This is a genomic window from Allobosea sp. 05L423 (assembly GCF_056397745.1).
In genome coordinates this window covers 55,728-112,044 of the sequence record NZ_JBFTOA010000009.1, presented here as the reverse complement: position 1 = coordinate 112,044, position 56,317 = coordinate 55,728, and the positions used below count along the sequence as shown (strand labels likewise).

Sequence of the window (56,317 nt, the reverse complement as noted above, 5' to 3'; positions counted from 1 at the left end):
CCGGGGATCACTCGGGATCGGTCACACATCGGGCGGGTTGACCCATGGAATCCGATAACGCCCGGCAGGCGATGGGCGTCTGCTTCAAACCCGCTGCCTCTGGTCTTTCTCGATCTGTCGATCGAGGAGATCGTATTCACCGCCGCATTGAGCGGTCTCGCGAACCACTCGCGCCGCCACGGAGCGGCAACTGGCTCGAAAGCCTTCTGGCATCTCTGACGAGCCAGGCGGCGAAGGGTTCGCGATGGCCGTTTTGGGAGGCTCCTGCTGGACGCCCATCGCTCAGCTACTGCCCCCGATCTATATGACCGCCTCCGGTGGTTTCTCCTCGGGGCGGGTCGAGGGGCGCAGGCGCTCGCGCAAGGATTGGAAGACCACATAGAGCGCCGGGATCACGAAGATGCCGATGCAGGCGGCCGCCAGCATGCCGCCGAAGACGGGCGTGCTGACATTGCGCCTGGCAAGCATCGCCGGCCCTTCGGCGATGACGAGGGGCAGCAAGCCGAGGATGAAGGCGAAGGAGGTCATCATCACCGGGCGGAAGCGCAGGCGCGCGCCTTCCGTGGCCGCATGCAGCAACGGATGCCCCTTCTCGCGCATCTCCTTGGAGAACTCGACGATCAGGATGCCGTTCTTCGCCGCAAGGCCGATCAGCACGACGATGCCGATCTGGGCATAGAGATCGAGCGTCAAACCGGCGACCACGATCGCGACGAAGGCGCCGAGCAGGCCGACCGCGACCGAGAGCAGGACCGGGATCGGGATCGTCCAGCTCTCGTAGAGCGCGACGAGGAAGAGATAGGCGAACAGCAGGGCGAAGGCGAGGATGATCCCGGTCTGTCCCTCCGCCCGCTTCTCCTGGAACGATACGTCCGTCCAGGCGCCGCGATAGTTCGCCGGCAAGGTCTTGGCCGAAACGGCCTCCATGGCGGCAAGGGCTGCGCCGGACGAGACGCCGGGCGCGGGCGAGCCCTGCAGGGTCACGGCGAGGCGGTTGTTGTAGCGGATCAGCGCCTGCGGGCCGACCACGACTTTGGCTTCGACGAAGCTGCGTAGCGGGATCATGTTGCCGCTGCGGCTGCGGACATTGATGCGGTAGATGTCGTCGACCGAGGCGCGGTCGCTCCCTTCCGCCTGGACCTGCACCTGCCAGGTTCGGCCGAACAGGTTCATGTCGTTGACGTAGTAGCCGCCGAGCGAGGCCTGCAGGGCCTGGAAGACGTTGTTCAGCTCGACGCCGAGGATCTGGACCTTGTCACGGTCGATGTCGAGATAGATCGACGGGGCGGAATCCGAGAAGGTCGAGAAGACCCGTCGCAGCTGCGGATCCTGGTTGGCCGCGATCGTGAGGCCCCGCAGCGCCCGGGCGAGGGCCTTCGGATCGGACGTGCCCATGTCCATCACGACGTAGCTGAAGCCGCCGCCGCTGCCGAGGCCGATGATCGGCGGCGGGGCGAGCGCCACCACGTTGCCTTCGCGCACCGCCCGCAGCTTCTGCGACAGCCGGGCGATGATCGCCTCTGCGGAATCCTCGCGGCTCGGACGCTGATCGAAAGGCTTCAGCGAGATCATGACGAAGGCGGCATTGGGCTGAGAATAATTGTCGAGGAAGTTGAGGCCGATGACTGTGGAGTAATCCGCGATCGCGCTTTCGGTCTTCAGGATGCTCTCGACCTGGGCCATGGCCGTGGAGGTGCGGCCGATCGAGGCGCCGTCGGGCAGCTGGGCGACGATGAAGAAGGCGCCCTGGTCGTCGTCCGGCAGGAAGCCGGTCGGCGTTATGCGGCTCATCGCATAGATGCCGGCGCCGAAGGCCGCCGTCAGCACGAGGCTGATGGCGGAGACCCGCACGAGCCGCGCGACGGCGGAGCCGTAGCGGTCGCGTACCCAGTCGATCCCGCGCATGAGGCGGGCGATCGGCCCGTGCCGCGGCCCTTCGTGGCGCTTGAGCAGCACGGCGCAGAGCGCCGGCGACAGCGTCAGCGCATTGATGGCCGAGAGCACCATCGCCACCGCCACCGTGACCGCGAACTGGCGGAACAGCTCGCCGGAGATGCCGGGGATGAAGGCGACCGGCACGAAGACCGAGAGTAGCACCAGCGTGATCGCGATGATCGGGGCTACGATCTCGCTCATCGCCTTCTTGGTCGCCTGCGCCGGGGTCAGATCCGGATGCTCCTCCATCACGCGCTCGACGTTCTCGATCACCACGATCGCGTCGTCGACGACGATGCCGATCGCGAGAACCACGGCCAGCAGCGACACCGTATTGGCGGAGTAGCCGATGGCGTTGAGGACGACGAACGCGCCGATGAGGCTGACCGGAACGGCGACCGTCGGGATCAGCGTTGCCCGGAAGTTCCCGAGGAACAGGAAGACGACGAGGACGACGAGGACGAAGGCCTCGAGCAGCGTTTTCTGCACCTCGTGGATCGTCGCGGTGACGAAGGCCGTCGGGTCGTAGGTAACCTTCCAGTCGAGCCCTTCCGGGAAGGATTTCGACAGGTCGCCTACCGTCTTCTTGACGGCGTCGAGCGCGGCGATCGCATTGGCGCCGGGTGACTGGTAGACGCCGATCAGGACCGCGGGGCCGCCGTTCAGCCGCGTGTCGCGGTCGAGATTGGCGGCGCCGAGCTCGAGCCGCGCGACATCGGAGAGCCGCAGGATCGAGCCGTCCGGATTGGTGCGCAGCACGATCTTGCCGAACTCCTCCGGCGAGGTCAGCCGGCCCTTGGTCTGGATATTCAGCTGCAGCTGCTGATCGTCCGCGATCGGGCGGGCGCCGATGCGCCCGACGGCGGCCTGGGTGTTCTGGGACTGGATCGCGCTGATGATATCGCCGGTCGTCAGATTGAGGCCGGTCAGGTTGTCGGTGCGGATCCAGGCCCGCATCGAATAATCCTGCGCGCCGAACAGTGCGGCGTCGCCGACGCCGGGCGTGGAGCGGATCGAGTCGAGCAGGTTGATCGTGACATAGTTCGAGACGAACAGCGTGTCGTAGGTGTTCTTCGGCGCATAGACCGCGATCACGCCGAGCAGGGCCGAGGACTTCTTCTTCACCGTCACGCCGTTGCGCTGCACGTCCTGGGGCAGCTTCGACAGCGCGACCTGCACGCGGTTGTTGACGTTGACGCTGTTGATGTCCGGGTTGGTTCCCAGTTCGAAGGAGACGAGCAGCGAATAGCTGCCGTCATTGCCGCTGACGCTCTTCATGTAGAGCATCTTGTCGGTGCCGACGATCTGGGCTTCGAGCGGCTGGGCCACGGTCTGCTCGATCACCGCCGCCGAGGCGCCGGGATAGGAGGCGGTCACCGAGACCTGCGGCGGCACGATGTCGGGATACTGGGCCACCGGGATGGCGAAGAGCGACAAGAGGCCGGCGATCGTGGTGACGAGCGCGATGACGATGGCCAGGCGCGGCCGGTCGACGAAGACGGAGGTGAACATGGCTCAGCTCCGGCCGACCGGCGGAGGCACGGGCGAAGCCAGGACCGGCGTCCCCGGCCGCAGGTTCTGCAGCCCTTCGACGACGATCTGCTCGTTGCCGACGAGGCCCTGCTCGACGACGACATCGGCGCCGACCTCGGCGCCGATCTTGATGCGCTTGACCACGGCCTTGCCGTCCTCGACCGCGAAGACATAGGGGCCCTGCTGATCGGCGATCAGCGCCGATTGCGGGATCAGAACCTTCTCTTCGGGCTTGTCGGCCTGGACGGTGACGCGCACGAGCGTGCCGTCGATGAGCTTTCCGTCCGGGTTCGGAACCTCCGCGCGCACCAGGACCGTGTCGGTGGAGCGATCGACCGAGACGTCGACGAAGTCGACGCGGCCCTTGTAGTTATAGGTGCTGCCGTCCGCAAATCTGAGACTGACGGAGGGAGGGTTCTTCAGTTCCGCGACCGAGTTCGTCTTCAGCCCCAGAAACTCGCGCTGGCTGACCGGGAAGTTGACGTACATCGGGTCGCTGCTGACGATCTGCGCCAGCACGCCGCTGTCGGGGCCGACGACATTGCCCTTGGTGAACTTGGTCCGGCCTATCCGGCCCGAGATCGGCGCCGTGATCTCGGTGTAGCCGAGATTGATCTGCGCAGTCTTGAGGTTGGCCTCGGCCGTCGTCTGATCGCCCAGCGCTCCCTTCTCATCGGCGACACGCTGGTCGCGGACGGCGACGGAGCCTGCGCTGGTGCGCAGGAGGTCTTCGGCGCGTTGCCGCTGCACTGTCGCGTTCTGCAAAGCGCCTTGCGCGCGTTCCAGAGCGCCCTGGGCCTGCTCGACGGCTGCTTCGAATGGGGGGCGCTCGATGCGGAAGAGGGGTGTGCCTTCCTTGACGTTTGCACCGTCCTTGAAGAGCACTTCTTCGAGGTATCCGGTGACGCGTGCGCGGATGTCGACGCGATTGACGGCTTCGATGCGGCCGACGAAATCGGCGGTTTTCTCGATCGGCCGCTTTTCAGCGGAGACGGTGCCCACCGGAATCTTCGCCGGGGCGGCCTGTTGGGCGAGGGCGGTGGTCGCGGGACTCAAGACGAGGCTGCCGGCCAGGGCCATCGCCGCAAGGCAGAGAATTCCAGGGCGCAGTCTTCCATCCGCGCGCTGCGAAAATCCAGGCATCCGCTTTCCCCTGCCATCTTGACCGCCGTATCGGCCCCATCACGGGGATGGGCCGGGTCGTGGCAATACTGGGCGTTTTTTTCGAAGGGCGCTACAGCCTTGTTCGGGCTGTCGCAAACGGTGCTTGTTGATGTCGGCCATTGTTCATGCCGAAGAACGGTCTTGGTTGGAGCTGGCCGAAGCTTTGGCGGCATTGATCCCGGTGACGGTGGAGCTCGCTCAGAACCTCGGAATATAGCTGCCATGGCACAGCTTTGATCGGGGGTGGAAATTGGCGCGAGACATCGCCCTTTTATAAAATTGTCGTCAAAGTGACAGTTTTGAATTCTGCCAGGTTGAATATTGTTTCTGGCATCGATCTTATGTCTGTGCGTGCCTACAGAGGCAGTGCTGCGAATATCGGTCCTTGAGTCATACGTGAATTCGCGTCTAGAGTTCCGTCTGCTGTTATCGCTTGTTTGATTTCAATCAGTTCAGTTTCCAGAATTTGGGAGGCGATCTGTGGCGGCGCTATCGTCGATTTTTCATCAATCTCCGGAAATAGCTCTCTTCCTGTCATTGGCGGTGGGGTACTGGGTCGGCAAATTCCAGTTCGGGAAGTTCCAGCTCGGGGGCGTCGCGGGCTCCCTGCTTGCGGCGGTTGTGATCAGCCAGGTCGGCGTCACGATCGACAACGGCATCAAATCGGTCCTGTTCGCACTGTTCATCTATGCAGTCGGCTTCGAGAGCGGGCCGCAGTTCTTCCGCTCGTTGGGGCGGCAATCGATCCGCGAGATCGTCATGGCCGCGGTGCTGGCTCTCAGCGGCCTCGCCACCGTCGTCATCCTCGCCAGGATGTTCGGGCTCGACAAAGGTCTCGCGGCGGGCATCGCAGCGGGCGGGTTGACGCAATCGGCGATCATCGGCACCGCGAGCGCAGCCATCGGCAAGCTCGGGCTGGCGGCGGATGAAGTCCAGCGCCTGCAGGGCAATGTCGCCATCGGCTATGCCGTCACCTACATCTTCGGCTCCTTCGGCGCGATCATCGTCTGCGTCAACATCCTGCCCTGGCTCATGGGCCGCAGCATCCGGGACGATGCCATCAAGGCCGAGGCCGAGATGCTCGCGGGCATCCGGGTCTATGGCGCCGGCGAGCACCCGGCGGCCCCTGATCTGGTCGGTCGCTTGTTCAAGGTGGAGGGTGTCGCGGGGCGCTCGATCGCGGAAGTCGAGGCGCTGGCCGGTCCTGCCGCCTTCGCCATCGAGCGGCTCAAGCGCGACGGCTCCGTGATCGGCGTCGAACCGGACCTCAAGCTCAAGGCCGGGGACACCATCCTCGTCGTCGGCAGGCGTGCGGGCGTCGTTGGCGCAGCAGACAAGATCGGCCCCGAGCTGCAGTCCTCCGAGGGTATGGATCTGGTCGTGCTCAGCCGCGACGTCGCCGTCGCCAACCGGGACTTCATCGGCAAGACCGTGAAGCAGATCAGAGATGCGACGGCGGGCAATCTCCGCCACGGCATCTACGTCACCGGCCTGCAGCGCGCCGGCAAGCCGCTTCCGTTGGCTGAAGATACCGTCGTCGAAGCCGGCGACGTCGCGACGCTCTACGGCACGGCGGAAGATGTCCAGCGCGTGGCGAAGGTCGTCGGCACCCTGCTGGTCTCCAGCGACAAGACCGATTTCGTCTTCCACGGCGCCGGTCTGGTCCTGGGTCTGTTGATCGGCCTGCTGGTGGTTCGTATCGGCGATGTCCCGCTGACGCTCGGCAGCGGCGGCGGTGCGCTGCTGTCCGGCCTGCTCTTCGGCTGGTATCGGAGCCGCAATCTCGCCATCGGCAACATGCCGACGGCGGCCTCGACACTGCTGCGCGATCTTGGCCTTGCCGGCTTCGTCGCGGTGGTCGGGCTCCAGTCGGGGCACCAGGCCGTCACCACCATCGCCCAGAGTGGCCTGTCGATCTTCCTGATCGGCGTGGTCGTCACGCTCCTGCCGTTGATCATCACCATGCTCGTCGGGCGCTACATCCTGCGCTACGACAATACGGCCGTTTTTGCTGGCGCATTGTCCGGCTCGCGCAGCGCCAACCCCGCCTTCGGCGAGGTTCTGGACAAGGCCGGGAACTCCATCCCGACCACCCCTTTCGCCATCACCTACGCGCTGGCGAACGTTTTCCTGACATTGCTCGGCCCGCTCGTCGTGGCCTTCACCTGATTTGATCGAGGAGACGTATTATGGCGACTGATTACAGCAAATACGCCAAGCTCAGCCCCTTCGAACTCAAAGACGAACTGATCAAGCTGGCTTCAAGCCGCGAAAACCGCCTGATGCTCAATGCCGGGCGCGGCAATCCGAACTTCCTGGCGACGCTGCCGCGCCGGGCCTTCTTCCGGCTCGGCCTCTTCGCCACGGCGGAGGCGGAGCTCTCCTACTCCTATATGCCCAACGGCATCGGCGGCCTGCCGCAGATCGAGGGCATCGAGGGCCGGTTCGAGCGCTTCATCGCCGAAAACCGGGAGATGCCGGGCGTGGTCTTTCTCGGCCGCGCGCTGAGCTATGTCCGGGACCAGCTCGGCCTCTCGGCTTCCGAGTTCCTGCACGAGATGGTCGAGGGCATCCTCGGCTGCAACTATCCGGTTCCGCCGCGCATGCTCAAGGTGAGCGAGGAGATCGTTCGCCACTACATCGTCAAGGAGATGATCGGCGGCTTCATCCCGCCGGGCAGCATCGATCTCTTCGCGGTCGAGGGCGGCACCGCCGCGATGACGTACATCTTCAACACGCTGAAGCAGAACGGCCTGGTCAAGCGCGGCGACAAGGTCGCGATCGGCATGCCGGTCTTCACGCCCTATATCGAAATCCCCGAGCTCGACGAATACGGGCTGGTCGAGGTCGCGATCGATGCCGATCCCGAGAAGGGCTGGCAGTACCCGGATTCCGAGCTGGAGAAGCTCAAGGACCCAGCGATCAAGATCTTCTTCTGCATCAACCCGAGCAATCCGCCCTCGGTGAAGATGGACGATCGCAGCCTCGAGAAGGTCGCCGCGATCGTGCGCGAGCACCGGCCGGACCTGTTCATCCTGACGGACGACGTCTACGGCACCTTTGCGGATGATTTCCGGTCGCTCTTCGCGACCTGCCCGCACAACACGATGCTGGTCTACTCCTTTTCGAAGTATTTCGGCGCCACCGGCTGGCGCCTCGGCGTCGTCGCGACGCACAAGGATTCCATCTTCGACAAGGCGCTGGCCGATCTTCCGAAGAGCGCCAAGCAGGCGCTGGACCGGCGCTACGGCTCGCTTCTGCCGGATGTCAGCCAGCTGCGCTTCATCGACCGCCTCGTCGCCGACAGCCGCACCGTGGCGCTCAATCACACGGCCGGTCTCTCGACGCCGCAGCAGGTCCAGATGGTGCTGTTCTCGCTCTTCGCGCTCATGGACGAGGCCGACGGCTACAAGGCCGAGCTGAAGAAGCTGGTCCGCCGGCGCGAGGCGGCTCTCTATCGTGAGCTCGGTGTACCGCAGGGCAACGATGCGAATTCGGTCGACTATTACACGCTGCTCGACCTCTCGGCGGTGGCCAGAGACCTGTATGGGCCGGAATTCGAGGCCTGGGTGAAGAAGAACGTCAACCCGGACGAACTGCTGTTCAGGATCGCCGACGAGACCGGCATCGTGCTCCTCCCCGGCCGCGGCTTCGGCACGCGCCAGCCGGCGGGGCGCGCCTCGCTCGCCAATCTGAACGAGTACCAATACGCCAACATCGGCCGCTCCCTGCGCGGCATGGCCGAAGAGTTCCACGTGGTCTTCGAGAAGGGCGGCGGCTCCTCCGGCAAGAAGGGCGGCGGCAAGGCTGGAAAGAAGTCCAAGGGCTGAGTCGACCCGGTGCCGGGGCTCGTGGCTTTAGTCCCGGGCTCCGATCGATAATGAGCCGGCCGCTCAGCCCGGGCGGCCGGCTCGCTTCGCTTTCGGCGCATTCAGTGCGACGGCGGCGCGGATCAGCTCGGCCAGGGCCTTTTCGTCGATCGCATCGCCCTCGTGGAAATCGATGGCCCGGCGGACATTGCCCTCCAGGCTGGAATTGAACAGGCCGGCCGGGTCCCCGAGCGTGGCGCCCTTGGCGAAGGTCAACTTGACCACGCTCTTGTAGGTCTCGCCGGTGCAGATCATGCCGTCGCGATACCAGACCGGCACGCCGCGCCATTTCCATTCCTCGACGACGTCGGGAACGGTCTGCCGGATCAGGGCGCGAAGTCGGGCAAGCATCTCGCCGCGCCAGTCGCCGAGCTCCCTGATCCGCCCGTCGATCAGTTCGGATGGTGATTGCTCGCTCTGGGTGGCGGTGCTTGTCATGATCGCTCTCCGTTGCCGCGTGCTCCTGGGCCGCGGCGGTTCCTGCGAAACCAGATGATCCAGCCGGGCAGCTTCGCGGCCTGCTCGACCCAGCGCGCCATCGAGGCCGCGTCGGTCAGGCCGTTCTGGTCGATATGGACGTAGCGGGTGTTCTTGTCCTTCGACGCGACGGGCGGCAGCGGGTCGAGCGCCGCGCCGTTGAAGAAGGCGATCTTGATGTAGCGTGCGAAGCAATGGACGCCGAGGAACCAGCCGTGCTCGCTGGTGCCGTAGACGGGCGAGTTCCATTTGACCGCCTTGCGCAGGTCGGGGACGGTCCGTTCGATCAGCGCGTCGAGCTGCTTTCCCACTGCGCTCTTCCATTCCGGCATCGCGGCGATATAGGCCTGCACGGCCGCATCGCCCTCGGCCTTCGCGATCTGCGGGTTGCCGCCCGAAAGCAGGACAGGCTTGGCGGGGCCGCCCGCATCGACCTCGATCGATGGTCTCGCCTTCCTCGCCAAATCGCTCTCCTCCGGCAAACCGATCTCCAAACGACGTGGCTGAACGGCGGGCGTTTCTCAGCCCATCCGCGCGAGCACGTCTTCCAGCGCTGCGAAGAAACGCGGCCATCCGCCCTGGGCGCCCTGGAAGTAGCGCGGCTGGTCCGCCCGGAAGCCTGCCTGTTCCATGCGCAGCGACGTGCCGGAGCCGGCCGGCGTCAGCGTCCAGGTCACCACCGTCTTCAGTCTGTGGTCGCCCCATGTGTAGGACAGCGTCCGGGCCGGCTCGACCTCCAGCACCTCGCACTGGACGGCGCCCCATTCGGCGCTGAAATCGAAGCGGTGTCCCACGATCGGCTGGAAATCGTTCTTCATCAGCCACTCTGCGATCAGATGCGGCTGCGTCAGGGCGCGCCAGAGCTTCTCCGGCGGATGCGGGAACTCCCGCTCGACGACGACGGAACGGATCTCGTCCGATGTTTCGTTCATTGATCCATTCTCCTCAGCAGATCCTCGAGATCGTCGAAGCGGTTTTCCCAGAAGCCGCCCATCTGGCCGGTCCAGTCGATCAGCGGCGCCAGAGCCCGGGGCTGCGCGCTGTAATGCGTCTGGCGGCCTGCCTGCCGGTCTCGCACCAGCCCGGCCTGCTTCAGCACGGCGAGGTGTTTCGACACGGCCGGCTGCGAGACGCCGGCGCGGACCGTTAGCGCGCCCACAGTCTGCTCGCCGTCCCGGCATAGCCATTCGAACAGAGCCCGCCGCGTCGGGTCGGCGAGGGTCCTGAAGAGCTGGTCGTGATCGGTCGCTATCAAAATGCATAACCCGTCAGTTATCGGTTAGCCAATAACTGACGGGTTATGTAAGAGTCAACCTGAGGGGAACTGCATTGCCCGGACGCGCGTCGCCGTCAGGAAACGAAGTTCTGCCGCATCGGCGTGAAGACGTCGACGAGCGTTCCCGCTTCGATGGCGGTCGCGCCGTGCACGGCATCCGGCGGCACGGTGAAGCTGTCGCCGGCCCGGAGCCGTTCGGTGCGCCCGGAGATGGTGATGTCGAACACGCCGCTCTCGACCAGCGAGCACTGGATATGAGGATGGCTGTGCGCCGGACCGACGGCGCCAGCCTGGAAGCGCACCCGCACCATCATGACTTCGTCGCGGTAGGTCAGGACCTTGCGCGTCACGCCTTCGCCGGCCGGCTCCCAGCCGAGATCGGCGTCGCGGGCGAAGGGCTCGTTCTTGCGATCCATGTCGGTTCTCCCTCAGCGCGCGAGCCAGCCGCCATCGACGGGCAGGACGACGCCATGGACATAGGCCGCGGCGTCGGAGGCGAGAAACACGGCGGCCCCGCCCAGTTCCCCGGGATTGCCCCAGTGTCCGGCCGGGATGCGGGCCAGGATTGCGGCATTGCGCTCGGGATCGGCGCGTAGGGCCTCGGTGTTGTTGGTGACGAAATAGCCGGGCGCGATGGCGTTGACGTTGATGCCCTTGGCTGCCCATTCGCAGGCGAGCAGCCGCGTCAGCCCGGCAAGCCCGCTCTTCGACGCCGTATAGGAGGGGATGCGGATGCCGCCCTGGAACGAGAGCAGCGAGGCGATGTTGATCACCTTGCCGCCCTTGCCGTCGGCGAGCATGCGCTTCGCCACCCCTTGCGTCAGGAAGAAGGTCGACTTCAGGTTGACGTCCATCACCGCGTCCCAGTCGGCCTCGGTGAAGTCGATCGCGTCGGCGCGGCGGATGATGCCGGCATTGTTGACGAGGATGTCGAGCCGCGAGCCGTCGGCCTTCGCCGCCGCGTCGGCTTCCTCGACGATCCCGGCGATCGGCTCCAGCGTGGCGAGGTCGGCCGTGATCTCATGGAAGGGGCGCCCCGTCCCGGCGACCAGCGCCTTCGTCTCGGCCATGCTGGAACGGCCGACCGCGACGATGCCGGCGCCCGCCTGCGCGAGCGCGACCGCGATCGCCTGGCCGAGACCCGTATTGGCCCCGGTGACGATCGCGGTCCGGCCGCCCAAATCGAAGGGTGAGCGCATCAGCGCAGGTCCCCGGTCGCGACCATGTCCATGTCGGTGTAGTCGACATTGTCGCCGCCCATGCCCCAGATGAAGGAATAGGCCTTCGTCCCGACGCCGGAATGGATCGACCAGCCGGGCGAGAGGATCGCCTGCTCGTTGGCGACGACGAGATGGCGGGTCTCCTGCGGCTCGCCCATCAGGTGGAAGACGCGGGCGTCGGCGGGGACGTCGAAATAGAGATAGATCTCGCAGCGCCGGTCATGGACATGCGAGGGCATGGTGTTCCAGATGCTGCCCTCTTCGAGCGTCGTCACACCCATCACGAGCTGGCAGGTCTCGCAGATTCCGGGGATGATGTACTGGCGGATGACGCGCTTGTTGGCGGTTGCCTGCTCGCCGAGCGCGATCGTCTTGGCGTCGGCCTCCCGGATGACCTTGGTCGGGTGCACGGCATGGGCCGGCGTCGAGAGCAGGTAAAACTTGGCGGGATTGCCGGCATCGTCGCTGACGAAGGAGACTTCGCCCGCTTCCTTGCCGACATAGAGCGCATCGCGTTTGGCGAGTGCGTAGCCCTTGCCGCCGACCGAGACCTTGCCGGGACCGCCGACATTGACAATGCCGAGCTCGCGCCGCCTGAGGAAGGCGTCGGTGCCGACCGCCTTCGGCGTCGGTAGCACGACGGCTTTGCTGGTCGGCATGGCGCCGCCGACGATGACGCGGTCGAGATGGCTATAGGTCAGCTTGATCTCGCCCGCGGCGAACAGCGTCTCGATCAGGAAGTGGCGCCGCAGCTCCGCCGTGTCGAAGCCCTTGACGGCCTCGGGGTGCGAAACCTGGCGAATTTCGATGGTCATGATCAGTCCTTCAGTGGAACAGGCGCGGCAGCCAGAGCGACAGGCCGGGCACATAGGTGACGAGCAGGAGCACGGCGATGCTGGCGCCGTAGAAGGGCCAGATCGTCCGCATGGACTCGCCGATGGAAATGCGGCCGATGGCGCAGGCGACGAACTGCACCGACCCGACCGGCGGCGTGTTGAGGCCGATGCCGGCGTTGAGGATCAGGATCACGCCGAAATGCACGGGATCGACGCCGAAGGCCTTCACCACCGGCAGGAAGATCGGCGTGCAGATGATGATCATCGGCGCCATGTCCATGAAGGTGCCGAGCACCAGCAGGATCAGGTTGATCATCAGCAAGATGGTGATCGGGTTGTCCGATACCGCCTTCATCGCGGCGATGGTCGCCTGCGGCACCTCCAGGAAAGCCATCAGCCAGCCGAAGGCGCCGGCCGTGCCGATCACCAGCAGCACCATCGCCGTCGTGCGCACCGCGCCCAGCGTCGCCTCGACGAAAGCGGTCCAGGTGAGCTGGCGATAGACGAAGATGGTGATGAGGATGGCGTAGACGACGGCGACGCAAGAGGATTCCGTCGCGGTGAAGATCCCGGAACGGACGCCGCCGAAGATGATGCCGATCAAGAGGATGCCGGGCAGCGCCAGCACGACATAGCGGCCGACGGTCGCGAAGCCCGGGAAGGGCTCGCGCGGATAGCCGCGCTTCACCGCGACCGCCCAGGCTGCCACCATCAGCGCGGCGCAAAGCAGCAGGCCCGGCACGACGCCGGCCGTGAACAGGTCCGCGATCGAGAGATTGCCGCCCGCCGAGAGCGAATAGATGATCATGTTGTGCGATGGCGGGATCAGCAGTGCGATGATCGCCGCATTCGCGGTGACGTTGACGGCGTAGTCGGCATCGTAGCCGCGCTTCTTCATCTGGGGGATCATCAGCCCGCCGACAGCCGAGGCGTCGGCCACGGCCGAGCCGGAGATGCCGCCGAAGAGCGTGCAGGTGACGACGTTGACCTGGCCGAGGCCGCCGCGCAGATGGCCGACGAGGCTCGCCGCCATCTGGATCAGCCGCTCGGCGATGCCGCCGCGGATCATCAGGTCGCCAGCATAGATGAAGAACGGGATCGCCATCATGGCGAAGGCGTTCATGCCGGAATTCATCTGCTGGAAGACGACCACCGGCGGCAGGCCCATATAGGCGACGGTCGCGACCGAGGCGATGCCCAGGCAGAAGGCGACGGGGATGCCGACCAGCAGCAAGAGCGAGAAGACGCCGAAGAGAATCCAGAGTTCCATGGCTCAGGCCTCCTGGCTTTCGCCGAAATGGACGAAGCCCAGCGGAGCCTGCTGCTCGCCGGTGACGAAGAGGAGGAGCTTTTCCAGCGCGAACAGGGCGATCAGCGCGCCGCCCGCCGCGATCGGCACATAGTCCCAGCCGCGCGAGATGCCGATGATCGGCATCCGGTCGCTCCAGGTGCCGGCCGCGAGCTGCCAGCCATAGCCGAGCATGGCGATGCCGAAGGCGCAGACAAGGCCTTCACCCAGCACGATCAGCACGGCGCGCAGCGGCGGCGGCGACATCACCAGCCCGACCTCGAAGCCGAGATGGTCGCTTTCCCGCACGCCGACGGCGGCGCCGAGCAGGATGAACCAGGACATCAGGAACAGCGATCCGGCCTCGACCCAGATCGGCGTATCGTTGAGGACGTAGCGGCCGAACACCCCCCAGGCGACCATCACGGTCATCAGGACGAGGCCTGCCCCGGCGGCGATCAGCGCGAAGAGGCTGAGCTTGGCGTCGAGGCGTGTCAAAAACGCAGTGAAAGCGCGCATGGAATCTGCCCGGGCTGGCAAGGGGCCAAAGCGGGGCGGCCATTTTGGCCCGCCCCGCCTGATTGAGGCTCAGTTCACCGCCTGAATGGCGGCAACCATGTCCTTGAGCTTCGGATCGGTGACGAACTTGTCGTAGACCGGCTTCATCGCGTCGATGAAGGGCTGCTTGTTGACGGTGTTGATCTGGGCGCCGCCGGCCTTGACCTTCGCCTCGGACGCCTTCTCGCGGGCGTCCCAGAGCTCGCGCATCTTGAGGACCGATTCCTTGGCCGCAGCCTTGATGATCGCCTGGTCCGCCGCGTTGAACTTGTCGAAGCTCTTCTTCGACATCACCAGCGCCTCCGGCGACAGCGAGTGCTCGGTCACCGAATAGAACTTCGAGACCTCGAAGTGGCGGGTCGATTCATAGGACGGCCAATTGTTCTCGGCGCCGTCGATGACGCCGGTCTGCAGCGCGGAATAAACCTCGCCGAAGGGCATCGGCGTGGCGTTGGCGCCGAGCGCCGAGACCAGCGCGACGAACATGTCGGACTGCTGGACGCGGATCTTCATGCCCTTCATGTCGGCAGGGCTGTTGATGGGGCGCTTCGAATTATAGAACGAGCGCGAACCGGAATCGTAGAGCGCGAGGCCGATCAGGTCGTGCTTGTCGAACTCCTTCAGCAAATTGTCGCCGATCGGCCCGTCCATGGCCTTCCGCATGTGGTCGACCGAACGGAAGATGAAGGGCAGGGACGGAATGTTGGTCGCCGGGATCAGGTTGTTGAACGGCGCCATGTTGATGCGGTTGATGTCGATGACGCCGAAGCGGGTCTGGTCGATCGTATCCTTCTCCTGGCCGAGCTGGGCGGAGTGGAAGACGTTGATCTTGATGCGGCCCTGGCTGCGCTCCTCGAGGAGCTTGCCCATGAAGCGGACAGCCTCGACGGTCGGGTAATCGGTCGGATGGATGTCGGCCGAGCGCAGCGTTACGCTCTGGGCGAGGGCGGAGGTCGCCGCGGCGGCCGAGAAGGCCAGTGCGGCGGTATAGGCAAGGAAACTGCGGCGTGCGGTCATGGTGCGTTCTCCCGTGGTTTCGAAGGCCTCGCCGTTTCCCGGCTTGTTCGCTGGCCCGCCGAACGTAAGCTTGCTGCCCGCGCCCCGTGCTCGGTTGCGGCAGTGATTGTATGGTAGTATGTTGTTGTATGGTACGCAACAGGCCCTGGAGGTTTTGACTTGAGCCTTTCGTTGGCGTCTCCCGCCTCTTTCCCGGGCGCTTCGGCGGCCGCGCGTGTCGAGGCCGAGCTGCGCCGCGCGATCATCGCGCTCGAATTGCCGCCCGGCACGCGCCTGTCGGAGCAGGAGATTGCGCTGAAATACGGCGTATCGCGTCAGCCGGTGCGCGAGGCGCTGATCGCGCTCGCCAAGACCCGGCTCGTCGACATCCAGCCGCAGCGCGGCACGGTCGTGGTCAAGTTCTCGGTCCGCAAGATGATGGAGGCGCGCTTCGTGCGCGAGGCGGTCGAGGTCGCGATCGTGCGCGAGGCCTGCGTGGCCTTTTCGGCCCAGAGCCGGCAAAGGATTTCCGATCTCCTCGACGTCCAGGAGAAGGCGGCTCAGCGTGACGACCACAGCTCCTTCCAGCGTTATGACGAGCTCTTCCATGTCGAGTTGACGGAAGGCGTCGGCATGCCGCTGGCCTGGGAGGCGATCCGGGACATCAAGGCGCATATGGACCGGGTCTGCCAGCTGACCTTGCCGGGGCCCGACGCGATGCTGCCGCTGGTCGAGCAGCATCGGAGGATCATGGCGGCGATCGATGCCGGCGACGCTGCGGCGGCCGAAGCGGCCATGCGCCACCATCTGACCGAAATCCTCCGCGCCTTGCCGAAGACCGAGGTTGCGCACCCCGACCTCTTCGAATAGCGCGCAGCGCGTCCGATCACGGGGCGGCTCAGCGGCATCGTGCCGCGTTTTCGCGCACGGCTGAAAGCTGCGTCATGCGCATGGCTCTCGCGGGCGGCTTCTTGCATGCTATGAAAGCCGCTGAGCTCAATGTTCCATGCTTGTTCCGTTGGAGACGCTCCATGCGCTTCTGTCGCGTAGCCTTCGCCGCTGCCCTCGCTGCATCCCTGCTATCCCCGCCTCAGGCGCAGGCGCAGGCGCGGTTGAAGGCGCTGATCGAAAGACTGCGCGGCGACACGATGCCGGAGGGGATCGTCAAGACCAACGGGCGCATCGAGGCGACGCAGGTCGACGTATCTTCGAAATATGCCGGCCGCCTGGCGGAGGTCACGGTCAAGGAAGGCGATGAGGTCACCGCCGGCCAGGTGGTCGCCCGCATCTCGTCGCCGGAATACGAGGCCCAGCTGCGGTCCGCGCAGGCGCAGGTGCTGCGGGCCCGCCAGGCCCTTGCCGAGGCAGAGGCGCTCATCGCCCAGCGCAAGAGCGACCAGATCCTCGCCAGGACCGATGCCGAGCGTGGCAAGGAACTGGTTGCGAAGGGCTATCTCAGCAAGCAGGTCGACGACCAGCGTTCTGCCAAGGCCGATGCCGCCGATGCCGCGCTGCGGGCTGCCCAGGCGCAGCGCGACCAGGCCCAGTTCGCGATCCATGCCTCCGAAGCGGATGCCGAGCAGATCAAGGCGATCCTCGTCGATCTCGTGCTCGTCGCGCCGCGCAGCGGGCGCGTCCAATACCAGCTCGCCCGAACCGGCGAAGTGGTCTCGGCCGGCACGCGCGTCATCACCATCCTCGACCTGTCGGACGTCTACATGACGATCTACCTGCCGGCGGCGCAGGCCGGGCAGCTCGCGCTGGGGGATGAGGCGCGCATTATTCTCGATCCCGTGCCGCAATATGTGATTCCGGCGACGGTCAGCTTCGTCGCGGCCGACGCGCAGTTCACGCCGAAGGCCGTCGAGACAGCCGAGGAGCGCGAGAAGCTGGTCTTCCGCGCCAAGCTCCAGGTCGATCGGGATCTGCTCGCCAAATACCACCGGCAGGTGAAGACCGGCGTGCGCGGCCTCGGCTTCGTTCGCACCTCTCCCACCGCGAAATGGCCTGACTCGCTGGTCGTGAAGCTGCCATGACGGAGGCCGGGCCTGCCGCCAGCCTCGTGGGCGTCACGCACCGCTACGGCAAGGTGACCGCCCTCGATGCGCTGACGCTCGAAATCCCGTCCGGCCGCATGATCGGCGTGATCGGGCCGGACGGTGTCGGCAAGTCGACGCTGCTCGCGCTCATCGCCGGCGTGCGGGCGATCCAGCAGGGCAGCGTGCACGCGCTCGGCGGCGATCTCGGCGTCAAGGCGGAGCGCGAGGCCCGGCGCGGGCGCATCGCCTATATGCCGCAGGGGCTGGGCCGCAATCTCTATCCGACACTCTCGGTCTTCGAGAACATCGACTTCCATGCGAGGCTTTTTGGACAGGACGCTGCCGAGCGCCGCCAGCGCATCGACGAATTGCTCACTGCCACAGGGCTCGACCCCTTCGAGAGCCGCCCTGCCGCCAAGCTCTCCGGCGGCATGAAGCAGAAGCTCAGTCTCTGCTGCGCGCTGATCCACGATCCCGACCTGCTCGTCCTCGACGAGCCGACGACGGGCGTCGATCCGCTCTCGCGCGGCCAGTTCTGGGATCTGATCGACACGATCCGCGCCCGCCGGCCGGGCATGAGCGTGATCGTCGCCACCGCCTATATGGAGGAGGCGGAGCGCTTCGACTGGCTGGTGGCGATGGATGACGGCAAGGCGATCGCGACGGGCACGCCCACGGAGCTACGCCAGAAGGCCGGGCAGTCCACCCTGGAAGCCGCCTTCGTCGCCCTGCTGCCTGAAGCCAAGCGCGCGCAGCACCGCGAAGTCGTGCTCAGGCCGCGGGTCGTGAGCGACGACGCGACGCCGGCGATCGAGGCAGAGGGGCTGACGCGCCGTTTCGGCGATTTCGTCGCGGTCGATCATGTCAGTTTCCGGATCGGCCGCGGCGAGATCTTCGGCTTTCTCGGCTCCAACGGCTGCGGCAAGTCGACGACGATGAAGATGCTGACCGGCCTGCTGCCGGCGACCGAGGGCACCGCGAAGCTGTTCGGCCAGCCGCTGGCGGCCGACGACATGGAGACGCGGCGCCATGTCGGCTACATGTCCCAGGCTTTCTCGCTCTACAGCGAGCTCACGGTGCGGCAGAACCTCGTGCTGCACGCCGAGCTCTATCATCTGCCACCGGCAGAGATCCCGGTCCGGATCGCCGAGCTTCTGACCCGCTTCGACCTTGAGAACGTCGCCGACGAGCGGCCCGACAGCCTGCCGCTCGGCATCCGCCAGCGTCTGCAGCTTGCCGTCGCCGTCCTGCATCGACCGGCCATGCTGATCCTCGACGAGCCGACCTCGGGCGTCGATCCGATCGCGCGCGACGCGTTCTGGCGCACGCTGATCGATCTCTCGCGCGACGACGGCGTCACCATCTTCCTCTCCACGCATTTCATGAACGAAGCGGAGCGCTGCGATCGCATCTCCTTCATGCATGCCGGCAAGGTGCTCGCTGTCGGCACGCCGCAGGAGCTGGTGCAGAAGCGCGGTGCCGACACGCTGGAAGAGGCCTTCATCGCCTACCTCAAGGAAGCTGCCGGCATCGAGGAGGCGCCAGCGGAGGCCGCGGTCATCCCGGCGGCCGCGGCCCTGCCGGCGCCACCGGCCCGCCGCTTCGATCCGCGCCGGCTCTGGGCCTGCACCCGTCGCGAGACGATGGAGTTGTTGCGGGACCCGATCCGGTTGAGCTTCGCCTTCCTCGGGCCGTTGCTCCTGATGCTGGCCTTCGGCTTCGGCATCTCCTTCGACGTCGAGAACCTGAAGTTCGCGGCTTTCGACCAGGACGGCTCGATGGAAAGCCGGCAACTGGTCGAGGCTTTCTCCAGCTCGCGCTATTTCGACGAGCAGCCGCCGATCCGTTCCGAGGCGGAGCTGGACCGGCGCCTGAAAAGCGGCGAGCTTCAACTCGCGATCGAGATCCCCCCCTCCTTCGGTCGCGATCTGATGGCCGGGCGGACGCCTGAACTCTCGGTCTGGCTCGACGGCGCCATGCCCTTCCGGGCCGAGACTACCCGCGGCTATGTGACGGGCTTGGCGGCGCAATATGCGCAGGGGTTTGCGGCTGCCCAGTCGGCGTCGAGCCATGCGCCGTCGCCCGTCACGATCGAGACCCGCTTCCGCTACAACCAGGACTTCAAGAGCGCCAATGCGATGGTGCCGAGCGTTATCATGCTGATGCTGATCCTCATTCCGGCGATCATGTCGGCGATCGGCGTCGTCCGCGAAAAGGAAACCGGCTCGATCGCCAATTTCCGCTCGACCCCGATCAGCCGCTTCGAGTTCCTGTTCGGCAAGCAGCTGCCCTATATCGCCGTCGCAATGGCCAGCTTCGTCATGCTGGTCGTGATCGCGTTGACCGTCTTCGAGGTGCCGATCAAGGGCTCCGTCTGGGTGCTGGTGCTGGCAACCCTGCTCTATGTTTCCGCCACGACGGGCTTCGGCCAGCTCATCTCCAGCTTCACACGCACGCAGGTATCGGCCGTGTTCGCCACGGCGATCCTGTCGATCATCCCTGCGGTCAATTTTTCCGGCCTGATGGTGCCGGTCGCCTCGCTCTCGGGCGGCGGCCGTCTCATCGGCATGACCCTTCCGCCGGCCTGGTACCAGCCGGTCAGCGTCGGCGTGTTCACCAAAGGGTTGGGAGCCGCAGAGCTCTGGCCCAACCTCGTGATGCTGGCCTTCTTCTTCCTGCTGTTCCTCGTCGTTGCGCAGCTGGCGCTACGCAAGCAGGAAGCCTGAGATGTCCGCGCTCGTCATCCATCTCCAGAACATCCTGCGCCTCATCGTGAAGGAGCTGCGTAGCCTCCGGGCCGACCCGATCATGCTGGTGCTGGTGGTCTACACCTTCAGCATCGCGGTCTACACGGTCGCCACCGGCGTGAAGCTCGAGGCGCGCGACCTGACCATCGGCATCGTCGACGAGGACCAGTCCGAGTTCTCGCGCACGCTGCTGGGGGCCTTCGGCCCGCCACTGTTCAAGGTCTCCAAGCGCATCGCGGCCAACGAGATCGACGCCGAGATGAATTCCGGCCGCCTGGTCTTCGTGCTGGAGATCCCGCCCAAGTTCCAGGCGGACCTGCAGGCGGGGCGGCAGGCGACGCTGCAGCTCAATATCGACGCCACCGCGATGACCCAGGCGGGCAACGGCGCGGTCTATATCCAGCAGATCATCGCCCAGGAGATCGCGAACCGGCAGGCCGGGCGCGAGACCACCACATCGATGCCGATCAATCTGGTGGTGCGGGCGCGCTTCAATCCCAACCTGGATTCCGGCTGGTTCAGCTCGGTCATGCAGATCCTCAACAATGTCACGCTGCTGACGATCGTGCTGACCGGCGCGGCGCTGATCCGCGAGCGCGAGCAGGGCACGGTCGAGCATCTTCTGGTGATGCCGGTCACGCCGGTCGAGATCATGCTCGCCAAGATGGTGGCGAATGCCCTCGTCATCCTGGTCGCGGCGGTCGCATCGCTCGTCTTCATCGTCGAATGGGCGCTCGGCGTCCCGATCGCCGGCTCGCTTCTGCTCTTCGTGATGGGGACGGCGGTCTACGCCTTTTCCGTCGCGGCGCTCGGCATCCTGCTCGGCACGCTGGCGACGACGATGGGGCAGTTCGGCCTGCTGGCCATCCCGGTCTTCGTGGTCACGCAGTTGCTCTCGGGTGCGACTACGCCGATGGAGAGCATGCCGGTCTGGCTGCAATGGATCATGCAGACCTTCAGCCCGACGCCGCATTTCGTTTCCTTCTCCCAGGGCGTGCTCTATCGCGGAGCGGGGTTCGACGTCGTCTGGCCGGAGATTGCCAAGATCATCGCGATCGGCGCGGCCTATTTCGCCTTCGCGCTCGCCCGGTTCCGCAAGGTGATCTTCGCTTGAGACATACCGGGCAGAGGCGGAACGGGAGCGGCGCCGATGCGTGAGATGGTCGTCCATCTGAGCCTGTTCGCCATAGCATTGGCAGGGGCCGTCGCTGGATTGATCGCTGGCCGCGTCGGCGGCGCATGGTCGCCGGACCTGATCTGGACGGCGGCGACGATCCCCGTCGCCGTGGCGCTGGCGGTCTCGATGCTCCGCGACATGCTGGCCGGACGGCTCGGCGTGGATGCGATCGCGCTTGTCGCGATGGTCGCCTCCATCGCGATGGGCGAGCCGCTGGCCGGCGCGGTCGTCGCCATGATGTATTCCGGCGGCAACCTGCTGGAGGACTATGCCCGCGGCAAGGCCGAGCGCGAGCTCCGCTCGCTGCGGGACCGGACGCCGCGCATCGCCCACCGTCAGGACGCCGGCGGACTCGTCGATATCGCTGCGGAGGACGTGGCGGTTGGCGACGAACTGCTGGTGCGGGCCGGCGAGATGCTGCCGGTGGATGGTGAGCTTCTCGATGCCGCGGCGCGGCTGGACGAATCCGCCGTCACCGGCGAGCCGCTGCCCGAGGCGAAGGCGAAGGGCGAGGCGCTGCGCAGCGGCACCGTCAATGCCGGCGAGGCGTTCCGCTACCGCGCTTCGGCGGCGGCGCATGAGAGCACCTATGCCGGCATCGTCCGGATGGTCGAGGCGGCGCAGACCGCGAAGGCCCCCTTCATCCGCATGGCCGATCGCTTCGCGCTGCTGCTGCTGCCCGCGACCCTGATCGTTGCCGGCCTGGCCTGGTGGCTGTCCGACGATCCGATCCGCGCCCTCGCCGTTCTCGTCGTCGCCACGCCTTGCCCGCTGATCCTGGCGGCGCCGGTCGCCTTCATCGGCGGCGTCTCCCGCGCTGCCCGTGCCGGAATCCTGATGAAGGGCAGCTCAGCGATCGAGGCGCTCGGGCAGGTTCGCACGGCGATCTTCGACAAGACGGGAACCCTGACCGAGGGCGGCGCCCGGCTGGTCGCGTTGGAGTCGGCTCCGGAGATCAAGGCGGACGAAATCCTCCGTCTCGTCGCCTCGCTCGAGCAGGCATCGCATCATGTGCTCGCCGAGACCCTGGTCGCGCTGGCGCGCCAGAAGGCGCTGCCCCTGTCCCAGCCCACCGAGGTGCGCGAATATCGGGGCTCGGGCCTTGAAGGCGTCGTGGATGGCAGGCATGTCCGCGCCGGCTCGCGCAATCTCGTCCTGGGAGATGAGCCCCTCCCGAGTTGGGCGCGGACGGCACAAGCGGGCCTCGACGGCGCCGCTGCTCTTGCCGTCTTTGTCACCCTCGATGGGCAATTCGCCGGTTTCCTCGCCATGGCGGATGCGGTGCGGCCCGACGCGCGCGAGACGCTGGACCGCCTGCATGGTGCCGGGGTCAATCGCATCCTGATGGTGACGGGCGACGATGCCGGTACGGCGGCGGAGGTTGCCGCTCACCTCGCTATCGACGACGTCAAGGCCGAGTGCAGCCCCGCCGAGAAGGTCGCTGCCATCGCGGCGGAGAAGGCTCGTCAGCCGACGATGATGGTCGGCGACGGCTTGAACGACGCGCCGGCGCTGGCCGCTGCGGATGTCGGCGTGGCGATGGGCGCCCGGGGTGCGACGGCCTCCTCCGAAGCGGCCGACGTGGTGATCCTCGTCGACAGGATCGACCGGGTCGCGGAAGCGGTCGTGATCGCGCAGCGGACTCGGGCGATCGCGCAGCAGAGCATCGTCGTCGGCCTCGGCCTGTCCGGGGTCGCCATGGTCTTCGCCGCCTTCGGCTACATTCCGCCCGTCGTCGGCGCGTTCCTGCAGCAGGGCATCGACATCGCGGTCATCGTCAACGCCTTGCGCACGCTCGTCGGCCCGATGGCGCGGGGCCGGACTTTGGAGGTTGCGCGGGCGCCGCGCATCGCAGACGGGGTTTGACCTGTCGCAAGGCTGTCGCGGTTGCCTCGGCAAGATCGGCTGTCTACCTTCCGGGCGCAATCGACAATGCGGGTGTTTCGACCATGGCCACGAGCCGAAACGCAGTAGAGACATCTCGCCAGCCGACGAGTGGCCCCGACGAACTCAGCCTGCCCTGGTTCTGGCCTGTCGACGCCGCCCTGCGCCTGACCGAGCACAATCTCGATTTTCTCTCCGAGGCGGTGAAGATCACCCGCCCGCCGCCGCCGGACTGGGCGACGCCGAACACGGTGCGCCTCGACCTGCCGACGATGCGGCTACGCGAATTCGGCAAGCCGGAATCCGGGGGTATACCCGTCGTGATCGACGCGCCCTACGCCGGACATAGCGCGACCATCGCCGACTACGACAAGGGCCAGAGCCTCGTCGAGACGATGCTCGCGAATGGTCACGACCATGTCCTTGTCACCGACTGGAAGCCGGCGACGCAGGAGATGCGCTACTTCAGCATCGACACCTATCTGGCCGAGCTCAACGCCGCGATCGACGATCTCGGCGGCGTCGTGCATCTGGTTGGCCTCTGCCAGGGCGGCTGGCTCAGCGCGATGCTGGCCTCCCGCTTCCCGCACAAGGTCAAGTCGCTGGTCCTGGCTGGCTCTCCGATCGACGCGGATGCCGGCGATGGGCCGATCAAGCGCATGGCGAAGGCCATGCCGCTGAAGAGCTACCGCGCCATGGTCCGGACGGGCCGGGGCCTGATGCCGGGGCGCTTTATGCTCGCCGGCTGGAAGAACATGCACCCCGACGAGCATTACGTCGACAAGTACGTGCGGCTCTACCAGAACATCGCCGACAAGAACTATCTCGACCGTACCGAGACCTTCGCGGCCTGGTACGAGAACCCGCTCGACCTGCCCGGCGCCTACTACCTCCAGGCCATCGAGCAGATCTTCAAGGAGAATCGCTTCGCCAAGGGCGAGTTCGTCGGCCTCGGCCGGCGCCTGAGCCTGACGGACGTCGCTTGCCCGGTCTATCTCCTCGCCGGTGCCGAGGACGACATCACCACCAGCGAGCAGGTCTTCGCGGCGGAAGACCTCGTCGGCACGCCGAAGAAGAAGATCGAGAAGAAATTGGTGCCCGGCGGCCATATCGGCCTGTTCATGGGCCGCAAGACGCTCGCCGAAACCTGGCCCGGTATCGCCCGCTGGATCGCCTTGCAGGGCTGAGCCGCCCGCACGGTCCGCTTCCCGAAACCCCGCCCTGGAGCCCCTCGCGCCATGACGACGCTGTCCGCTTCCGAATATTTCCAGCTCGCGCTCGGCCGCTGCGAGGATCTTCCAGCTGTGCGGACCGGGGTGGTTCATCCCGTCAAGGCCAATGTGATCGAGGCCGTCGCGGACGCCGTCGCCGAGCAGTTGATCGATCCGGTTCTGATAGGCCCCGCGGAGCGTATCCGCGCCGCCGCGCTGGAAGCCCGCGTCGACATCTCGCCTTGGGAGCTGGTCGACACCGAGCACAGCCATGAGGCGGCGGTGAAGGCCGTCTCGCTGGCTGCCGCCGGCGAGCTCGAAGCCCTGATGAAGGGCTCGCTGCACACCGACGAACTGCTGGGCGCAGTCGTGCACGCCGACTCCGGCCTGCGGACCGAGCGGCGCATCTCCCATGCCTTCGTGATGCATATCGAGAGCTATCCCAAGCCCTTCATCATCACCGACGCGGCGGTGAACATCTCGCCCGACCTCGCGACCAAGGCCGACATCGTCCAGAACGCCGTCAATCTCTGGCATGTCGCGCTGAACGGCGTCGACGAATTGCCCAAGGTGGCGGTGCTCGCGGCCGTCGAGACCGTCAACCCGCGCATGTGCGCCACGCTCGATGCCGCCGCCCTCTCGAAGATGGCCGATCGCGGCCAGATCACCGATGCCATCGTCGATGGGCCGCTCGCCTTCGACAACGCGATCAGCGCTGCGGCCGCGAAGGAGAAGGGCATCGTCTCGCTGGTGGCGGGGCATGCCGACATCCTGATCGTGCCCGAGATCGAAGCCGGCAACATGCTCGCCAAGCAACTCACCTTCCTCGGCGGCGCCGATGCCGCCGGGATCGTGCTCGGCGCGCGGGTGCCGATCATTCTGACGAGCCGGGCCGACAATCTGCGGGCGCGCCTGCTCTCCTGCGTCCTGGCGGTTCTTCTGGCTGATGCGCGGCGTACGGGGCGGATCAAGTGATCGACACCATTCTTGTCCTCAACGCCGGCTCCTCCAGCCTCAAGTTCCAGGTCTTCCGCAGCGACGACCTCAGCGTGCTTGCCCGCGGCAAGGCGGTGCGCCTCGGCGAGCCGGAACCGGTCCTGGATGCGAGCCTCGCGGATGGTCCGCGCGAGCGCATCGCGCTGCCGCAGGCCTGCGATCACAACACGGCGCTCTCCGCTGTCCTCGCCTTTGTCGACCGCCATGACGATGGCTGGCGGATGAAGGCCGTCGCACACCGCATCGTCCATGGCGGCGAAAACTATGCCGACCCCGTCGTGGTGACGCCCGAGGTCTTTGCCGCGCTCGAAGCACTCGCTCCGCTGGCGCCGCTGCATCAGCCGCACAATCTCGCTGCGGTGGCCGCAGCCCGGCGCCTGATGGGCGAAGTGCCCAATATCGCTTGCTTCGATACGGCCTTTCACGCCCGGCACGATGCGCTGACCCACAATTTCGCGCTTGAACAGGGGCTGCGCGACAAGGGCATCCGCCGCTACGGCTTCCACGGCCTGTCCTATCAATGGCTGGAGATGGTGCTGGCCGAGCGGCATCTCGATCTCCATGCCGGCCGCGTCGTCGCTGCCCATCTCGGCAACGGTGCGAGCCTCTGCGCCATTCGGGGTGGCCGCAGCATCGACACGACCATGGGGATGACGACGCTCGACGGGCTGCCGATGGGCACGCGTTGCGGCGCGCTCGACGCTGGCGCGGTGCTCTACATGTTCCAGGGTCTGGGCATGAGCGCTGAAGAGGTTTCGACCGCGCTCTATGAGCGCTCGGGCCTGCTCGGCCTGTCCGGCCTCTCGAACGATGTCGAGACGCTGCTCAACAGCGACGATCCCCGCGCGCGTTTCGCCCTGGATTATTTTGCGCTGAAGGTCGCGCAGTTCAGCGCGGCAATGGCGGCGGCGATGGGCGGCATCGACGGGCTGGTCTTCACCGGCGGCATCGGGGAGCATGCCGCACCCATTCGCAACGCGATCCTCGATAGACTCACCTTCCTCGGCGATTTCAAGGTTCTGGTGATCCCGGCTAATGAGGAGAGGGTCATGGCCGTTCAGGCGAAGGCGCTGCTCGCCTGAACGATAGAACGAGGGAGGCTGGGATGATCAGCACCCGAACAGGCTTCATCCGACGCGTCGATCTGCCGGCCGGGATCGCCGGCGCGCTCTGGCTCGGGCCGATGCCGGGCCGGCTGAGGCCGCTGGCGGATGACCTCGCTGACCTGACGCAGCAAGGGATCACCCGCATCATCTGCCTGACGCCCGCGGAAGAGATCAGGCTGAAGTCGCCGGACTACGCCGCGCGGCAATCCGATCTCGGCATTCCCGTCACGCGCTTTCCGATCGGTGATTTCGGCGTTCCCGACGATGGCGGCGGCCTGAAGGCTCTTGCCGAGGAGGCCGCTCGGGACCTGAATGCGGGGAGGGAGCTGTTCGTTCACTGTGCAGCCGGCATCGGCCGGACCGGGATGGTCGCGACCTGCATCCTGGTCGCGCTCGGCCTGAGCGGTACGGAGGCCGTTGCGGCCGTAGCCGCCGCCGGCTCGGGGCCGGAGACGGAGGTTCAGCAGCAGATGGTCGCGCGCTATGCCGAGGAGGCGGTGCATTCCGGCCCCTGAACCGGGCGCTTGCTGCGTTTTGATCGAAACGCATGTCATCCCGGGTCAAGCCCGGGCCGGCGGCGTGGTTCCGTGCCAGATCGGCATCTAGAGCGCCCGCGATCCTGCTCCCGGCTCCTCCCGATCGAGGTCGACGAGATATTCGATGTGCCGGCGCCCCGCATGTCCGGGCTTGATCGCCACGGCTACGCCGAAGACGGTGCGGATGGTCGCTTCCGTCAGCACGGTTTCCGGCGCGCCCGCCGCCAGCAGGCGGCCGTGATGCAGGAGTGCGATCTCGTCGCAGAACAGCGCGGCGAGGTTGAGGTCGTGCAGCGCGACGATGCAGGTGATGCCGAGCCGCCGGATCAGCGTCAGGATCGAGAGCTGATGCTGGATGTCCAGATGGTTCGTCGGTTCGTCGAGGATCAACTCGCTCGGCTCCTGCGCCAGCGCCCGTGCGATATGCACGCGCTGGCGCTCCCCGCCCGACAGCGTGTGCCAGAGCTGGTCGTGCCTGTCGGCAAGCCCGACGCGCGCGAGCGCCGAATTGACGGCGGCCTCGTCCGCGGCGGCCCAGGAGGCGAGTGCGGCGCGATGCGGCGTCCGGCCGAGCCGCACCACGTCGCACACGGAAAGCTGCACCTCGGTCGTAGCCTGCTGCTCGACGAAGGCGAGCCGGCGCGCCAGCTCGCGGCGCGGCACGCTCGCGATGTCGCGCGCGTCGAGCGTGACCACGCCGCCGGCCACATTGCGCAGCCGGCAGAGCAGCCTGAGCAGGCTCGATTTTCCCGAGCCATTGGGGCCGATCAGGCCGAGGATGCGGCCGGGAGCGGCATGAAGCGTCACGCCGTCGACGATCATCCGTCCGGCGGCACCCCAGCGCACGTCATGGGTCGCGAGTGTCATGCCGGCTTCCTCACGCAGGCCTCCTGGCTCGATAGAGGATCAGTGCGAAGGCGGGCGCCCCGAACAGGGCTGTGACCACGCCGATCGGCAGGATCTGCTGCGGCACCAGCACGCGCGACAGGATGTCGGCGAGGATCATGAAGATCGCGCCGATGACGAGGCAGGCCGGCAGCAGCCGGGCATGCCCCGAACCCACGAGGAAGCGTGCGGCATGCGGGATGACGAGGCCGACGAAGCCGATCGTCCCGACAATGCTGACCATCGCCGCGGTCATCACGGCGGTCGTCGCGAACAGGACGATCCGCACGCGCATTACCGCCACGCCCAGCGAGGCGGCGGCATCGGCGCCGAAGGCAAAGGCGTCGAGCGCCTTGGCGTGCAGCATGCAGACACCGAAGCCGATGAAGGCGACGGGGGTCGCGATCCAGAGGTCCGGCCAGCGCACGCCGCCGAAATTGCCGAGCAGCCAGAACATCACCCCGCGCGCCTGCTCGGCGCTGGCGAGCGTCGTCACGATGGTCGCGGTGGCAGCGTTGAAAAGCTGTGAGGCGGCGACGCCGGCGAGGATGACGCGGTCGCTTGCGCCGCCGGTCCCCGCCGCGAGCAGCGCGACGACGGCAAGCGCGGCGCAGGCGCCGATGAAGGCGCCCGTCGAGAGGCTCACCGCCATGCCGCCGATGCCGACGCCGAGGATCAGCACTGCGACAGCCCCGGTGGAGGCGCCGGCCGAGATACCGAGGATATAGGGCTCGGCCAGCGGATTGCGCAGCAGCGCCTGCAGGATCACGCCCGACAGCGCCAGCGCCCCGCCGCACAGCCCCGCCATCAGCGCCCGGCTCAAGCGGTAGTCGAAGATGACGCCCTGCTGGATCGCGCCCACCGGCAGGCCGAGATCGAACAGCCCGTTGCCGAGTGCCTTGAGCGCGACGTCGAACGGGATCGCCATCTCGCCGATCGTCACCGCCAGCGCCACCGAGACGGTGAGCGCCAGCAGCGACAGGAGCGCGAGGCCGATCCGCGCCGGCCAGTTCGGGCCGTGGGCGGCGTGGCTCAAGGCGCGAGGCCGAAGCTGGCGATCGCCTTGGCGAGCGTCTCGATGCCGTCGACGGTGTCGAGCCCCGCACGGGTAGCACCCACGTCGATGATCACGACGCGGTTGTTCTTCGCCGCGTCGAGCTTGCTGGCGACGGGGTCGGTCTTCAGGAATGCGAGCTTCTTCTCGATGTCATCAGCCGGGAAGCGGCGCCGGTCCATCTTCACGGTGACGATCACGGCCGGGTTGGCGGCGGCGATGCTCTCCCACCCGACCAGCGGCCATTCCTCATTGGTGGCGATGATGTTGCGCGCCCCGAGCTTGGACAGGATGTAGGCAGGCACGCCGTTCCTGCCGGCCATGAATCCGTCACCCTTGATGTCCTTGCTGGAGAACCAGACGACGACGGGGACGTCCTGCGCCTTCAGCTTTGCGATCTGCTCGACCGCCTTGTCCTCACGAGCCTTCAGTTCCGCGACGAGCGTCTCGGCGCGGTCGCTGACGTCGAAGATCTGCCCGAATTCGCGGATGTTGCGATAGACCAGTTCCATCGAAAACATCTGCGTGCGCACACCGTCGCCGGGGCCGGAATTGTCCTTGCCGACGCAATCGGTCGGCGAGACATAAGTCGGCACCTTCACCTTATGGAACTGGTCGCGCTTGCCGACGATGCCGTTCGGCCCGACATGCCATTCGAACATTGCGGTGACGAGATCGGGCTCCTGCCCGACCACGGCCTCGAAGCTCGGGTCGTTGTCGGCCAGGCGCTTCACCTTGGCGTTGGCGGCCTCGTAGGGCTTGGCGACGGGCGAGAACCAGACGGCGGTGCCGACCACCCGGTCGCCGAGGCCGAGCGCATAGAGGATTTCCGTCTGGGTTTGGCCGATCGCGACGACCCGCTTGGGTGCGGCGTTGAAGGTGATGGTCTCCCCGCAATTCTCCAGCGTCAGCGGATATTGCGTCGGCCCGGCCGCGGCTGGCGCGGTGAAAAGGGCAGCGCCGGCTGCGGCAGCGAAGAGGGCGGGCAGCAACGAAAAGACGGGACGCATGGAGGCAACCGGGCTGAGCTGGACACCGCGTCGGCGAAACCGGGAGGCTTCGGCGCGAGGTCCAAGAAATGTAACAATGTTGCATTTCTCATAGATCGCACGACGCGACCGCGTCAAGCGTGCCGCGGCCTTCGCTGCGGACCGGCCAAAGATCATCGACATGGAATTCATCGCTCCCCGAGATGAGGGCGGGGGAGCTTCGCAGGACACGGCCGGTGGCGCGGATCTGGAGCCGGCCGCCGACGCGCACCCCTCCGGAACACCCCGCCCGAAAGACGCCTTGCGATCGCGGCAGGTCTCCTGGCTCGCGGGTCGACGCCTGATCCGCCCGGCCTTCCCGGCGCAGGGCGCCAGTGGACGATGGACGGAGGGCTCGCCGCTTACAGTTGCGGGGGCAGCCTCGGCATTGGCGCGGGACGCGCCTCACCGAATTCCCTCTTAGCTCCGGGCGAAACCCGGAGAACCTCGATCGACCGGCACCATAGAGCGGTGCCGGGGCTCGTCAAGCGGGCATGCGCCAGAGCCGGATCCGGTCGGGTTTGAACCCGATCGCGCGTGCTCTAGCTCAGCGTTCGAAACAGGCCGAATTGCGAGAAGAGCGCGGCGGTGCCGCCCGTATGGAGAACACAGGCGGGCTCGCTGCTCGGGATCCCTCCGTTGGCGAGCTGTTCGAGGAAGCCGGCGCAGGTCTTCGCCGTATAGACGTGCTCGATCAGGATGCCCTCGGTGCGGGCAAAGCTCAGGATGGCGGCTTCCGAGGCGGGCGTCGGGACACCCCAACCGCCACCGAGATGGTCCATGTGATAATGCGGCGGTGCCTGCTCCCATGCGGCGACATCGAGCCCCGTCCGCTCCCGCAGGCCCTCATAGATCCGCCCGACATGGCCGGCCAATTCGTCCCGCTCGTATTCGACGCTGACGAGATGGATCTGGAAGGGATGGCCGAGCAGGGCATTGCCGAAGATGAAGCCGGCTTCGGTCGGCCCCATCGAGCCGGCGAGGAAGACATGCCGGATCGGCGCCTCCTGCTGCTGCGACTGCTCATGCAGTTCCAAGGCGGCGCGGACGTAGCCCATCGCACCCAGCACGGAATCGCCGACGATGTACGGCGTGCGGCCCTGCCGCGCGAGGTCCACGGCCGCCTCCGCAAGCGCCGCATTGCGCTGGCTTTCATCGACCGAGCCAAGGAAGCGCAGCTCGGCGCCGAACAACCGGTTCAGGAAGGAGGCCTGGCGGTTCTCCGGCGTGTCGGGCGCGTTGTGCAGGACGACGCAATCGAGCCCGACCAGCGAGGCTGCCGCGGCTGTCAGGCGGCAGAGATTGGAGCTGGCGCCGCCGCCGACCAGAAGGATGTCGGCCCCCTTCTCCAACGCCGCGCCCAGCCAGTATTCGAGGCTGCGCAGCTTGTTGCCGCCGAGCGCGATCAGCATCAGATCGTCGCGCTTGGCATAGATGCCGGGTCGACCGAGTTTCGCCTCGAAACGGCGCAATCTCTGGAGCGGCGTGGCGGTTTCGAGCAGAACGTGACGCGGCTCCCGCAGGAGGCTGGAAAGCTCAGGCATCGTCGGTCGCTCTCGTCAGGCGGTTATCAGCCGCCATACTGGCCGTCGGAGACCTGCTCCAGCCAATCCACGACCTTGCCGTCCTTGGCCTCCTGGACGGCGATATGGGTCATCCCGGTAGACGGGCCGGCACCGTGCCAGTGCTTCTCGCCGGGCGGGAACCAGACCACGTCGCCGGGCCGGATCTCCTCGATCGGCCCGCCCCAGCGCTGCACCCGGCCGACCCCGCTGACGACGATCAGCGTCTGGCCGAGCGGATGCGTATGCCAGGCCGTCCGGGCTCCCGGCTCGAAGGTCACACTCGCGCCCTGCACACGTTCCGGTGCGTGCGGGTTGAAGAGCGGATCGATCCGGACCGACCCGGTGAACCAGTCGGCCGGCCCTTTCCCCGACGGCCGCGAGCCCGCGCGCATGATCTCCATGACGATCTCCTTATGGTCTGAGCTTCGGCAGACGGGTGGGTTTGTCGGTGACAGCTCGTCCGCGCCGCTTCACCGTGAGGGATCACCCGAAAACCGTGACCGTCAAGGCCTTCCGTGCCCGTCGCGAGGCGCTCGCGATCAGGCGTTCCTCAGAGCGAAAGCTGCGAACCGGCCTCGCGGCAGGAGGCCTTGAGTGCGAGCAGGATCGCCTCCTCGTCGGTGGCGCTGCCATGGCGCTGCAGGCAGGGCACGAGGATCGCGGCTTCCGCATGGCCGCTCGGGCCGATCACCGGGCAGGCGATGTCGGTCACGGCCATGATGTCGCGGCTCGGCGCGACGCGATGCCCGCTCGTGCGGATGTCCGCCAGGATGCGGCGCGTCTCGTCGCTCTCCAGTTTGTCCCGGTCGGCCTGGGAGGCCTCCTTCATCAATTGCCGGCGACGTGCCTCGCTCTGGAAGGCGAGGATGAGCAGGCCGGAATTGGCGTCGAGCGCCGGCCTTCCATAGCCGGGGCGCACGATGACGCTGGCATCGAGATGGCCGGATGTGGTCGCGAGCACGACGGTCTGGGCCCGGCTCAGCACGACCAGGTGGGCGACCATGCCGCTTTCCTCGCTGAACCGCTCCATCAGCGGCAGCACGATCGAGGTGAGCTGGCGCCCGCCCGGCGTGCGGATGCCCAGGTCGAACAGCCGCCGCGACAGGCCGAGGCGGTCGGTGCCGGGCTCGCGGGCGAGATAGCCGCGCTGCTGCAGCACGAAGACCATGCGGAAGATCTCGCTCTTGGAGCGGGCGAGGCGCTCGGCGATCTCGCGCGTCGACAGCGGCTCGCCGACCTCGGCGAGGAGCTCGAGGATGTCGAGCCCCTTCTCCAGGGCGGGAGCCGCGTAGGTGCTTTTGTCTCCGCTCTCGGAGTCGGGCAGGTCGCTCATGTCTTCCTGTTTCATATATGAAACTTGACATCAAATAAGAAACGAACCTAGCCTCCTCGTAAAGGGGAGGCGGATGGTGCGATGGCCTGATCATATCGCGCATTCGAGCAGCGCAGCGACAGAGCCGCAAGGCGGCCGGGCATGAAATACGGCCTGCAGTTCCGCGACGTCTTCGCGGCCTGGGAATCGATCCTCGACGGTGTCTGGGTCACGCTGATGCTGTCGGCGGCGGCCATGGTGGGCGGTCTGGTCATCGGCATCGCCTGCGCGGCGGCCCGCGTCTATGGCCCGGCCTGGCTGCGCCGCGCGGTCGGCACCTATGTCGAAATCATCCGCAACACGCCGCTGCTGGTCCAGCTCTTCCTGATCTTCTTCGGCCTGCCCAGCTTTGGCCTGAGGCTCGACGGCTTCACCGCCGCGATCATCGCGCTCGTCGTCAATCTCGGCGCCTACACCACCGAGATCGTTCGCGCCGGGCTCGAGGCCGTGCCGAAGGCGCAGGTCGAGGCCGGCCGTTCGCTCGGCCTCTCCGGGCTGCAGGTCTTCCGCTACGTCGTGATGTTCCCGGCGCTGAAGTCGATGTTCCCGGCGCTCGCCAGCCAGTTCGTGCTGCTGATGCTGGCGACCAGCGTCGTCTCGCAGATTTCGGTCGAGGACCTCTTCCACGCGGCCTCGATCGTGCAGTCGCGCACCTTCCGCGACTTCGAGGTCTACACCGTCATCGGCGTGCTCTATCTCGGGCTCGCCTTCGCCTTCCGCGGCCTGTTCGCGGGCATCTACTACTGGGCATTCGGCAGGCGATGATCCGCGAATTCGGCCTCATCGATGTGATGTATCTGGTGGCGGCAGCGCGCTGGACGCTGGCGCTCACCGTCGCCGCCTTCATCGGCGCCTCGCTGATCGGCATCGTCATCGCCATCGCCCGCATCCTGCCCTTCGCGCCAGTGCGCTGGCTCTCGGCGGCCTATATCCACGTCGTCCAGGGTACGCCGCTGCTGGTCTGGCTGTTCGTGATCTTCTTCGGCCTGCCGCTCATCGGCATCTCGGTCAATCCGTGGATTGCGGCCGCGACCGCCTTCTCGGTCTATGGCAGCGCCTTCCTCGGCGAGATCTGGCGCGGCGCGCTGGTCTCGATCGCTAAGACGCAGTGGGAGGCCGGCGCCTCGCTCGGGCTCTCGCTCTGGGAGCAGTTGCGCTACATTATCGTGCCGCAATCGATCCGGGTCGCGATCCCGCCGACGGTCGGCTTCCTCGTCCAGCTGATCAAGAATACCTCGCTCGCCGCGGTGATCGGCTTCGTCGAGATCACGCGCGAGGGCCAGCTCACCGCTGCCGGCACCTACAAACCCTTCGCCGTCTACATCACCGTCGCCGCGATCTATTTCGCGATGTGCTTCCCCCTCACGCAATGGAGCCGCTCGATCGAGCGGAAGCTCGATGTCGCTCGTTGAAATCCACGGGATCAACAAGAGTTACGGCGCCGTCCAGGTGCTGAAGGACGTCACGCTCGACGTCGCCAAGGGCGAGATCATCGCCGTGATCGGCCGCTCGGGCTCCGGCAAGAGCACCATGCTCCGCTGCATCAACGGGCTGGAGCCGGTCCAGGCCGGCGTCATCCGCGTCGACGGAACGCAGGTCAACGACCCCAAGACCGATCTGCGCAAGCTGCGCCAGGAGGTCGGCATCGTCTTCCAGAGCTTCAACCTGTTCCCGCATCTCTCGGTTTGCGACAACATCACGCTCGCCCCGCGCGTCGTGAAGAAGCAGGCGCCGGAGGCCGCCCGCGAGGTGGCGCGCGAGGTGCTCGCCCGCGTCGGGCTGGAGGACAAGCTCGACGCCTATCCCTCGCAACTCTCCGGCGGCCAGCAGCAGCGCGTCGCCATCGCCCGCTCGCTCGCCATGCGGCCGAAGCTGATGCTGTTCGACGAGGTCACCTCCGCGCTCGATCCCGAGCTGACCGGCGAGGTGCTCAAGGTTCTCGAATCCGTCGCGCAGGAAGGCATGACCATGATCCTGGTGACGCATGAGATGGGCTTTGCCCGCCGCTTCGGCTCGCGCGTCGTCTTCATGCATGAGGGGCGCGTCCACGAGCAGGGGCCGGCCGCCGCCGTGCTGGCCGAGCCGAAGACGCCGGAACTCCAGACCTTCCTCAGTGCTGTCCTGCACTGAGGCGGAAGAACAGACATCAACGAGGGGAGAGAGACGATGCGTTCACTGTTCGCAGGCAAATCTGTGCTGGCGGGGCTGGCCGCCCTGGCCGTCGCCGCCTTCGGCGCCGCCGAGGCCAAGGCCGACAAGCTCCAGGACATCCTGTCCAAGGGCGTGGTGCGCATCGGCGTGCCGCTCGACGCCCCGCCCTTCGGCGCGCAGGATGCGGACCGCAAGGCTGTTGGCTTCGACATCGAGATGGCCGAAATGGTCGCCAAGGGTCTCGGCGTGAAGCTGGAGATGCAGCAGATCACAGGCGCCAACCGCATCCCCTTCCTGATGACCGACAAGGTCGACATCGTCATCTCGGTGATGGGCCTCACGCCCGAGCGCGCCCGGCAGATCCAGTTCACCGCGCCCTATGCCAACACCTTCCTCGCGGTCTACGGCCCGAAGAGCTCGGTGGTGAGCAGCCCGGAGACGATCGGCTCGGCCCGCGTCGCCGCCGCCAAGGGCACGACGCAGGAGCTCGCCATCTCGGCCACGGCCCCCAAGGCCAGCCTGATGCGCACCGAGGACGACGCGACGGCGGCGGCGGCCTACATCACCGGTCAGGCCGATCTGCTCGCTACCAACTCGATCGTGGCGCAGGCGCTCGCCAAGCAGAACCCGAACAAGGAGTTCGAGCGCAAGTTCGTCATCCGCCGCAGCCCGGCGCATATGGGCGTCCAGATGGACCAGCATAACCTCGTGCGCTGGCTCGATGGCTTCATCTTCTTCAACACGATGAACGGCGAGCTCGATCGGCTCCACCGGAAGTATCTGGACATGCCGATGGACCCGCTGCCGCCGCTGTAGTCCACCCGACATCCGTCATTCTCGGGCGAAGCGAAGCGCAGACCCGGGAATCTCCTGACCAGAAGGCGCTGGTCGGAGCCTCATTCGGCCGGAGATGCTCGGGTCAGGCCCGAGCATGACGGCTTGTCTCGCCCCGTTCTTGAGTCTCGCCTTCGTGAGCCCGCCATGACCAGCCTCCGCCCCAAGCCGACCCCGCGCCCGTCCAGCGCCTTCCTCACCGTCGATCTCGACCGGGAGGGCAAGCAGCCCGGCTTCCTCATGATCCCGCATTCGCCGCATGACGACGCCTGGGGCGTGACGCGCGTTCCGATCGCCGTGATCAAGAACGGCAGCGGCCCGACCGTGATCATGGAAGGCGGCAACCATGGCGACGAGTACGAGGGGCCGATCACGATCTGCGACCTGATCCGCGATCTCGACCCCGGCCGCGTCCAGGGCCGGCTGATCCTGATGCCGGCGAACAATGTCCACGCCGTCATCGCCGGCCAGCGCACCTCGCCGGTCGACGGGCTGAATTTCAACCGCACCTTCCCCGGCGACCCGCGCGGCACGATCACCCAGCAGATCTCGGCCTTCGTCAGCGACCATATCCTGCCGATCGGCGACGCTTTCCTCGACCTGCACTCCGGCGGATCCTCGCTCGACATCATCCCGAGCGCCATCGTCGAGCCGACCGACGATCCCGCCCTGCACAAGCGCAATGTCGCCGCTGTGCAGGCCTTCGACGCGCCGATGACCGTCGTCATTAGCAATCTCGGCGAGCCGCGCACCGCGACCGCCGCCGCCTGCCGGGCCGGGCTCGTCACGGTCGGCACCGAAATGGCCGGCGGCGGCACGGTCTCGCTCGAAGCGCTCTCGGTCTGCCGGCGCGGCGTCGCCAATGTCCTCGACCATCTCGGCGTCGTCGTCCGCGAAAAGCCCGAGCCGAAGCGCGGCGACAGCCAGATCCTCGAACTCCCCGGCGTCTCGGCTTACGTCTATGCGACGGCCGACGGCATCTTCGAGCCCTTCCACGCCAACGGCGCCAAGGTCAGAGCCGGTGAGCCCGCGGGTCGCATCCACTGCACCTGGGACCCTTCGCGCCCACCGGAAACGCTGCATTACGCCGCCGACGGCATCCTCTACGGCAGGCGCCAGCCGGGGCGGGTGAAGCCGGGCAATTGCTGCCTGATCGTCGCGGCGCCCTATCGCGGAACCCTGTCATGATCGCGCTCGACGACATCCGCGCCGCCCGCCAGCGGATAGCTCCCCACATCCGCCGTACGCCGACGCTGCCTTATGCCAGGACGCGCGGCACGGATTTCGGCGGCGATGTCACGCTGAAGCTCGAATTGCTGCAGGCCGCTGGCTCCTTCAAGGCGCGGGGCGCGATGAACCGGCTGCTGACCCTGTCGAAGGACGAGCTGGCGCGCGGCGTCGTCACGGCCTCGGGCGGCAATCACGGCCTCGCCATCGCCCGATCGGCGCATGTGCTCGGTGTGCCCGCGACGATCTTCCTGCCGTCCAACGCTGCACCCGACAAGATCGCCAAGCTGCGCGACTGGGGCGCGGACGTCCATATCGTCGGTGCGATCTGGGACGACGCCAATGCCGCTGCACTCGCCCATGCCCGCGAGACCGGCGCGACCTATGCCCATCCCTTCAGCGATCCGGTCGTGGTCGCCGGGCAGGGCACGCTCGGCCTCGATATCCTCGACGACATGCCGGACGTTGACGTCATCCTCGTCGCCATCGGCGGCGGCGGGCTGATCACCGGCCTGTCGACGGCGGTGAAGGCGCTGCGACCGCAGACCCGGATCATCGGTATCGAGCCTGTGGGGTCGCCGACCCTGCATGCCTGCCTCGCCGCCGGCCGCCTCGTCGCGCTCGACAAACTGGAGACCCGCGTCGCCACCATGTCCTGCCGCCAGACCGATCAGGCGATCTACGAAGCCACTGCGCGCAATGTCGACGAGATCGTGCTGGTCACCGATGCCGAGATGGAGCAGGCGGCCAAATCGCTCTGGTTCGAGTTCGGCATCGCGGCTGACCTGTCGGGCGCAGCCGCACTGGCGGCGCTGCAGTCCGGACGGGTCGCGCTTACGGGCGGGGAGAAGGTCTGCGCGCTGGTCTGCGGCGCCGGCACCGACGGCTGCCTGCCGGGTTAGAGCCTGCTGGATTCTCCGGAACCGCGGGTCATCCCGGCCGGAGCGAAGCGTAGAGCCGGGATCCATGCCTGAACCTTGATCGGAAGCGTTCCGGCATGGATCCCGGGTCAAGCCCGGGATGACGGCGTGTTTCCGCGTGAGCTCCAGGTGTCGTCGAGCCCTGCACGCGCCTCGTCGTTGAAGAAGCCGGGCGGCCCCATCTGCCCGCCCTTCAGCACGATATCGAGCCCGTCGAGCCGGGAAACGTCGGAATGGGCGCGGCAGAGCGGCGCGCCGGGCACGCAAGGGCCGCGATAGGACAAGCCCCAGAGCGGCAGCGACCGGATCGCCATGGTCGAGGTGTCGCCGCCTGCGACGACGAGGCGGCCGATCGGGGCCCGCTCCATGATCGAAGCCAGCAGCCTGCCGGTCGCATTCGCGACGCTGCCGGCCGCAGCCGGCGCGCCTTCGGGCTGTTCCGTCACCAGCATAGCGTCACCATTCGCGAGTGCGGACAGTGCCGTTTCTCGCAGGCCCGTGGCATAGCTTTCGTCGGAAAGCAGGCGGTGCGGCTCGACGGGCAGCATTGCATAGCCCGTCGCGGCCTCGACCTGCTCACGTGTCACAGGCGAAAGGCTGCCAACGAGCGCGAGCACCGGCCCGACATGGCGATTGTCGATATGGGTGGGAGCTGTCTTCGCCGCAGACCCCGCAGACTCCGCAGGCGCTGCGGCGAAGGCACGCGCGACCGAACTTGCGCCGACGGCCAACATCGGGCCATCCGCCAGAGCCGTGGCAAGAAGCGCGCCGATCGCCGTAAGGTCAGCCTCGGTCGCGACATCGAACAGGATGGCCTGCGTGCCGTCGGAGCGGGCACGGGCCACCGCCGCCCAAGCGTCTGCATAGGCGCGGTAATCGACCAGGCCGAGGCCCTCTAGGCCCTGCGCGGCGAGGTGCCAGCGCAGATCGGCTTCGGCCATGGGCGTTACAGGATGACGGCTCATCGTCGGGTGCCGGTCGATGCGGTGGATCGTGCCGTCGCCACCCGCCGCGAACAGGTTTCCGAACAGGCAGTAGCGCCCGAGATTGGGTTGGCCGCCGAGGATCGGTACGAGAGGATTGGCGAAGAAGGGCTTCAGTGCCGCGACGGCCGCGCCGATGCTGCCGACATGCGGCGCGCTGTCGAAGGTCGAGCAGCATTTGTAGTGCATCAGCCCGACACCTTGCCCGGCGAAGAAGCGCCCGATCTCCGTCAGTTCCGCCGTGATCGCCTCCGGCGCCATCGCGCGGCTCGCCCCGGCGATGCCGATCGCGTCGAGCGGGCCGGCTGCGGCAAGTTGGGCTTCGTCCGGTTGGCGCAGGAAGAGCAACGCGCGGAAGCCGCGCTCGGCCAGCGTCGCCAGCGTATCGGTCGAGCCGGTGAAATCGTCGCCGTACCAGCCGTAGAGAGGCGTGCGTTTCGCGGTCACGGCGCGCTAGCCCGCCTTGCCGCCGAACATGTCGAGCGCCTGCTGCAATTCCGGATGCGCGCGCGCTGCCTCGGCGATAGGCGTACCTTCTGCGACGGCCGCCCATGCCTGCCGGATGCTGGCGACGCCCGCCTTCGGCCCGCCGGGATGGGCGAGGATGCCGCCGCCGGCCATGAACAGCAGGTCGTCATGCCCGATCGCGTCCCAGGTCGCCTGCGCCGTGCCGGCCCATTGCCCGGAGGAGAAGGCCGGCATCACCCGGTCATCGGCGCCATCGGTCAGCGGAGTGACGCAGTCCTTCGCGGAGGTCACGACCTCCTCGTCTTCCTGCGCGAACTTCCCCTGCAGCCCGTGGACATGCATGTGATCGACGCCGGCCAGCCGCCACAGCGCCTGATAGGCCTGGAAGCCGATGCCAAGCAGCGGATGGCGCGAGAAGGCGCCATAGCCGTTGCGGTGGCCGTGCAGGGCGAGATCGGTCGAGCGGCGCAGGGTCTCGATCGCCGAGAAACCGCACCAGTTGAGGCTCGCCATCACGCAGGAACCGCCCTCGCGCTGGACGAGATCGGCATGGCGGCGCATCGCATCGGTCTCGTCGGTGATGTTGAAGGCAACCATGACGGGCTTGCCGGTCTTGTCCTGATGCCGGCGCACCGCCGCCATCACCGCCGGAATGCGTTCGGCCAGAGGCGCATGCACGGGATCGGCCGAGATCTCGTCGTCCTTGATGAAGTCGAGCCCGGCTTCGCACAGGCTGGCGACGAGCTCGGCCGTCTGTGCAGAGCTGAGCCCGACATTCGGCTTGATGATCGAGCCGACCAGCGGGCCCGTCGCAACTCCGGTCAGCCGGCGCGTGCCGGCGATGCCTTGCGTAGGTAGCGGAAAGCGCTGGCGATAGGATGAGGGTAGGGCGATGCTTTCCAGCCTCAAGCCGGTGACCTCGCCGAGATCATAGAGGTTGCCGGCGACGACCGCCGCCAGCGTCGCGAGATTGGCGCCGACATTGTCGACTGGGAAGGAGATCGTGATGCGCGCGCGCCGCCACGGTCCGCCGACGCCTTTGCGGGCGAGCCAGGCATTCGGCAGGCTGGGCTTAGCTGCGGGCTCCAACTCCTCGATCCGCGTCACGACGGCGCGCGCCCGCTCGCGCAATTCGTCGGTTTCGCCGGCGACGCGGGCGAAGGTGCCGCAGGATTGCTCGCCGGCCATCACCTCCGCGACCCTGGCAGGATCGAGCGGGGTTTCGATGAGGTAGCTGGCTTCGAAGCGGTTCTCGGTCATCGGACGCATCCCGGCCGTTCATGGGGCGTCATTCTCGGGCTCGACCCGAGAATCTCATGACCAGAGGGCGCTGGTTTCCGAGATGGTCAGGTCAAGCCCGACCATGACGCGATGTCGTTGCGGACTCACGCCGCAGCGGCAGCGAGCTTGCTCAGGTCAGGGAAGGGCCGCACCGGGTCCTTGCCGTCCCAGGTCTCCGACGCCTCGCGGATCAGCCGGAACATCTCGCCCTTGGGGCCGGCGACCTCGGAGAGTTCGATCACAGTGCCCGGATGGTAATGCGTGTCGAAATAGACGAAGCGCCCGCGCTCGCCGACCTCGCCCGACATCACCGGCTTGAATCCCTCGGCAACCAGCCGCTCCAGATCGGCGTCGTAGTCCGAAGTCCAGTAGGCGACATGCTGCAAGCCGGTCAGCCCCGCATCGGTGAAGTCCTTGTACATGGACGGCACGTCGTTGCGGCACTGGATCAGTTCGATCTGGAGCGGGCCGGAATTGGCCAGCGCCACCGAGTTGTGCGGCTCGTAGGTTTCGCCCTTGTAGCGGTAGTTCTTGATCGGAACCTTCGGGTTGTAGAAGAACGGCCCGACGCCCAGCACGCGGCTCCAGTAATCCATCGCCGCCTCGATATCCGGGACGACATAGCCGGCTTGACGGATCTGGCCAAAGAAACGGCTCATGGGCGTTGCTTTCTGAATATCAGGTTCTGAGGAAGCCGATGGAGATCCACGGCACGGCAGCGACGACGACGAGGCCGATGAGCAGGGCGAGGATGTAGCCCCAGATGTATTTCAGGCCTTCGTCGGGATTGATCTTGCTGATCGCGCAGGCGCCGTAATAGCCGACGCCGAAGGGCGGGGCGAAGAGCCCGATGCCCATCGCGAAGATCACGACCATCGCGTAGTGCACCTCGTGCACGCCGACCTGCTTGGCGATCGGGAACACCAGCGGCCCGAACAGCACGATCGCCGGGATGCCCTCGAGCACGCTGCCGAGGATGGTGAAGGCGACGATCGAGATCGCGAGGAAGCCCCAGGCGCCGCCGGGCACCGCTGCCATCGCCTGTGCGAGATCGCGCGAGAAGCCCGATTGCGTCAGGCCCCAGGCCATGGCGGTGGCGCAGCCGATGATGAAGATGATCGCGCCGGTCAGCGAGGCCGTCTCGACCAGCATGCGCGGCAGGCGGCGCCAGTCGAATTGGCGATAGAGCAGGATGCCGGCCAGCACCGCATAGGCGATGCCGATGGTCGAAACCTCGGTGGCGGTCGCGACGCCCTCGACCACCGCGGCGCGGATGACGAAGGGCAGCGCGATCGCGGGCAATGCGACCAAGGCGAGCTTTGCAATCTCGCGCCGGGAGAAGCGCTTGACGTTGCTGAGGTCCTCGCCGCGACAGCGCCACCAGACGACGAAGCAGAGCGCGACGCCCAGCACCACGGCGGGCAGCATGCCGCCGGTGAAGAGGGCCGCGATCGAGACGCCCGTGACCGAGCCGATGGTGATCAGCACGATCGAGGGCGGGATCGTCTCGGTCTGCGCGCCGGTCGCCGAGAGCAGCGCGACGAGATCGCCGGGCTTGGCGCCGCGCTTCTGCATCTCCGGGAAGAGAACGGGTGCGATCGCGGCCATGTCGGCGATCTTCGAACCCGAGATGCCGGAGACGAGATACATCGCGCCGACCAGCACATAGGACAGGCCGCCGCGGACATGGCCGAGCAGGCTCGCCAGGAACTGGATCATGGCGCGCGCCATGCCGGTCATTTCGATCAGCGCGCCGAGGAAGATGAAGAGTGGGACGGCGAGTAGGATGAGATGGCTCATGCCCTCGTCGAGCCGGCCGACCATGACCAGCATCGGCGTCGAGGTGGTGCAGGCGAGATAGCCGAAGGTCGCGAGCGCGAAGGAGAAGGCGATCGGCACGCCGGAGAAGACGTTGAGCGCGACGACGCCGACGAAGAAGACGATCAGGTTGAGCTTGCCGAGCGGCTTCAGCGCCGGACCGACGAGCCAGAACAGCAGCACGAACAGTGCGGTGATCCCGATCGCGAGCAGGGCGGGCTTCAGCGTGGAAAAGCGGAGCAGGCGGCAGCAGGCGGCGATCAGCATCAGGCCGACGCCGACGGGGATCGCCGCCGCGCGCCAGGCATTGCTGATCTCCAGCGCCGGCGTGACGATGAAGTTCTCTTCCTCGGCATATTCGAGCGCATGCGGGATGATCAGGAGGAGGAAGGCGATCGAGGCGGTGATCGCGATCGCCTCCAGGAGCGCCCGCGTCTGCGGCGAGACGCGGGAGACGAGGCCCGTCATCCGCATATGCTCGCCGCGCCGCAGCGCGACGACGGCGCCGAGCATGGAGAGCCAGAGGAACAGGATCGAGGCGAGCTCGTCGGACCAGACCAGTGGGGCGTGGAAGACATAGCGCGCCATGACGCCGGCGCCCAAGATGATGATCTCGACCAGCACCAGCACGGCTGCCACCGTCTCGACCAGCCCGCCGAGGGCACGGTCGAGATGGCCTGCGAAGCGGCCGAGCCCGTTTGCGGGCATGGCGGCAGCGGGAAGTGTCGCGCTATGGGCATCCATCGGGGGCGTTTCCTGTCTTGTGCTTTTGGGCCTTATAGGCCCGCCCGCACCCCTCAGGCCAGCTTGCCGACGGCGTCTTCGAGCAGGCTCCAGGCCTCCTTGCCGAAGCGCTCCTGCCATTCCTTGTAGAAGCCTGCGTCGCGCAGCTTGGCGCGGAAGGAATCCGGGTCCGTCTTGTTGAAGGCAAGCCCCTTCGACTGCAGGTCTGCCTGCACGGTCTCGTTGAGCTTCTTGATGTCGCCGCGCTGGGCGACGCCGGCATCGTTGATCGCATTGGCGACGATTGTCTGGACATCCGGCGGCAGGCCGCGCCACGCGCGCCCGTTGGCGATGAACCAGAACCCGTCCCAGATATGGTTGGAGACGGCGCAGCTCTTCTGGACTTCGTAGAGCTTGGCGACCTGGATGATCGGCAGCGGGTTCTCCTGCGCGTCGACAACCTTGGTCTGCAGCGCGGTATAGACCTCGGAGAATTGCAGGCTCGCCGGGGCGGCGTCGAGCGCCTTGAACATCGAGATCGAGAGCGGGCTCACCGGCACGCGGATCTTGAGGCCGGCCATTTCCTTCGCTGACTCGATCGCCTTGCCCGAGGTGGTCATCTGGCGGAAGCCGTTGTCCCACATCTTCTCGAAGGCATAGAGGTTCACCTTGGAGATGGCCTCGCGGACATGGGCGCCGAGCTTGCCGTCCATCGCCTTCCAGACCTGGTCGTAATCGGCGAAGGCGAAGCCGACGGCGTTGATCGCCGCGACCGGCACCAGCGTCGCGATCACCAGCGCCGACGGCGTGAAGAAGGTGATGCCGCCGTTGCGCACCTGGCTCAGCATGTCGGTATCGCCGCCGAGCTGATTGTTCGGGAAGATCTTGATCTCGACCCGGCCGTTCGTCTCCTTCGCGACGCGCTCCGCCGCCTCCTGGGCGCGGATGTTGAGCGGGTGGCTGAGGGGCAGGTTGTTGCCGTATTTCAGCTCGATCTCGGCGGCGCGCGCGATATGCGGCATGGCGATGAACGAGGCGGCAGGCGCAGCGGCGAGCGTACGCAGCACCGTGCGGCGCGTGAAGTTCGTCATGGTGATCCTCCCGGTATCGCTGATGCGATTTGATTGATTGCGGTCTTCTTGCCCTCAGATTAGGAAGCTGGAATGATGGTGGTCAAACTCAAATAATGATGGTTTTTGATGTGATTTCATGACGGATTCGGCGGAGAGGAACGGCGGCGGCGAAAGCCTGCAGCGCCGCCGGATGGCCCGCATCGCCGATGTCGCGGCGCTCTCCGGCGCTTCGACCGCAACCGTCGACCGGGTGCTGAACCAGCGCCCCGGCGTGCGCGCGGCCACCGTCCAGCGCGTGCTCAAGGCTGCGAGCGAGCTGGGCTATGTCCTCGATTCCGCCTTGCCGGCGCAGGCCTTCACGCCGATGCGTCTCGCCTTCCTGCTGCCGGCCGGGAGCAACCGCTTCCTTGCGATGCTCGGGCGCCATATCGCGGAGGCGCAGGAGCATCTCGCCTCCTTTAACATGCGCGCTCGCGTCGAATTCATCGAGAGCTTCAAGCCGGAACTGCTGGCCCAGCAGCTCCGGCAGGTCGGGCGCGACGTCGACGGCATCGCCTTCATGGCGCTGGAGCATCCGGCCGTGCGCGAGGCGGTGAACGGCCTCGCCGAGCGCGGCGTGCCGGCCGTGACCCTGATCTCCGACATCGCCAATGCGCGCCGCGCCGCCTATGTCGGGCTCGACAACCGCTCGACCGGGCGCACGGCCGGCTATCTCGTCGCCCGCTTCATCGGCAAGCGCCCGGCCAAGGTCGCGATGATCGCCGGCAGCCTGAGCTACCGCGCGCATGAGGAGCGCGAGATGGGTTTCCTCCATCTCTTCGAGGAGATGTTCCCGCAGATCGAGGTGGTCGGCCTGCGCGAGGGGCTCGACGACGAGGGGCGCAACTATCGCCAGGCCAAGGCGCTGCTCGCCCAGCACCCCGACCTCGCCGGCATCTACAATATCGGCGGCGGGCCGGAGGGTATCGCGAAGGCTTTGAAGGAGGCCGGCCGGCAGCAGGAGGTCGTCTTCGTCGGCCACGGCCTGACCCCGGCGACCCGCGCTCTCCTGCTCGACGGCACGATGGACGCGGTCATCACCCAGCATCCCCATGCGGCGCTGATGAGCTGCATCGCGATCTTCGCCAATCTGCGCGCAGGCCGCCCGGCTCTGGAGGGCACGGCGCCGCCGAGCATCGAGATCATCCTGCGCGAGAACCTGCCTTAGGCCGGTAGTCGAAGCTTGCATTCTGAGAAACAAAGAGGGAACATACACCCATGTCCCTTCCGGATTCCGTTCTCAATCCGCCGCCGGCGCGGCCCGATATCACGCGCATCGTCTGCCGCGGCGCAGCCCGGCATCTGCGCGAGCGCGGCTATGCCATCGTCAAGGAGATGACCTTCGCTAACGGCCGGCGCGGCGACATCGTCGCGCTGTCGCCGTCGGGCGAGCTCTGGGTCGTCGAGGTCAAGTCCGGCATCGCGGATTACCGCGTCGACGGCAAATGGCCGGATTACCGCGACTATTGCGACGGCTTCCTCTTTGCCGTGGCACCGGAGTTCCCGCGCGAGATCCTGCCGGATGATGTCGGCCTGATCGTCGCGGATGCCTATGGCGGCGAATTGCTGCGCGAGCCGCCGCGCCACCCCTTGAGCCCGGCACGCCGCAAGATGCTGACCATCGCGCTGGCGCGGCTGGCTTCGAGCCGGCTCGCCTTGATCGAAGACCCGGTCGGCTCAGACTGAAGCGGCCTCTCGCCAAGGCTCGGCCCCGGCGAACGCCAGCGGCTTCGCGAAAGAGCGCAGGTCGATCTCTTCAACCAGGAAGTCGATGAAGGCGCGCACGCGGGCCGGCAGCCGGCCGCCATGGCCGACATAGACGACATGGATCTCCTCGACGTCGCCGGGATTGAACGCTTCCAGAACCGGGACGAGGCGGCCGGCGGCGATATCGTCGGCGATATGGAAGACGGAAAGCCGCGTCAGGCCTTGACCTGCGAGCGCAAGTTCGCGCGCGCTCTCCCCATCGCCGACCGTGGTGCGTCCGCGGGCGGCGAACTCGCTGCGCTTGCCGTCTATCAGGAACGGCCAGGAATCGCTGTGCCGCGCGAAGTTGAAGGTGACGAGGTCGTGTTGCACGAGGTCGTCGGGATGCGCGGGAGCGGGATGGGCGGCAAGATAGGCGGGCGATGCGACCACGGCCATCCGGCTTTCGCCGAGCTTGCGTGCCACCAGCTGTGAGGAGCGCAGTGGACCGACGCGGATCGCGACGTCGGCGCGTTCATCCACCAGATCGACCACCGCGTCGCTCAAGGTGATGTCGAGCTGTACCCCGGGATGTAGCTCGGAGAAACGCGGCACCAGCCGCAGCAGGAAATGCCGGCCGAACGGCACGTTGGTGTTGACCCGGAGCCGCCCGCGCGGGACCTGGCAGGCGGAGACCGCCCGCTCCGCCTCGTCGAGATCGGCGAGCACGCGCAGTGCCCGTTCATGGAAGGTCGTGCCTTCCTCGGTCAGCATGAATTTGCGCGTCGAGCGCACGATCAGCCGAACGCCGAGCCGGGCCTCCAGCCGCGCGACGAGCTTGCTGACGGCCGAGGGCGTCATCCTCAGCGCCCGCGCCGCCGGCGAGAAGCCGCCGAGTTCGACAACGCGGGTGAAGACTTCCATCTCGCCGGAGCGGTTGATCTCGGTGCGCGGCATCGTGAATTCAACTCACAATTGCTGATCTTTCGCGCAGTCTAATTCACAAGCCTGCGCGGCGCTATCTCCAGGCCCGAACCCGTTCCCGGAGGCATTCCATGCCCATTGCCCTTTATGCCCTTACCGTCGGTGCCTTCGGCATCGGCGTCACCGAATTCGTGATCATGGGCCTGCTGCTGCAGGTCTCCAGCGATCTCGGCATCAGTGTGCCGCTCGCCGGGTTGCTGATGACCGGCTATGCGCTCGGCGTCTTCGTCGGCGCGCCCATCCTGACGATCGCGACGCGCTCCCTGCCGCGCAAGACGACGCTGCTGGTACTGATGGCGATCTTCACCCTCGGCAACCTGGCGGCCGCGCTGGCGCCGAACTTCGCCTGGCTGATGTCGGCCCGCATCGTCACCGCGCTCGCGCATGGCACCTTCTTCGGCGTCGGCTCGCTCGTCGCCACCAGCCTCGTCGCGCCGGAGCGCAAGGCCTCGGCCATCGCCTTGATGTTCACCGGCCTGACGATCGCGACGCTGCTGGGCGTGCCCTTCGGCTCCTGGCTCGGCCTTGCCTTCGGCTGGCGCTCGACCTTCTGGGCGGTAACGGGCATCGGCCTCCTCGCCTTCGTCGTCCTGGCGGTGCTCGTCCCGGCGGATCGCGAGCGCGTCGTCCCCGGCTCGCTCGCCGAGGAATTCAAGGTGCTGACGCGCCCGCAGGTCCAGCTCGGCCTGCTCATGACCGTGCTCGGTTTCGGCGGCATCTTCGCTGTCTTCACCTTCATCCAGCCGATCCTCGTCGAGCTTGCGGGCTTCAGCGAGGCGGCGGTCTCGCCGATCCTGCTCGTCTTCGGCGCCGGGCTCGTCGTCGGCAATCTGCTCGGCGGCCGCTGGGCGGACCGCAACCTCGCCCCAGCCCTCATCGGCACCATCGCGCTGCTGACCGTGGCGATGTTCGCCTCCGGCCTCGCCTTCTACAGCCAGATCGGCGCCGTCGTCGCGGCCTTCGCGCTGGGCGCCGCCGCCTTCGCCACCGTCGCGCCGTTGCAGATGTGGGTGCTGCAGCAGGCCGGTGGAGCCGGGCAGGGGCTGGCATCGAGCCTGAACATCGCCGCCTTCAACCTCGGCAACGCCTTTGGCGCCTGGCTCGGAGGCGCTGTGATCACGCAGGGGCTGGGCTATGGCGCCATCGCGCCGGTCGCAGCCGTCGTTCCGCTCGTGGCGCTCGGCCTCGCTGCTGTCGCGGTTGCGCTCGACCGGCGCACGGCCCGCCTCGCTCCCGCCTGCGCGGCCTGACGCGAAAGCGATTGGACAAGCAAAAGCCCGCCGGACATGTCGCCCGGCGGGCTTTCTTCTGTTGGTCGTCGGATCAGCGCGGGGCGCGCTTGGCGAGAATGCGCTGGAGCGTGCGCCTGTGCATGCCGAGGCGGCGCGCCGTCTCGGAGACGTTGCGGCTGCACAGCTCGTAGACGCGCTGGATATGCTCCCAGCGGACGCGGTCGGCCGACATCGGATTTTCGGGCGGTTGCGGCCGGGCATCGCGCGCGGCGGCGAGCGCGGCATGGATCTCGTCGGCATCGGCCGGCTTGGCGAGGAAGTCGAAGGCGCCGAGTTTCACCGCGCTGACGGCGGTGGCGATGTTGCCGTAGCCGGTGAGGACCACGCCGCGGGCTTCCGGCCGGCGCTCCTTGAGCCGGGCGATCACGTCGAGCCCGTTGCCGTCACCCAGACGGAGATCGATCACAGCGAAGGCCGGGGCGGATTCCTCCACCGCAGCAAGCCCTGCGGCGACGCTGTCTGCAGTGCGGACCACATAGCCGCGGCCTTCCATGGCGCGGGCGAGGCGGGTGAGGAAAGGCTTGTCGTCATCGACCAGCAACAGCGACATGTCCGTGTTGTCGGGCATGCCGGTCTGGCTCGGCGCATCCTGCATTTTGATCTCCTGACCGCTTGTCCATGCGCGCTGCGGTGGCGCGAAGTGAGGTTTCGAAACGCCGGCCGCATGCCCGTTCGGGCTTGCGGTCAGCTAAGCTCATGTAATGCCGATGCTTCCGGCTTGGTACCCCCCATCGCGGGCAGGTCCGCTTCAAAAACGTCACGGGGCCAGACGATGCGGATCGAGGCGCCGCTCGCCGGCGCCGGGCGGTTCGAGAATTCCAGCGTCGCGCCGCCGCGCTCGAGCAGGGTCTTCGCAATGAACAGGCCGAGCCCGAGCCCGCCACCGGCGCGTCCCTCTCCGCTGCCGCGCGAGAGATAGGGCTCGCCCGCCCGCATCAGCACATCGGGCGGAAAGCCCGGGCCGTCGTCGGCGATCGTCAGAACGACGCGGCTCTGCGTCCATTCGGCCGCGATCGTCACGGTCGAGCGTGCGAAATCGACCGCGTTGTCGACGATGTTGCCGAGGCCGTAGATCATGCCGGGGTTGCGCCGGCAGACCGGCTCCGGCTTGTCGCCGGTCATGGTGATCTCGAAGGGCACGCCGAAGGGCCGCTGCGGCCCGGCCGCTTCCTCGATCAGCAGACGCAGCGTCAGCTGATCCAGCGGGCCGGCATCGTCGTCCTGCAGGCTGGAGAGCTTGCCGAGGATGCCGCGGCAGCGTTCGACCTGTTCTCGCAGCAGCGCGATGTCCTCGGCCATCTCGCCGTCCGGCGGGGCAAGGCGCGTGAGCTCGCGGGCGACCAGCGCTATGGTGCCGAGCGGGGTGCCGAGTTCATGGGCGGCGGCGGCGGCGAGCCCATCGAGCTGGGACAAATGCTGTTCGCGCGCCAGCACGAGCTCGGTCGCGGCAAGTGCATCCGAAAGGTCGCGCGCCTCCTTGGCGACGCGCCAGGCATAGATGCCGGTGAAGGCAAGTCCGAGCACGAGCGCGACCCAGTTGCCGAGCTGATAGAATGGCGGCAGCACCGGCCGGTCCTCGCCCGCCCAGGGCAGCGGCAGGTGGAAGCGGCTGAGCAGGGTCGCCAGAATCATTGCCAGCAGGCCGAGCAGCAGGGTGCGTTGCGGCGGCAGCGCCGTCGCCGAGATCATCACCGGCGCCAGGAACAGGATCGCGAACGGGTTCTGAAGCCCGCCGGTCATGAAGAGCAGGGCGGCGAGCTGGGCGATGTCGAAGCCGAGCAGCGCCGTCGCCGGGCCGTCCTGCAGCCGATGGCTGAGCGGAAACCTGATTCGCAGGACGATATTGAGCCAAGCGGAAACGGCGATGACGGTGAAGCACCAGCCGAAGGGCAGGGGAAAACCAAGGCCGAAATGCACGCCGGCGACGGCCGCGCTTTGGCCGGCGATGGCCAGCCAGCGCAGCCGGACCAGCGTGTCGAGCCGCAGATGGCGGCCCGTTCGGGCGAGAAGAGGGGTCGAGAGGTCCGAGGCGCTCACCGTTGATCGGCCTTCTGCGCGGCTCCCGCCGGGAGCGGGAATGACGGCTTCATCCACATGGCAGTAAAATCTTAGCCTTTAGCCGGGTTGAATGAGAACAAAATCAACGTAAGCTGCGTTATTGCGACGCAGCATGCTTGTTGCGCCGCCAGAAGGACACTCGATCGCATGTACGGGGCCACCATGTCGTTTGCCTATCATGCCTACGAAGCAGTTCACATGATGGTGAGCCCGGTGCGCGGCGTCTCCGACGCGATGCACCTCGCCTTCAAGAACCCGGCCAATCCGCTGACCTATACGCCCTTCGGGCGCACCGTCGCGGCTTCCTGCGAATTGTTCGAGCGCGTCACGCGCCGCTACGGCAAGCCCGCCTTCGGTCTCGACGAAACGACGATCAACGGCGTCAAGGTGGCGGTCGAGGAGCGGGTCGTCTGGGAGCGCCCCTTCTGCAAGCTCGTCTATTTCGATCGCAAGATCGCTGGGCGGCGCAAGCCGCAGCCCAAGGTGCTGCTGGTGGCGCCGATGTCGGGCCACTATGCCACGCTGCTGCGCGGCACGGTCGAGGCGTTCCTGCCCGGTCATGAGGTCTACATCACCGACTGGACCGATGCGCGGCTGGTGCCGCTGACCGAGGGCCGCTTCGACCTCGACGACTACATCGACTACGTCATCGCCATGCTGCAGACGCTGGGGCCGGACACGCATGTCATGGCGATCTGTCAGCCTTCCGTCCCGGTTCTCGCGGCGGTCGCGCGCATGGAAGCCGAGGCCGACCCCTGCGCGCCCCGTTCGATGACGCTGATGGGGGGGCCGATCGATACCCGCCGCTCGCCGACCGCCGTGAACCAGCTTGCGATGGAGCGCGGCACCGACTGGTTCCGCCGCAACTGCATCACCGTCGTGCCCTTCCCGCATATGGGTGCGTTCCGGCAGGTTTATCCCGGCTTCATGCAGCTCTCGGGCTTCATGGCGATGAACATGGATCGCCACGTCACCGCCCATTACGACATGTTCAAGCACCTCGTCGGCGGCGACGGCGATTCGGCCGAGAAGCATCGCGACTTCTACGACGAATATCTCGCCGTCATGGACCTGACGGCGGAGTTCTACCTGCAGACGGTCGATACCGTCTTCGTAAAGCACGCCATGCCCAAGGGCGAGATGATGCATCGCGACAAGCCGGTCGACCTGACTGCGGTTCGCCGCGTCGCGCTGATGACCGTCGAGGGCGAGAACGACGATATCTCCGGCGTCGGGCAGACACATGCTGCGCATGATCTCTGCGTCAACATCCCCGCCGGGAAACGGGTTCACTATCTCCAGCCGAAGGTCGGCCATTACGGTGTCTTCAACGGCTCGCGCTTCCGCGCCGAGATCCAGCCGCGCATCTCCGATTTCATGGTGAGTCTCGACATGGAGGCGGCCAAGAGCCGTCGCAGCGAGAGCGCCGGCGAGCAGCGCAAGGCTCTGAAGATCGCCGGCTGACGGGGCATAACAGTCTCTCCCTTCCCCATCGCCCGCGAATCCCGCACAATCGCAGTCGATGCGCATCTCCCTGTTCAGGCGCCAGCCGGACCCCGACCGGATTGAGGTCGTGCATGCCGGCACGCGTTATCCCGTATCGATCAAGCGGCGCGCCAATGCGCGGCGAATGACGCTGCGCGTCTCGCAGGCGACTGGCGAGACCACCCTGACCTTGCCCGAGCGGGTCGACTTCTCTGCCGGGCGTGCCTTTGCCGAGAATCATGGTGGCTGGATCGCCGCGCGCATCGCGAAGCGCCCGCTGGCCGTGCCGTTCGAGCCGGGGCAGAGCATTCCGTTGCGCGGCGTCCCGCACCGTATCGTCCATTGGTCGAAGGCGCGTGGACTGACGCAGGCGACGCAGGACAAGGATGGTGCGCCGATCATCGCGGTTGCGGGCGATGGCGCGCATGTTCCGCGCCGGGTCAAGGATTTCCTCAGGCGGCTCGCGCTAGAGGATCTGGAGAAGGCGGTGCGGCATCACACTGCGACGCTCGGCATCCCCGCCCGCAAGATCACCATCCGCGACACCACGAGCCGGTGGGGCTCGTGCTCCTCGCAGGGGCATTTGAACTTCTCCTGGCGGCTGATTCTCGCACCGGCCTCGGTGCTCGACTATCTCGCGGCCCATGAGGTGGCGCATCTCAAGGAGATGAATCACTCGCATCGTTTCTGGGCGCTGACCCACAAGCTCTGCCCGCATACCGAGGAGGCGGAGGCCTGGCTGAAGCGCCACGGCGCCAGCCTGCACGGTTATGGTTGACGCAGTATCACTGCCGCAATTTTGCCGTTAACCACTTTCTGAAACTTGCGCCCGCACACTGAACGCCGATTCGCCTTCAGTGTGAGTATGCCTATGGGTCAGGTCATCGCGTTCCGTCGCCCGCAACAGCCCCTCGCCGCGCCCGAGCCTGTGCTCGGTCTGCTTTCGGCCGTGGATTTTGCGCTCCGCGATCTCGCGGAAATCATGCCTCACATCACGCTCGACACCGCCCGCGCGCAGGCCGAGGCGTGTCGCGCCATGCTGGCGCAGGCTTTCGATGCTGAAGTCGAGGCCGAGCTCGGCAACTGATTCCGGCCAGCATCGCGCCCGCGCATGCCGCCCCCGGCGGCGGTGCGGGTTGCCGAAGCGGATGAATTGTCGAACCTCTGCGGGAAAGAGCCGGCGCTTGGGCCGGCCACAGCCCCGGGAGGCTCATCCGTGTTCCTGACCAACAGCGATATGGTCGATCTCGTCGATCTCAGGCATCGGCTGCATCGGAGGCCCGAGATTTCGGGCGAGGAACGCGAGACCGCCGCCACCATCGTCGAATTTCTCAAACCGACCCAGCCCGACCGCATCGTCACCGGACTTGGCGGCCACGGCGTTGCGGCGATCTATGAGGGCGCCGAGCCGGGCCCGACGGTGATGATTCGCGCCGAGCTCGATGCGCTGCCGATCGAGGAGCTCTCGACCAGCGATCATCGCTCCGAGATCCCCGGAAAAGGCCATCTCTGCGGCCATGACGGCCACATGACCATCCTCGCTGGACTCGCGCGCGGGCTCCGCCGCAATCCGCCCAAGCGCGGCCGCGCCATCCTGCTGTTCCAGCCGGCGGAAGAGACCGGCGCCGGCGCCGCCGCCGTCATCGCCGATCCGAAATTCGCCGAGATCGCGCCGGACTACGCCTTTTCGCTGCATAACCGCCCGGGCGTTCCGATCGGCCACGCCCGCATCTCGGAAGGCGCCGCGAATTGCGCCTCACGTGGCCTCAGGATCGTGCTCAATGGCGAGACCTCGCATGCCTCGACACCAGAGCATGGCCGCTCGCCAGCCCCAGCCATCGCGCGCCTCATCCCCGAATTGACGGCGCTCGGGCCGGGCGGCGAGCTCGATGCCAATTTCACGCTGGTCACCGTCACCCATGCCGGGATCGGCGAGCCCGCCTTCGGCATCGCACCGGGGCGCGGCGAGCTCTGGGTGACGCTGCGCACCGTCAACGACGCGCAGATGGGAGCGCTCTGCGAGAAGGCCGAGGCGCTGGTGCGTGAAGTCGCGGCGGCCGGCAGCCTCGACGCCGAGATGAGCTATCACGACATCTTCCACCATTGCGAGAACGAGCCTGAGGCCGTCGCCATGCTGCGCCGGGCGATGGATGAGGAGAAGGTGCCGCACGGCCCGACCAAGCCCTCGCGCGGTTCCGAGGATTTCGGCCTGTTCGGCCGCAAGGCCAAATCGGCGATGTTCCTGCTCGGCTCGGGCGATACGGCCCATCTCCACAACCCGGACTTCGACTTCCCCGACGATGCGATCGACACCGGCGCGCGCGTCTTCATGCGGGCGCTGCGCAATCTGGTCGGCGAAGCCCCGCGGGCCTGAGGAAGTGGCGATGGCTCTGGACTGGACGCGCGCTGCTGCGCGGGCGAACGAAATTGCCGCCGGCTGGCAGCGCGAGGCCGGCCCCGGCGGCGCCGTCGTGCTGTTCGATCGCGACGGGGTGCGCGAGGCTTTTGCCGGCGGCCTCGCCAGCATCGACTACCGGGTGCCCTTCACGCCGCAGACGCCGAACCGCTTCGCCTCGATCAGCAAGCATGTGCTGGCGATCGCGCTGCTGCGTGCCGGCGTGTCCCTCGATGCGCCGCTCGGCCGCTGGCTGACCGAGCTGCCTGCGCCGCTGGCCGCGGTCGAACTTGGCCACGCGCTGGACATGACCGGCGGCCTGCCGGACATGATGGAAGCCTTCTGGCAGCAGGGCGTGCCCTTCACGGCGACCCTGAGCGCCGACGAGGTCTTCGCGCTCGCCTGCCGTTTTCCGTCGCTGAGCGCCGAGCCCGGCAGGGAGATGGCCTATTCCAACACCGGCTGGCGTCTCGGGCAGCGCATCCTCGAGCGTGTCACCGGCCGGTCCTACAGCGACATCGTCGCGGAGCTGTCCGGCGAGCTCGGCCTCTCCTTCCGCCTGCCCTATGACGCTGCCGAGATCGTGCCCGGCCTCGCCACGGGCTATTGGGCCGACGGCGCGGCCTGGCGGCGCGGCCATTACGGCTTCCACTTCTCGGCTTCCGGTGGCATCGCCGGCTCGGCTGCCGATCTCGCCGGCTGGGCCTCCGCCCTGCTCGCCGGGCGCGGGCCGCTCGCCGGCATGCTCGAGCGCCTGACGGCACCGCGCCGTTTCGCGGATGGCAGCGAGAGCGTCTACCGGCTCGGACTCGTCTGCAGCCGTCTCGGCGAGACCGGGATCGTCGGACATGGCGGCTCGCTCACCGGCTATCGCAATCACTTCCTGATGGCGCCTGCCCATGGTGTCGGCGTGGTCGTACTGAGCAATCGCGAGGAAGAGGCGCTCTGGCCGGCCATGACCGTGCTGGCCGCGCTGCTCGGGCAGGATCTGCCTGCGGCCGCCCAGGCGCCGGCCGGGCTCTTCGTCACGGAAGAGGGGCCGTTCTGGGCGGAACTCACGCCGGATTCGATCAGCTTCATGGGCGGATACGAGCGCCTTGTCGCGGACGGCGCGGGCGGTTTGCGCAGCCTGCCCGCCTATCTCGACATCCGCCTCCGGCAGGATGGGGTGGACAGCTTGTCCGGCCTGATCGGCGGCGTGCAGCGCTCGCTGCGGCGCGTGCCGGCCGATACGGCGCTCGATGTGCGGCTGGTGGGCCGCTGGCGCGATCCGCATTTCGGCACCGAGATCGAGATCCGGGCCGACGGCGCGGCGCTGATGCCCTGGCCCTCTGGCGGGATGCTCTCGCGACTGACGCCGCTGCCGAACGGCCGGGCGCTGGCCGATCTACTCCATGGCCCCTGGCGCTCGCGGCCCTGCCTCTGGCTCGATGGCGATGGCGGCTTGCGGGTCGCCGGCCACCGGGCAAGGGTCTTGCAAATGAAACGCGTCGGCTGACATCGCCCCGCGTGGGCGATGCAACCGGGTCGATGATGATTGAGGAGGATGTCCCGATGCAACTGCCCCGTTTCGCCGCCGCGCTGGTCCTGACGGCGTCCGCCATGCTGCCTTTGCCGGTGGCCGCCCAGGCTCAGCCCGCCGCGAACCGCGTGCTGCGCGTTGCGCCGCATGCCGATCTCAAGACGCTCGATCCGGTCGCCGCCTCGATCGTCATCACCCGCATGCACGGGCTGATGATCTATGAGACGCTCTTCGCCTGGGATTCGAACCTCCAGCCGAAGCCGCAGATGGTCGAGAGCTTCGAGACCTCGCCGGACAAGCTGAGCTGGAGTTTCACGCTGCGCCCCGGCCTGAAGTTCCATGATGGCCAGCCGGTCACCACGAAGGACGTCATCGCCTCGCTCGCCCGCTGGATGAAGCGCGATACCATCGGCGGCAAGCTCGGCGAATATACCGAGGGCATGGAGGCGGTCGACGACAGGACCTTCAAGCTCAAGCTCAAGCGCCCGCTGGCGCTGGTGCCCTTCGCGCTCGGCTCGGCCGTTGGCCAGATCCCGGTGATCATGCGCGAGGCGGACGCCAAGAGCGATCCGATGAAGCCGATCACCGAGACGGTCGGCTCCGGCCCGTTCAGATTCAACCGCGAG

The 56,317-nt window shown here is 67.0% G+C and carries 52 protein-coding genes and 1 riboswitch (1 of these 53 running past the window's edge); of the genes, 26 read left to right on the top strand and 26 right to left on the bottom strand.

The window, feature by feature from the left end; translation table 11 throughout:
* Nucleotides 1-300 precede the first annotated feature (300 nt).
* Together AC1DNE_RS19540 and AC1DNE_RS19535 are read right to left on the bottom strand one after the other, a co-directional pair.
* Nucleotides 301-3,447, bottom strand: coding sequence for an efflux RND transporter permease subunit (locus tag AC1DNE_RS19540; RefSeq protein ID WP_476766763.1), 3,147 nt, complete (start codon nt 3,445-3,447; stop codon nt 301-303).
* A gap of 3 nt (nt 3,448-3,450) precedes the next feature.
* Nucleotides 3,451-4,611, bottom strand: coding sequence for an efflux RND transporter periplasmic adaptor subunit (locus AC1DNE_RS19535; RefSeq protein WP_476766764.1), 1,161 nt, complete (start codon nt 4,609-4,611; stop codon nt 3,451-3,453).
* Nucleotides 4,612-5,112: 501 nt separating this feature from the next.
* On the opposite strand from AC1DNE_RS19535, the gene aspT reads away from it, so the two are divergent.
* Both aspT and AC1DNE_RS19525 read left to right on the top strand, forming a co-directional pair.
* Nucleotides 5,113-6,801: an aspartate-alanine antiporter gene (gene aspT, locus AC1DNE_RS19530; protein WP_476766765.1), complete on the top strand. Its 1,689-nt coding sequence runs from the start codon at nt 5,113-5,115 to the stop codon at nt 6,799-6,801.
* 20 nt (nt 6,802-6,821) lie between these two features.
* On the top strand, nt 6,822-8,462 hold the full coding sequence (locus AC1DNE_RS19525) for a bifunctional aspartate transaminase/aspartate 4-decarboxylase (protein ID WP_476766766.1): 1,641 nt from the start codon (nt 6,822-6,824) through the stop codon (nt 8,460-8,462).
* A gap of 63 nt (nt 8,463-8,525) precedes the next feature.
* On the opposite strand, the gene AC1DNE_RS19520 is transcribed toward AC1DNE_RS19525, so the two are convergent.
* From AC1DNE_RS19520 to AC1DNE_RS19475, 10 genes are all read right to left on the bottom strand, one after another.
* Nucleotides 8,526-8,939, bottom strand: a complete 414-nt coding sequence (locus AC1DNE_RS19520; protein ID WP_476766767.1) for a DUF1801 domain-containing protein — start codon at nt 8,937-8,939, stop codon at nt 8,526-8,528.
* Nucleotides 8,936-9,442, bottom strand: a complete 507-nt coding sequence (locus AC1DNE_RS19515; protein WP_476766768.1) for a DUF1801 domain-containing protein — start codon at nt 9,440-9,442, stop codon at nt 8,936-8,938. Before AC1DNE_RS19515 ends, AC1DNE_RS19520 begins: the two co-directional genes overlap by 4 nt.
* Nucleotides 9,443-9,499: 57 nt before the next feature.
* Nucleotides 9,500-9,910: an SRPBCC family protein gene (locus AC1DNE_RS19510; RefSeq protein ID WP_476766769.1), complete on the bottom strand. Its 411-nt coding sequence runs from the start codon at nt 9,908-9,910 to the stop codon at nt 9,500-9,502.
* Nucleotides 9,907-10,233 carry an ArsR/SmtB family transcription factor gene (locus tag AC1DNE_RS19505; protein WP_476766770.1) on the bottom strand — a complete coding sequence of 109 codons (327 nt, stop codon included), beginning with the start codon at nt 10,231-10,233 and terminating at the stop codon, nt 9,907-9,909. The genes AC1DNE_RS19510 and AC1DNE_RS19505 overlap by 4 nt, the downstream gene beginning before the upstream one ends.
* Before the next feature lie 95 nt (nt 10,234-10,328).
* Complete coding sequence (locus AC1DNE_RS19500) at nt 10,329-10,670, bottom strand: cupin domain-containing protein (protein WP_476766771.1); 342 nt, start codon at nt 10,668-10,670, stop codon at nt 10,329-10,331.
* Nucleotides 10,671-10,682: 12 nt separating this feature from the next.
* Entirely contained in the window at nt 10,683-11,453 is a 771-nt protein-coding gene (kduD, locus tag AC1DNE_RS19495) for a 2-dehydro-3-deoxy-D-gluconate 5-dehydrogenase KduD (protein WP_441472742.1), read from the bottom strand.
* Entirely contained in the window at nt 11,453-12,289 is an 837-nt protein-coding gene (gene kduI / locus AC1DNE_RS19490; protein ID WP_476766772.1) for a 5-dehydro-4-deoxy-D-glucuronate isomerase, read from the bottom strand. The genes kduD and kduI overlap by 1 nt, the downstream gene beginning before the upstream one ends.
* A gap of 10 nt (nt 12,290-12,299) precedes the next feature.
* Nucleotides 12,300-13,580: a TRAP transporter large permease gene (locus AC1DNE_RS19485; RefSeq protein ID WP_441472744.1), complete on the bottom strand. Its 1,281-nt coding sequence runs from the start codon at nt 13,578-13,580 to the stop codon at nt 12,300-12,302.
* 3 nt (nt 13,581-13,583) lie between these two features.
* Nucleotides 13,584-14,117, bottom strand: coding sequence for a TRAP transporter small permease (locus AC1DNE_RS19480; protein WP_441472745.1), 534 nt, complete (start codon nt 14,115-14,117; stop codon nt 13,584-13,586).
* A gap of 69 nt (nt 14,118-14,186) precedes the next feature.
* Nucleotides 14,187-15,173 (bottom strand): TRAP transporter substrate-binding protein, encoded by a 987-nt coding sequence (locus tag AC1DNE_RS19475; RefSeq protein ID WP_476766773.1) that lies wholly within the window; start codon nt 15,171-15,173, stop codon nt 14,187-14,189.
* A 159-nt stretch (nt 15,174-15,332) separates the two neighbouring features.
* On the opposite strand from AC1DNE_RS19475, the gene AC1DNE_RS19470 reads away from it, so the two are divergent.
* The 9 genes from AC1DNE_RS19470 (at nt 15,333) to AC1DNE_RS19430 (ending at nt 26,827) form a co-directional block, all read left to right on the top strand.
* Nucleotides 15,333-16,022 (top strand): GntR family transcriptional regulator, encoded by a 690-nt coding sequence (locus AC1DNE_RS19470; RefSeq protein ID WP_441472747.1) that lies wholly within the window; start codon nt 15,333-15,335, stop codon nt 16,020-16,022.
* 161 nt (nt 16,023-16,183) lie between these two features.
* Nucleotides 16,184-17,188 (top strand): HlyD family secretion protein, encoded by a 1,005-nt coding sequence (locus AC1DNE_RS19465; RefSeq protein WP_441472748.1) that lies wholly within the window; start codon nt 16,184-16,186, stop codon nt 17,186-17,188.
* The gene (gene rbbA, locus AC1DNE_RS19460) at nt 17,185-19,917 is read left to right on the top strand and encodes a ribosome-associated ATPase/putative transporter RbbA (protein WP_441472749.1); all 2,733 of its coding nucleotides are present in this window, start codon (nt 17,185-17,187) and stop codon (nt 19,915-19,917) included. The genes AC1DNE_RS19465 and rbbA overlap by 4 nt, the downstream gene beginning before the upstream one ends.
* A gap of 1 nt (nt 19,918) precedes the next feature.
* Complete coding sequence (locus AC1DNE_RS19455; RefSeq protein WP_441472750.1) at nt 19,919-21,052, top strand: ABC transporter permease; 1,134 nt, start codon at nt 19,919-19,921, stop codon at nt 21,050-21,052.
* Nucleotides 21,053-21,088: 36 nt separating this feature from the next.
* Nucleotides 21,089-22,981 carry a heavy metal translocating P-type ATPase gene (locus AC1DNE_RS19450; protein WP_441472751.1) on the top strand — a complete coding sequence of 631 codons (1,893 nt, stop codon included), beginning with the start codon at nt 21,089-21,091 and terminating at the stop codon, nt 22,979-22,981.
* An 83-nt stretch (nt 22,982-23,064) separates the two neighbouring features.
* On the top strand, nt 23,065-24,186 hold the full coding sequence (locus AC1DNE_RS19445; RefSeq protein WP_441472752.1) for an alpha/beta fold hydrolase: 1,122 nt from the start codon (nt 23,065-23,067) through the stop codon (nt 24,184-24,186).
* 51 nt (nt 24,187-24,237) lie between these two features.
* Nucleotides 24,238-25,185 (top strand): bifunctional enoyl-CoA hydratase/phosphate acetyltransferase, encoded by a 948-nt coding sequence (locus tag AC1DNE_RS19440; protein WP_441472753.1) that lies wholly within the window; start codon nt 24,238-24,240, stop codon nt 25,183-25,185.
* On the top strand, nt 25,182-26,288 hold the full coding sequence (locus AC1DNE_RS19435) for an acetate/propionate family kinase (protein WP_441472754.1): 1,107 nt from the start codon (nt 25,182-25,184) through the stop codon (nt 26,286-26,288). Before AC1DNE_RS19440 ends, AC1DNE_RS19435 begins: the two co-directional genes overlap by 4 nt.
* A gap of 23 nt (nt 26,289-26,311) precedes the next feature.
* Complete coding sequence (locus AC1DNE_RS19430) at nt 26,312-26,827, top strand: protein-tyrosine phosphatase family protein (RefSeq protein ID WP_441472755.1); 516 nt, start codon at nt 26,312-26,314, stop codon at nt 26,825-26,827.
* An 87-nt stretch (nt 26,828-26,914) separates the two neighbouring features.
* Here the strand turns inward: AC1DNE_RS19430 and AC1DNE_RS19425 are convergent, their stop codons facing one another.
* The 6 genes from AC1DNE_RS19425 to AC1DNE_RS19400 all read right to left on the bottom strand — a co-directional run bounded on the left by AC1DNE_RS19425 (nt 26,915) and on the right by AC1DNE_RS19400 (nt 32,713).
* The gene (locus AC1DNE_RS19425; protein WP_441472756.1) at nt 26,915-27,715 is read right to left on the bottom strand and encodes an ABC transporter ATP-binding protein; all 801 of its coding nucleotides are present in this window, start codon (nt 27,713-27,715) and stop codon (nt 26,915-26,917) included.
* Nucleotides 27,716-27,725: 10 nt separating this feature from the next.
* The gene (locus tag AC1DNE_RS19420) at nt 27,726-28,769 is read right to left on the bottom strand and encodes a FecCD family ABC transporter permease (RefSeq protein WP_441472757.1); all 1,044 of its coding nucleotides are present in this window, start codon (nt 28,767-28,769) and stop codon (nt 27,726-27,728) included.
* Nucleotides 28,766-29,797: an ABC transporter substrate-binding protein gene (locus AC1DNE_RS19415; protein ID WP_441472758.1), complete on the bottom strand. Its 1,032-nt coding sequence runs from the start codon at nt 29,795-29,797 to the stop codon at nt 28,766-28,768. The genes AC1DNE_RS19420 and AC1DNE_RS19415 overlap by 4 nt, the downstream gene beginning before the upstream one ends.
* A gap of 273 nt (nt 29,798-30,070) precedes the next feature.
* Nucleotides 30,071-30,280: riboswitch (cobalamin riboswitch) on the bottom strand.
* A gap of 77 nt (nt 30,281-30,357) precedes the next feature.
* Nucleotides 30,358-31,359, bottom strand: a complete 1,002-nt coding sequence (locus AC1DNE_RS19410; RefSeq protein ID WP_441472759.1) for a 1-aminocyclopropane-1-carboxylate deaminase/D-cysteine desulfhydrase — start codon at nt 31,357-31,359, stop codon at nt 30,358-30,360.
* A 26-nt stretch (nt 31,360-31,385) separates the two neighbouring features.
* Nucleotides 31,386-31,781 carry a (R)-mandelonitrile lyase gene (locus AC1DNE_RS19405; protein WP_441472760.1) on the bottom strand — a complete coding sequence of 132 codons (396 nt, stop codon included), beginning with the start codon at nt 31,779-31,781 and terminating at the stop codon, nt 31,386-31,388.
* 149 nt (nt 31,782-31,930) lie between these two features.
* Nucleotides 31,931-32,713, bottom strand: a complete 783-nt coding sequence (locus AC1DNE_RS19400) for an IclR family transcriptional regulator (RefSeq protein WP_441472761.1) — start codon at nt 32,711-32,713, stop codon at nt 31,931-31,933.
* 141 nt (nt 32,714-32,854) lie between these two features.
* On the opposite strand from AC1DNE_RS19400, the gene AC1DNE_RS19395 reads away from it, so the two are divergent.
* The 6 genes from AC1DNE_RS19395 (at nt 32,855) to AC1DNE_RS19370 (ending at nt 37,866) form a co-directional block, all read left to right on the top strand.
* Nucleotides 32,855-33,517, top strand: a complete 663-nt coding sequence (locus AC1DNE_RS19395) for an amino acid ABC transporter permease (RefSeq protein ID WP_441472762.1) — start codon at nt 32,855-32,857, stop codon at nt 33,515-33,517.
* Nucleotides 33,514-34,164, top strand: a complete 651-nt coding sequence (locus AC1DNE_RS19390) for an amino acid ABC transporter permease (RefSeq protein ID WP_441472763.1) — start codon at nt 33,514-33,516, stop codon at nt 34,162-34,164. The genes AC1DNE_RS19395 and AC1DNE_RS19390 overlap by 4 nt, the downstream gene beginning before the upstream one ends.
* Nucleotides 34,151-34,882 carry an amino acid ABC transporter ATP-binding protein gene (locus AC1DNE_RS19385; RefSeq protein ID WP_441472764.1) on the top strand — a complete coding sequence of 244 codons (732 nt, stop codon included), beginning with the start codon at nt 34,151-34,153 and terminating at the stop codon, nt 34,880-34,882. Before AC1DNE_RS19390 ends, AC1DNE_RS19385 begins: the two co-directional genes overlap by 14 nt.
* Before the next feature lie 36 nt (nt 34,883-34,918).
* A complete protein-coding gene (locus tag AC1DNE_RS19380; RefSeq protein ID WP_441472765.1) occupies nt 34,919-35,719 on the top strand; it encodes a transporter substrate-binding domain-containing protein in 801 nt (266 codons plus the stop codon).
* A 165-nt stretch (nt 35,720-35,884) separates the two neighbouring features.
* Nucleotides 35,885-36,925: a succinylglutamate desuccinylase/aspartoacylase family protein gene (locus tag AC1DNE_RS19375; RefSeq protein ID WP_476841160.1), complete on the top strand. Its 1,041-nt coding sequence runs from the start codon at nt 35,885-35,887 to the stop codon at nt 36,923-36,925.
* Nucleotides 36,922-37,866: a threonine ammonia-lyase gene (locus AC1DNE_RS19370; protein WP_441472767.1), complete on the top strand. Its 945-nt coding sequence runs from the start codon at nt 36,922-36,924 to the stop codon at nt 37,864-37,866. The genes AC1DNE_RS19375 and AC1DNE_RS19370 overlap by 4 nt, the downstream gene beginning before the upstream one ends.
* A gap of 107 nt (nt 37,867-37,973) precedes the next feature.
* Here AC1DNE_RS19370 and AC1DNE_RS19365 read toward each other — a convergent pair whose 3' ends face one another.
* From AC1DNE_RS19365 to AC1DNE_RS19345, 5 genes are all read right to left on the bottom strand, one after another.
* On the bottom strand, nt 37,974-39,314 hold the full coding sequence (locus tag AC1DNE_RS19365) for a four-carbon acid sugar kinase family protein (RefSeq protein WP_441472768.1): 1,341 nt from the start codon (nt 39,312-39,314) through the stop codon (nt 37,974-37,976).
* Between the two features lie 6 nt (nt 39,315-39,320).
* On the bottom strand, nt 39,321-40,595 hold the full coding sequence (locus AC1DNE_RS19360) for a ribulose-bisphosphate carboxylase large subunit family protein (protein ID WP_441472769.1): 1,275 nt from the start codon (nt 40,593-40,595) through the stop codon (nt 39,321-39,323).
* Nucleotides 40,596-40,720: 125 nt separating this feature from the next.
* Complete coding sequence (locus AC1DNE_RS19355; protein WP_441472770.1) at nt 40,721-41,275, bottom strand: VOC family protein; 555 nt, start codon at nt 41,273-41,275, stop codon at nt 40,721-40,723.
* A gap of 19 nt (nt 41,276-41,294) precedes the next feature.
* A complete protein-coding gene (locus AC1DNE_RS19350) occupies nt 41,295-43,142 on the bottom strand; it encodes a TRAP transporter large permease (RefSeq protein ID WP_441472837.1) in 1,848 nt (615 codons plus the stop codon).
* Between the two features lie 89 nt (nt 43,143-43,231).
* A complete protein-coding gene (locus AC1DNE_RS19345; RefSeq protein WP_441472771.1) occupies nt 43,232-44,248 on the bottom strand; it encodes a TRAP transporter substrate-binding protein in 1,017 nt (338 codons plus the stop codon).
* 118 nt (nt 44,249-44,366) lie between these two features.
* Between AC1DNE_RS19345 and AC1DNE_RS19340 the strand changes: the two genes are divergently transcribed.
* A complete protein-coding gene (locus AC1DNE_RS19340; protein ID WP_441472772.1) occupies nt 44,367-45,437 on the top strand; it encodes a LacI family DNA-binding transcriptional regulator in 1,071 nt (356 codons plus the stop codon).
* A 50-nt stretch (nt 45,438-45,487) separates the two neighbouring features.
* On the top strand, nt 45,488-45,955 hold the full coding sequence (locus AC1DNE_RS19335; protein ID WP_476766529.1) for an MmcB family DNA repair protein: 468 nt from the start codon (nt 45,488-45,490) through the stop codon (nt 45,953-45,955).
* Here the strand turns inward: AC1DNE_RS19335 and AC1DNE_RS19330 are convergent.
* The gene (locus AC1DNE_RS19330) at nt 45,947-46,912 is read right to left on the bottom strand and encodes a LysR family transcriptional regulator (RefSeq protein ID WP_476766528.1); all 966 of its coding nucleotides are present in this window, start codon (nt 46,910-46,912) and stop codon (nt 45,947-45,949) included. The two genes, AC1DNE_RS19335 and AC1DNE_RS19330, sit on opposite strands and share 9 nt — an antisense overlap.
* Before the next feature lie 98 nt (nt 46,913-47,010).
* Here AC1DNE_RS19330 and AC1DNE_RS19325 point away from each other — a divergent pair, with 98 nt between their 5' ends.
* The gene (locus AC1DNE_RS19325) at nt 47,011-48,189 is read left to right on the top strand and encodes an MFS transporter (RefSeq protein WP_441472775.1); all 1,179 of its coding nucleotides are present in this window, start codon (nt 47,011-47,013) and stop codon (nt 48,187-48,189) included.
* 73 nt (nt 48,190-48,262) lie between these two features.
* Here AC1DNE_RS19325 and AC1DNE_RS19320 read toward each other — a convergent pair whose 3' ends face one another.
* Both AC1DNE_RS19320 and AC1DNE_RS19315 read right to left on the bottom strand, forming a co-directional pair.
* Complete coding sequence (locus AC1DNE_RS19320; RefSeq protein ID WP_441472776.1) at nt 48,263-48,826, bottom strand: ActR/PrrA/RegA family redox response regulator transcription factor; 564 nt, start codon at nt 48,824-48,826, stop codon at nt 48,263-48,265.
* Between the two features lie 89 nt (nt 48,827-48,915).
* Complete coding sequence (locus tag AC1DNE_RS19315) at nt 48,916-50,268, bottom strand: ActS/PrrB/RegB family redox-sensitive histidine kinase (RefSeq protein WP_441472777.1); 1,353 nt, start codon at nt 50,266-50,268, stop codon at nt 48,916-48,918.
* Nucleotides 50,269-50,451: 183 nt separating this feature from the next.
* Between AC1DNE_RS19315 and AC1DNE_RS19310 the strand changes: the two genes are divergently transcribed.
* From AC1DNE_RS19310 to AC1DNE_RS19285, 6 genes are all read left to right on the top strand, one after another.
* Entirely contained in the window at nt 50,452-51,753 is a 1,302-nt protein-coding gene (locus AC1DNE_RS19310) for a polyhydroxyalkanoate depolymerase (protein WP_441472778.1), read from the top strand.
* Between the two features lie 58 nt (nt 51,754-51,811).
* Nucleotides 51,812-52,552 (top strand): M48 family metallopeptidase, encoded by a 741-nt coding sequence (locus tag AC1DNE_RS19305; protein WP_441472779.1) that lies wholly within the window; start codon nt 51,812-51,814, stop codon nt 52,550-52,552.
* Nucleotides 52,553-52,645: 93 nt separating this feature from the next.
* Entirely contained in the window at nt 52,646-52,861 is a 216-nt protein-coding gene (locus AC1DNE_RS19300) for a hypothetical protein (protein WP_441472780.1), read from the top strand.
* Between the two features lie 129 nt (nt 52,862-52,990).
* Nucleotides 52,991-54,148 (top strand): amidohydrolase, encoded by a 1,158-nt coding sequence (locus tag AC1DNE_RS19295; protein WP_441472781.1) that lies wholly within the window; start codon nt 52,991-52,993, stop codon nt 54,146-54,148.
* Between the two features lie 10 nt (nt 54,149-54,158).
* Nucleotides 54,159-55,667: a serine hydrolase domain-containing protein gene (locus AC1DNE_RS19290; protein WP_441472782.1), complete on the top strand. Its 1,509-nt coding sequence runs from the start codon at nt 54,159-54,161 to the stop codon at nt 55,665-55,667.
* Between the two features lie 56 nt (nt 55,668-55,723).
* Nucleotides 55,724-56,317 carry the 5' portion of an ABC transporter substrate-binding protein gene (locus AC1DNE_RS19285; protein ID WP_476766527.1) on the top strand. Its footprint extends 996 nt past the window's final position, so only the first 594 of its 1,590 coding nucleotides appear in the window; its start codon is at nt 55,724-55,726; the stop codon falls past the right edge of the window.

Coding starts and splice junctions, on each gene's coding strand:
- AC1DNE_RS19355 (WP_441472770.1), bottom strand. CDS start 41,275: ATGAGCCGTTTCTTTGGCCAGATCCGTCAAGCCGGCTATGTCGTCCCG.
- AC1DNE_RS19400 (WP_441472761.1), bottom strand. CDS start 32,713: ATGAGCGACCTGCCCGACTCCGAGAGCGGAGACAAAAGCACCTACGCG.
- AC1DNE_RS19290 (WP_441472782.1), top strand. CDS start 54,159: ATGGCTCTGGACTGGACGCGCGCTGCTGCGCGGGCGAACGAAATTGCC.
- AC1DNE_RS19395 (WP_441472762.1), top strand. CDS start 32,855: ATGAAATACGGCCTGCAGTTCCGCGACGTCTTCGCGGCCTGGGAATCG.
- AC1DNE_RS19415 (WP_441472758.1), bottom strand. CDS start 29,797: ATGCGTCCCGTCTTTTCGTTGCTGCCCGCCCTCTTCGCTGCCGCAGCC.
- AC1DNE_RS19525 (WP_476766766.1), top strand. CDS start 6,822: ATGGCGACTGATTACAGCAAATACGCCAAGCTCAGCCCCTTCGAACTC.
- AC1DNE_RS19350 (WP_441472837.1), bottom strand. CDS start 43,142: ATGCCCGCAAACGGGCTCGGCCGCTTCGCAGGCCATCTCGACCGTGCC.
- AC1DNE_RS19345 (WP_441472771.1), bottom strand. CDS start 44,248: ATGACGAACTTCACGCGCCGCACGGTGCTGCGTACGCTCGCCGCTGCG.
- AC1DNE_RS19325 (WP_441472775.1), top strand. CDS start 47,011: ATGCCCATTGCCCTTTATGCCCTTACCGTCGGTGCCTTCGGCATCGGC.
- AC1DNE_RS19445 (WP_441472752.1), top strand. CDS start 23,065: ATGGCCACGAGCCGAAACGCAGTAGAGACATCTCGCCAGCCGACGAGT.
- AC1DNE_RS19440 (WP_441472753.1), top strand. CDS start 24,238: ATGACGACGCTGTCCGCTTCCGAATATTTCCAGCTCGCGCTCGGCCGC.
- AC1DNE_RS19410 (WP_441472759.1), bottom strand. CDS start 31,359: ATGCCTGAGCTTTCCAGCCTCCTGCGGGAGCCGCGTCACGTTCTGCTC.
- AC1DNE_RS19535 (WP_476766764.1), bottom strand. CDS start 4,611: ATGCCTGGATTTTCGCAGCGCGCGGATGGAAGACTGCGCCCTGGAATT.
- AC1DNE_RS19360 (WP_441472769.1), bottom strand. CDS start 40,595: ATGACCGAGAACCGCTTCGAAGCCAGCTACCTCATCGAAACCCCGCTC.
- AC1DNE_RS19475 (WP_476766773.1), bottom strand. CDS start 15,173: ATGACCGCACGCCGCAGTTTCCTTGCCTATACCGCCGCACTGGCCTTC.
- AC1DNE_RS19335 (WP_476766529.1), top strand. CDS start 45,488: ATGTCCCTTCCGGATTCCGTTCTCAATCCGCCGCCGGCGCGGCCCGAT.
- kduD (WP_441472742.1), bottom strand. CDS start 11,453: ATGCGCTCACCCTTCGATTTGGGCGGCCGGACCGCGATCGTCACCGGG.
- AC1DNE_RS19480 (WP_441472745.1), bottom strand. CDS start 14,117: ATGCGCGCTTTCACTGCGTTTTTGACACGCCTCGACGCCAAGCTCAGC.
- AC1DNE_RS19450 (WP_441472751.1), top strand. CDS start 21,089: ATGCGTGAGATGGTCGTCCATCTGAGCCTGTTCGCCATAGCATTGGCA.
- AC1DNE_RS19455 (WP_441472750.1), top strand. CDS start 19,919: ATGTCCGCGCTCGTCATCCATCTCCAGAACATCCTGCGCCTCATCGTG.
- AC1DNE_RS19375 (WP_476841160.1), top strand. CDS start 35,885: ATGACCAGCCTCCGCCCCAAGCCGACCCCGCGCCCGTCCAGCGCCTTC.
- AC1DNE_RS19540 (WP_476766763.1), bottom strand. CDS start 3,447: ATGTTCACCTCCGTCTTCGTCGACCGGCCGCGCCTGGCCATCGTCATC.
- AC1DNE_RS19390 (WP_441472763.1), top strand. CDS start 33,514: ATGATCCGCGAATTCGGCCTCATCGATGTGATGTATCTGGTGGCGGCA.
- AC1DNE_RS19485 (WP_441472744.1), bottom strand. CDS start 13,580: ATGGAACTCTGGATTCTCTTCGGCGTCTTCTCGCTCTTGCTGCTGGTC.
- AC1DNE_RS19430 (WP_441472755.1), top strand. CDS start 26,312: ATGATCAGCACCCGAACAGGCTTCATCCGACGCGTCGATCTGCCGGCC.
- rbbA (WP_441472749.1), top strand. CDS start 17,185: ATGACGGAGGCCGGGCCTGCCGCCAGCCTCGTGGGCGTCACGCACCGC.
- AC1DNE_RS19340 (WP_441472772.1), top strand. CDS start 44,367: ATGACGGATTCGGCGGAGAGGAACGGCGGCGGCGAAAGCCTGCAGCGC.
- AC1DNE_RS19320 (WP_441472776.1), bottom strand. CDS start 48,826: ATGCAGGATGCGCCGAGCCAGACCGGCATGCCCGACAACACGGACATG.
- AC1DNE_RS19380 (WP_441472765.1), top strand. CDS start 34,919: ATGCGTTCACTGTTCGCAGGCAAATCTGTGCTGGCGGGGCTGGCCGCC.
- AC1DNE_RS19510 (WP_476766769.1), bottom strand. CDS start 9,910: ATGAACGAAACATCGGACGAGATCCGTTCCGTCGTCGTCGAGCGGGAG.
- AC1DNE_RS19370 (WP_441472767.1), top strand. CDS start 36,922: ATGATCGCGCTCGACGACATCCGCGCCGCCCGCCAGCGGATAGCTCCC.
- AC1DNE_RS19305 (WP_441472779.1), top strand. CDS start 51,812: ATGCGCATCTCCCTGTTCAGGCGCCAGCCGGACCCCGACCGGATTGAG.
- AC1DNE_RS19385 (WP_441472764.1), top strand. CDS start 34,151: ATGTCGCTCGTTGAAATCCACGGGATCAACAAGAGTTACGGCGCCGTC.
- AC1DNE_RS19520 (WP_476766767.1), bottom strand. CDS start 8,939: ATGACAAGCACCGCCACCCAGAGCGAGCAATCACCATCCGAACTGATC.
- AC1DNE_RS19310 (WP_441472778.1), top strand. CDS start 50,452: ATGTCGTTTGCCTATCATGCCTACGAAGCAGTTCACATGATGGTGAGC.
- AC1DNE_RS19425 (WP_441472756.1), bottom strand. CDS start 27,715: ATGACACTCGCGACCCATGACGTGCGCTGGGGTGCCGCCGGACGGATG.
- AC1DNE_RS19465 (WP_441472748.1), top strand. CDS start 16,184: ATGCGCTTCTGTCGCGTAGCCTTCGCCGCTGCCCTCGCTGCATCCCTG.
- AC1DNE_RS19300 (WP_441472780.1), top strand. CDS start 52,646: ATGGGTCAGGTCATCGCGTTCCGTCGCCCGCAACAGCCCCTCGCCGCG.
- AC1DNE_RS19405 (WP_441472760.1), bottom strand. CDS start 31,781: ATGGAGATCATGCGCGCGGGCTCGCGGCCGTCGGGGAAAGGGCCGGCC.
- AC1DNE_RS19500 (WP_476766771.1), bottom strand. CDS start 10,670: ATGGATCGCAAGAACGAGCCCTTCGCCCGCGACGCCGATCTCGGCTGG.
- kduI (WP_476766772.1), bottom strand. CDS start 12,289: ATGACCATCGAAATTCGCCAGGTTTCGCACCCCGAGGCCGTCAAGGGC.
- AC1DNE_RS19330 (WP_476766528.1), bottom strand. CDS start 46,912: ATGCCGCGCACCGAGATCAACCGCTCCGGCGAGATGGAAGTCTTCACC.